At 65.3% G+C, this 54,497-nt stretch carries 60 protein-coding genes (1 of these 60 running past the window's edge); 39 read left to right on the forward strand and 21 right to left on the reverse strand.

Translation table 11 applies throughout. The features are described 5' to 3' along the window. The coding region (locus tag Q8R61_RS03710; RefSeq protein WP_305534346.1) for an acyl-CoA dehydrogenase family protein at nt 1–515 on the forward strand (515 nt) is incomplete at its 5' end. Here Q8R61_RS03710 and Q8R61_RS03715 read toward each other — a convergent pair. The 5 genes from Q8R61_RS03715 to Q8R61_RS03735 form a co-directional block, all read right to left on the reverse strand. Then, on the reverse strand, nt 492–683 hold the full coding sequence (locus Q8R61_RS03715) for a hypothetical protein (RefSeq protein WP_305534348.1): 192 nt from the start codon (nt 681–683) through the stop codon (nt 492–494). The genes Q8R61_RS03710 and Q8R61_RS03715 overlap by 24 nt on opposite strands. A gap of 101 nt (nt 684–784) precedes the next feature. Next, nucleotides 785–1,321, reverse strand: coding sequence for a polymer-forming cytoskeletal protein (locus Q8R61_RS03720; RefSeq protein WP_305534350.1), 537 nt, complete (start codon nt 1,319–1,321; stop codon nt 785–787). 138 nt (nt 1,322–1,459) lie between these two features. Next, a complete protein-coding gene (locus tag Q8R61_RS03725; protein WP_305534353.1) occupies nt 1,460–2,053 on the reverse strand; it encodes a YigZ family protein in 594 nt (197 codons plus the stop codon). Nucleotides 2,054–2,084: 31 nt separating this feature from the next. Beyond that, a complete protein-coding gene (locus tag Q8R61_RS03730) occupies nt 2,085–3,677 on the reverse strand; it encodes a DUF3369 domain-containing protein (protein WP_305534355.1) in 1,593 nt (530 codons plus the stop codon). A gap of 17 nt (nt 3,678–3,694) precedes the next feature. Next, complete coding sequence (locus tag Q8R61_RS03735; protein WP_305534357.1) at nt 3,695–5,407, reverse strand: ATP-binding protein; 1,713 nt, start codon at nt 5,405–5,407, stop codon at nt 3,695–3,697. A 270-nt stretch (nt 5,408–5,677) separates the two neighbouring features. Between Q8R61_RS03735 and Q8R61_RS03740 the strand changes: the two genes are divergently transcribed. The 4 genes from Q8R61_RS03740 to Q8R61_RS03755 all read left to right on the forward strand — a co-directional run bounded on the left by Q8R61_RS03740 (nt 5,678) and on the right by Q8R61_RS03755 (nt 8,488). Beyond that, nucleotides 5,678–6,490 (forward strand): ABC transporter substrate-binding protein, encoded by an 813-nt coding sequence (locus Q8R61_RS03740; RefSeq protein ID WP_305534359.1) that lies wholly within the window; start codon nt 5,678–5,680, stop codon nt 6,488–6,490. Nucleotides 6,491–6,567: 77 nt separating this feature from the next. Then, on the forward strand, nt 6,568–7,581 hold the full coding sequence (locus Q8R61_RS03745) for an asparaginase (protein WP_305534361.1): 1,014 nt from the start codon (nt 6,568–6,570) through the stop codon (nt 7,579–7,581). Then, complete coding sequence (locus Q8R61_RS03750) at nt 7,575–7,994, forward strand: DUF6644 family protein (protein WP_305534363.1); 420 nt, start codon at nt 7,575–7,577, stop codon at nt 7,992–7,994. The genes Q8R61_RS03745 and Q8R61_RS03750 overlap by 7 nt, the downstream gene beginning before the upstream one ends. A 14-nt stretch (nt 7,995–8,008) precedes the next feature. Further along, nucleotides 8,009–8,488 carry a DUF6152 family protein gene (locus tag Q8R61_RS03755; RefSeq protein WP_305534365.1) on the forward strand — a complete coding sequence of 160 codons (480 nt, stop codon included), beginning with the start codon at nt 8,009–8,011 and terminating at the stop codon, nt 8,486–8,488. Nucleotides 8,489–8,542: 54 nt separating this feature from the next. Here the strand turns inward: Q8R61_RS03755 and adk are convergent, their stop codons facing one another. From adk to Q8R61_RS03785, 6 genes are all read right to left on the reverse strand, one after another. Then, a complete protein-coding gene (gene adk, locus Q8R61_RS03760; RefSeq protein ID WP_305534367.1) occupies nt 8,543–9,199 on the reverse strand; it encodes an adenylate kinase in 657 nt (218 codons plus the stop codon). 125 nt (nt 9,200–9,324) lie between these two features. After that, nucleotides 9,325–10,098 carry a 3-deoxy-manno-octulosonate cytidylyltransferase gene (kdsB, locus tag Q8R61_RS03765; protein WP_305534369.1) on the reverse strand — a complete coding sequence of 258 codons (774 nt, stop codon included), beginning with the start codon at nt 10,096–10,098 and terminating at the stop codon, nt 9,325–9,327. After that, nucleotides 10,095–10,277 carry a Trm112 family protein gene (locus Q8R61_RS03770; RefSeq protein ID WP_305534371.1) on the reverse strand — a complete coding sequence of 61 codons (183 nt, stop codon included), beginning with the start codon at nt 10,275–10,277 and terminating at the stop codon, nt 10,095–10,097. Before Q8R61_RS03770 ends, kdsB begins: the two co-directional genes overlap by 4 nt. Next, on the reverse strand, nt 10,258–11,304 hold the full coding sequence (lpxK, locus tag Q8R61_RS03775) for a tetraacyldisaccharide 4'-kinase (protein ID WP_305534373.1): 1,047 nt from the start codon (nt 11,302–11,304) through the stop codon (nt 10,258–10,260). Before lpxK ends, Q8R61_RS03770 begins: the two co-directional genes overlap by 20 nt. Before the next feature lie 24 nt (nt 11,305–11,328). After that, nucleotides 11,329–11,760, reverse strand: a complete 432-nt coding sequence (locus tag Q8R61_RS03780) for a biopolymer transporter ExbD (protein ID WP_305534375.1) — start codon at nt 11,758–11,760, stop codon at nt 11,329–11,331. Beyond that, on the reverse strand, nt 11,757–12,398 hold the full coding sequence (locus tag Q8R61_RS03785) for a MotA/TolQ/ExbB proton channel family protein (RefSeq protein ID WP_305534377.1): 642 nt from the start codon (nt 12,396–12,398) through the stop codon (nt 11,757–11,759). Before Q8R61_RS03785 ends, Q8R61_RS03780 begins: the two co-directional genes overlap by 4 nt. 331 nt (nt 12,399–12,729) lie before the next feature. Here Q8R61_RS03785 and xseA point away from each other — a divergent pair, with 331 nt between their 5' ends. The 3 genes from xseA to Q8R61_RS03800 all read left to right on the forward strand — a co-directional run bounded on the left by xseA (nt 12,730) and on the right by Q8R61_RS03800 (nt 15,909). Next, complete coding sequence (xseA, locus tag Q8R61_RS03790) at nt 12,730–14,037, forward strand: exodeoxyribonuclease VII large subunit (RefSeq protein WP_305534379.1); 1,308 nt, start codon at nt 12,730–12,732, stop codon at nt 14,035–14,037. A gap of 61 nt (nt 14,038–14,098) precedes the next feature. Continuing rightward, nucleotides 14,099–14,680 (forward strand): superoxide dismutase, encoded by a 582-nt coding sequence (locus Q8R61_RS03795; protein ID WP_305534381.1) that lies wholly within the window; start codon nt 14,099–14,101, stop codon nt 14,678–14,680. 329 nt (nt 14,681–15,009) lie between these two features. Next, on the forward strand, nt 15,010–15,909 hold the full coding sequence (locus Q8R61_RS03800) for a DMT family transporter (RefSeq protein ID WP_305534705.1): 900 nt from the start codon (nt 15,010–15,012) through the stop codon (nt 15,907–15,909). A gap of 54 nt (nt 15,910–15,963) precedes the next feature. Here the strand turns inward: Q8R61_RS03800 and Q8R61_RS03805 are convergent, their stop codons facing one another. From Q8R61_RS03805 to Q8R61_RS03815, 3 genes are read right to left on the reverse strand one after another with little or no spacing between them, the layout of a single operon-like run. Then, nucleotides 15,964–16,656, reverse strand: a complete 693-nt coding sequence (locus tag Q8R61_RS03805) for a transcriptional regulator domain-containing protein (protein ID WP_305534383.1) — start codon at nt 16,654–16,656, stop codon at nt 15,964–15,966. A gap of 2 nt (nt 16,657–16,658) precedes the next feature. Continuing rightward, a complete protein-coding gene (locus tag Q8R61_RS03810; RefSeq protein ID WP_305534385.1) occupies nt 16,659–17,381 on the reverse strand; it encodes a hypothetical protein in 723 nt (240 codons plus the stop codon). Continuing rightward, nucleotides 17,378–18,844: a YdiU family protein gene (locus Q8R61_RS03815; RefSeq protein WP_305534387.1), complete on the reverse strand. Its 1,467-nt coding sequence runs from the start codon at nt 18,842–18,844 to the stop codon at nt 17,378–17,380. The genes Q8R61_RS03810 and Q8R61_RS03815 overlap by 4 nt, the downstream gene beginning before the upstream one ends. A gap of 76 nt (nt 18,845–18,920) precedes the next feature. Between Q8R61_RS03815 and Q8R61_RS03820 the strand changes: the two genes are divergently transcribed. Beyond that, nucleotides 18,921–19,385 (forward strand): DoxX family protein, encoded by a 465-nt coding sequence (locus Q8R61_RS03820; protein WP_305534390.1) that lies wholly within the window; start codon nt 18,921–18,923, stop codon nt 19,383–19,385. A 12-nt stretch (nt 19,386–19,397) separates the two neighbouring features. Here Q8R61_RS03820 and egtD read toward each other — a convergent pair whose 3' ends face one another. Both egtD and selD read right to left on the reverse strand, forming a co-directional pair. Next, nucleotides 19,398–20,339, reverse strand: a complete 942-nt coding sequence (gene egtD / locus Q8R61_RS03825; RefSeq protein ID WP_305534392.1) for an L-histidine N(alpha)-methyltransferase — start codon at nt 20,337–20,339, stop codon at nt 19,398–19,400. Then, nucleotides 20,340–21,407, reverse strand: coding sequence for a selenide, water dikinase SelD (gene selD, locus Q8R61_RS03830; protein WP_305534394.1), 1,068 nt, complete (start codon nt 21,405–21,407; stop codon nt 20,340–20,342). 94 nt (nt 21,408–21,501) lie between these two features. On the opposite strand from selD, the gene senA reads away from it, so the two are divergent. Further along, nucleotides 21,502–22,659: a selenoneine synthase SenA gene (gene senA / locus Q8R61_RS03835; RefSeq protein ID WP_305534396.1), complete on the forward strand. Its 1,158-nt coding sequence runs from the start codon at nt 21,502–21,504 to the stop codon at nt 22,657–22,659. Here senA and moaA read toward each other — a convergent pair. After that, a complete protein-coding gene (gene moaA / locus Q8R61_RS03840; RefSeq protein WP_305534398.1) occupies nt 22,656–23,636 on the reverse strand; it encodes a GTP 3',8-cyclase MoaA in 981 nt (326 codons plus the stop codon). The two genes, senA and moaA, sit on opposite strands and share 4 nt — an antisense overlap. A gap of 87 nt (nt 23,637–23,723) precedes the next feature. Between moaA and Q8R61_RS03845 the strand changes: the two genes are divergently transcribed. The 14 genes from Q8R61_RS03845 to Q8R61_RS03910 all read left to right on the forward strand — a co-directional run bounded on the left by Q8R61_RS03845 (nt 23,724) and on the right by Q8R61_RS03910 (nt 38,174). Continuing rightward, nucleotides 23,724–24,470 carry a sulfite exporter TauE/SafE family protein gene (locus tag Q8R61_RS03845; RefSeq protein WP_305534400.1) on the forward strand — a complete coding sequence of 249 codons (747 nt, stop codon included), beginning with the start codon at nt 23,724–23,726 and terminating at the stop codon, nt 24,468–24,470. Further along, nucleotides 24,467–24,967, forward strand: coding sequence for a molybdopterin-guanine dinucleotide biosynthesis protein B (mobB, locus tag Q8R61_RS03850; RefSeq protein ID WP_305534402.1), 501 nt, complete (start codon nt 24,467–24,469; stop codon nt 24,965–24,967). The genes Q8R61_RS03845 and mobB overlap by 4 nt, the downstream gene beginning before the upstream one ends. Then, nucleotides 24,942–26,135, forward strand: coding sequence for a gephyrin-like molybdotransferase Glp (gene glp / locus Q8R61_RS03855; RefSeq protein WP_305534707.1), 1,194 nt, complete (start codon nt 24,942–24,944; stop codon nt 26,133–26,135). The genes mobB and glp overlap by 26 nt, the downstream gene beginning before the upstream one ends. Next, nucleotides 26,132–26,383, forward strand: coding sequence for a molybdopterin converting factor subunit 1 (gene moaD / locus Q8R61_RS03860; protein WP_305534404.1), 252 nt, complete (start codon nt 26,132–26,134; stop codon nt 26,381–26,383). Before glp ends, moaD begins: the two co-directional genes overlap by 4 nt. Nucleotides 26,384–26,387: 4 nt before the next feature. Continuing rightward, a complete protein-coding gene (gene moaE / locus Q8R61_RS03865; protein ID WP_305534406.1) occupies nt 26,388–26,843 on the forward strand; it encodes a molybdopterin synthase catalytic subunit MoaE in 456 nt (151 codons plus the stop codon). A 210-nt stretch (nt 26,844–27,053) separates the two neighbouring features. Next, nucleotides 27,054–27,815: a GntR family transcriptional regulator gene (locus tag Q8R61_RS03870; RefSeq protein ID WP_305534408.1), complete on the forward strand. Its 762-nt coding sequence runs from the start codon at nt 27,054–27,056 to the stop codon at nt 27,813–27,815. A 9-nt stretch (nt 27,816–27,824) separates the two neighbouring features. Next, on the forward strand, nt 27,825–29,555 hold the full coding sequence (locus Q8R61_RS03875) for a fumarate reductase/succinate dehydrogenase flavoprotein subunit (RefSeq protein ID WP_305534410.1): 1,731 nt from the start codon (nt 27,825–27,827) through the stop codon (nt 29,553–29,555). 11 nt (nt 29,556–29,566) lie between these two features. Further along, nucleotides 29,567–29,800 (forward strand): ferredoxin family protein, encoded by a 234-nt coding sequence (locus Q8R61_RS03880; protein ID WP_305534412.1) that lies wholly within the window; start codon nt 29,567–29,569, stop codon nt 29,798–29,800. Nucleotides 29,801–29,809: 9 nt separating this feature from the next. Then, nucleotides 29,810–30,760 (forward strand): HEAT repeat domain-containing protein, encoded by a 951-nt coding sequence (locus tag Q8R61_RS03885; RefSeq protein ID WP_305534414.1) that lies wholly within the window; start codon nt 29,810–29,812, stop codon nt 30,758–30,760. Nucleotides 30,761–30,770: 10 nt separating this feature from the next. After that, nucleotides 30,771–31,106: a ferredoxin FdxA gene (gene fdxA, locus Q8R61_RS03890; RefSeq protein WP_305534417.1), complete on the forward strand. Its 336-nt coding sequence runs from the start codon at nt 30,771–30,773 to the stop codon at nt 31,104–31,106. Nucleotides 31,107–31,283: 177 nt separating this feature from the next. Continuing rightward, the gene (locus tag Q8R61_RS03895) at nt 31,284–32,744 is read left to right on the forward strand and encodes an ABC transporter substrate-binding protein (protein WP_305534419.1); all 1,461 of its coding nucleotides are present in this window, start codon (nt 31,284–31,286) and stop codon (nt 32,742–32,744) included. Between the two features lie 3 nt (nt 32,745–32,747). Further along, nucleotides 32,748–33,695, forward strand: coding sequence for an ABC transporter permease (locus Q8R61_RS03900; protein ID WP_305534421.1), 948 nt, complete (start codon nt 32,748–32,750; stop codon nt 33,693–33,695). Next, the gene (locus Q8R61_RS03905; protein ID WP_305534423.1) at nt 33,692–34,570 is read left to right on the forward strand and encodes an ABC transporter ATP-binding protein; all 879 of its coding nucleotides are present in this window, start codon (nt 33,692–33,694) and stop codon (nt 34,568–34,570) included. The genes Q8R61_RS03900 and Q8R61_RS03905 overlap by 4 nt, the downstream gene beginning before the upstream one ends. 76 nt (nt 34,571–34,646) lie before the next feature. Then, nucleotides 34,647–38,174 (forward strand): FAD-dependent oxidoreductase, encoded by a 3,528-nt coding sequence (locus Q8R61_RS03910; protein ID WP_305534425.1) that lies wholly within the window; start codon nt 34,647–34,649, stop codon nt 38,172–38,174. A 41-nt stretch (nt 38,175–38,215) separates the two neighbouring features. Here the strand turns inward: Q8R61_RS03910 and Q8R61_RS03915 are convergent, their stop codons facing one another. Further along, a complete protein-coding gene (locus tag Q8R61_RS03915; protein ID WP_305534427.1) occupies nt 38,216–38,620 on the reverse strand; it encodes a thiol-disulfide oxidoreductase DCC family protein in 405 nt (134 codons plus the stop codon). Nucleotides 38,621–38,754: 134 nt separating this feature from the next. Between Q8R61_RS03915 and Q8R61_RS03920 the strand changes: the two genes are divergently transcribed. From Q8R61_RS03920 to Q8R61_RS03945, 6 genes are all read left to right on the forward strand, one after another. Next, nucleotides 38,755–39,195, forward strand: a complete 441-nt coding sequence (locus Q8R61_RS03920) for a MarR family winged helix-turn-helix transcriptional regulator (protein ID WP_305534429.1) — start codon at nt 38,755–38,757, stop codon at nt 39,193–39,195. Continuing rightward, on the forward strand, nt 39,192–39,740 hold the full coding sequence (locus tag Q8R61_RS03925; RefSeq protein WP_305534431.1) for a cytochrome b: 549 nt from the start codon (nt 39,192–39,194) through the stop codon (nt 39,738–39,740). Before Q8R61_RS03920 ends, Q8R61_RS03925 begins: the two co-directional genes overlap by 4 nt. Continuing rightward, entirely contained in the window at nt 39,737–40,291 is a 555-nt protein-coding gene (locus Q8R61_RS03930) for a YceI family protein (protein ID WP_305534432.1), read from the forward strand. Before Q8R61_RS03925 ends, Q8R61_RS03930 begins: the two co-directional genes overlap by 4 nt. A 29-nt stretch (nt 40,292–40,320) precedes the next feature. Continuing rightward, entirely contained in the window at nt 40,321–40,902 is a 582-nt protein-coding gene (locus Q8R61_RS03935; RefSeq protein WP_305534433.1) for a YceI family protein, read from the forward strand. Nucleotides 40,903–41,258: 356 nt separating this feature from the next. Continuing rightward, entirely contained in the window at nt 41,259–41,861 is a 603-nt protein-coding gene (locus tag Q8R61_RS03940; protein ID WP_305534435.1) for a YceI family protein, read from the forward strand. Nucleotides 41,862–41,953: 92 nt separating this feature from the next. After that, nucleotides 41,954–43,843: a U32 family peptidase gene (locus Q8R61_RS03945; protein ID WP_305534709.1), complete on the forward strand. Its 1,890-nt coding sequence runs from the start codon at nt 41,954–41,956 to the stop codon at nt 43,841–43,843. Here the strand turns inward: Q8R61_RS03945 and Q8R61_RS03950 are convergent. Continuing rightward, complete coding sequence (locus Q8R61_RS03950) at nt 43,840–44,175, reverse strand: winged helix-turn-helix domain-containing protein (RefSeq protein WP_305534437.1); 336 nt, start codon at nt 44,173–44,175, stop codon at nt 43,840–43,842. The genes Q8R61_RS03945 and Q8R61_RS03950 overlap by 4 nt on opposite strands. Before the next feature lie 79 nt (nt 44,176–44,254). Between Q8R61_RS03950 and Q8R61_RS03955 the strand changes: the two genes are divergently transcribed. The 5 genes from Q8R61_RS03955 to Q8R61_RS03975 all read left to right on the forward strand — a co-directional run bounded on the left by Q8R61_RS03955 (nt 44,255) and on the right by Q8R61_RS03975 (nt 47,838). Then, nucleotides 44,255–44,713 carry a DUF302 domain-containing protein gene (locus tag Q8R61_RS03955; protein ID WP_305534438.1) on the forward strand — a complete coding sequence of 153 codons (459 nt, stop codon included), beginning with the start codon at nt 44,255–44,257 and terminating at the stop codon, nt 44,711–44,713. Nucleotides 44,714–44,789: 76 nt separating this feature from the next. After that, nucleotides 44,790–46,313, forward strand: a complete 1,524-nt coding sequence (locus Q8R61_RS03960) for a thioredoxin family protein (protein WP_305534440.1) — start codon at nt 44,790–44,792, stop codon at nt 46,311–46,313. Between the two features lie 87 nt (nt 46,314–46,400). Continuing rightward, on the forward strand, nt 46,401–46,775 hold the full coding sequence (gene crcB / locus Q8R61_RS03965) for a fluoride efflux transporter CrcB (RefSeq protein ID WP_305534442.1): 375 nt from the start codon (nt 46,401–46,403) through the stop codon (nt 46,773–46,775). Beyond that, nucleotides 46,772–47,086 carry a DUF190 domain-containing protein gene (locus Q8R61_RS03970; RefSeq protein ID WP_305534444.1) on the forward strand — a complete coding sequence of 105 codons (315 nt, stop codon included), beginning with the start codon at nt 46,772–46,774 and terminating at the stop codon, nt 47,084–47,086. The genes crcB and Q8R61_RS03970 overlap by 4 nt, the downstream gene beginning before the upstream one ends. A gap of 2 nt (nt 47,087–47,088) precedes the next feature. Beyond that, a complete protein-coding gene (locus Q8R61_RS03975; protein WP_305534446.1) occupies nt 47,089–47,838 on the forward strand; it encodes a sulfite exporter TauE/SafE family protein in 750 nt (249 codons plus the stop codon). A 6-nt stretch (nt 47,839–47,844) separates the two neighbouring features. Here Q8R61_RS03975 and Q8R61_RS03980 read toward each other — a convergent pair whose 3' ends face one another. Further along, nucleotides 47,845–49,449, reverse strand: a complete 1,605-nt coding sequence (locus tag Q8R61_RS03980; RefSeq protein ID WP_305534448.1) for a diguanylate cyclase — start codon at nt 49,447–49,449, stop codon at nt 47,845–47,847. 75 nt (nt 49,450–49,524) lie between these two features. Beyond that, a complete protein-coding gene (locus Q8R61_RS03985; protein ID WP_305534450.1) occupies nt 49,525–50,487 on the reverse strand; it encodes an MBL fold metallo-hydrolase in 963 nt (320 codons plus the stop codon). A 146-nt stretch (nt 50,488–50,633) separates the two neighbouring features. Here Q8R61_RS03985 and Q8R61_RS03990 point away from each other — a divergent pair, with 146 nt between their 5' ends. The 4 genes in view from Q8R61_RS03990 to ppx are tightly spaced (at most 9 nt apart) and all read left to right on the forward strand, a layout consistent with a single transcriptional unit that may run on beyond the window. Then, on the forward strand, nt 50,634–51,161 hold the full coding sequence (locus Q8R61_RS03990; RefSeq protein WP_305534452.1) for a hypothetical protein: 528 nt from the start codon (nt 50,634–50,636) through the stop codon (nt 51,159–51,161). After that, nucleotides 51,161–52,075: a CobD/CbiB family protein gene (locus Q8R61_RS03995; protein ID WP_305534454.1), complete on the forward strand. Its 915-nt coding sequence runs from the start codon at nt 51,161–51,163 to the stop codon at nt 52,073–52,075. Before Q8R61_RS03990 ends, Q8R61_RS03995 begins: the two co-directional genes overlap by 1 nt. 9 nt (nt 52,076–52,084) lie before the next feature. Continuing rightward, on the forward strand, nt 52,085–53,323 hold the full coding sequence (locus Q8R61_RS04000; protein WP_305534456.1) for a nucleoside recognition domain-containing protein: 1,239 nt from the start codon (nt 52,085–52,087) through the stop codon (nt 53,321–53,323). Then, nucleotides 53,320–54,497: the 5' portion of an exopolyphosphatase gene (ppx, locus tag Q8R61_RS04005; protein ID WP_305534458.1), read on the forward strand. The gene runs 292 nt beyond the window's last position; 1,178 of the gene's 1,470 nt are visible here — the first part of the coding sequence; it begins with the start codon at nt 53,320–53,322; its stop codon lies beyond the right edge, outside the window. The genes Q8R61_RS04000 and ppx overlap by 4 nt, the downstream gene beginning before the upstream one ends.

Below are 54,497 nucleotides of genomic sequence, written 5' to 3' on the forward strand. Positions count from 1 at the left end.
ACAACGTGCGTGTGCCGGCCGAGAACCTGCTGGGTGGCGCGGCCTTCGAAGGCAGGGGCTTCATCTGCCTGATGGAGCAACTGCCCTGGGAGCGGCTGCAGATCGCCATCGGCGCGGTGGCAGCCGCCCAGGCCGCGATTGACTGGACCGTGGCCTACGTGAAGGAACGCAAGGTGTTTGGCCAGCCGGTGGCGGCCTACCAGAACACCCGCTACACCCTGGCCGAATTGCAGACCGAGGTGCAGGTGGCGCGGGTGTTTGTGGACAAGTGCTGCGAGCTGGTGGCCATCGACAAGCTCGACACCGCCACCGCCAGCATGGCCAAGTACTGGTGCTCGGACCTGCAGTGCAAGGTCATGGACGAATGTGTGCAGCTCTTCGGCGGCTACGGCTACATGTGGGAATACCCCATCACCCGGGCCTACGCCGATGCGCGTGTGCAGCGCATTTACGGCGGCACCAACGAGATCATGAAAGAGGTGATCACCCGTTCAATGGGCCTTGGCGTCCGTTGAGGTCTTGGTCTGTCCGCCGGCGGTTTTTGCGGTTGGCTGACCCGCTTGGGTGGGCGGTACCGCATCGAGCATGTAGCCCGCGCGCTGGGCCGCGTTGATGGGCGAAATCGCGCGCGGGGCGCGCTTGGTTGTGATGCGCGGGCCAGCGTGGATGGACGGGTGTTGCATGGCGTTTGTGCCCGGCGGGCAGCGTGGTTGCGAGGCTTTCATGCTAGGGCGGTGGCCCTGTTACCAGCGCGGCGCTTGCGCAAACCGGGTAAGCAATCGTTTCAGGCCGTGGGCGTGGTCACGCGGGTGGTCGGCGTTGCCGGTGTATCCAGCAGGCCCACATCGCCACTGAGCTGGCCACCTTCGGCGATGCTGAGCTTGCCGTAGCGCACCGTGCCCGTCACGCGGCCGGTGGGGTGGATGACCAGGCGATCGCGCACCGTGAGCGTGCCCTCGAAGTGGCCGTGGATCTCTGCGATGTCGATTTCGGCAGCGCCCTTGAAGCGCCCGGGCGGAGCGATTTCCATCACGCGCGAGTCCATGGTGGCTTCCACCGTGCCTTCGACGAACAGGGTGTCGCAGTCGGTGATCTCCACGCCTTTGAGGCGGATCAGCGGCCCGACCTTGAGCAGGCTGTCGGCGCCCGGGCGGGTGTTTTTGGACGGCTCAGCGGCAGGTGAGGCTTCGTTGGCTGCGGGGGGGCTTGGGGTGGATGCCATGGTCACGGGCACGGTGCGGCCGGTGGGTGTCGGAGGCATGGTGCGCGCCGCAGGCGTTTCGGGTTCGCGTTTGCCAAAAAAAGGGGATTGCAGTGCCATGGGGATGTGATCCTGGTGCTTGAGGGAGGGAACCCTCATGCTAGGCGCGCCCGCCACTTACATGTGATGCACCACCGCAAGACGCGTAAGCAATGATGTCGCGGCGGATTTAAATCGGCCGTGCTGAACCTGCCACATTCAATCAGCCGTGTTCAACCAGCCCAGGCGCCCCTGGCCCGATTCATTGAGCCGTTGCTGCAGCGTTGCCGCAGCGGATTCAGGCAGGCAGAAACGCAGCGTCACCAGGCTGGCGTGGTCAACCCCCAGCAGTGTGGCCCCGGCGGCGTCCAGCTCGCGGCGCACCAGGCCTTCCAGCGCGTAGGGCACACAACAGGCCAGGTGTTGCACGCGTTGCAGGGGGCGTTTGTCGGCGCCCAGCAGGGCCTGGGCCACGGCGTCGGTGTAGGCGCGCACCAGGCCGCCCGCGCCCAGCTTCACGCCGCCAAAGTAGCGCACCACCGTGGCCAACACACCGTCCAGGTCCTGGTGGCGCAACACCTCCAGCATGGGGCGCCCGGCGGTGCCACTGGGCTCGCCATCGTCCACCGCAGCCGACTGGCCACCGGCCAGCAAGGCCCAGCAGACGTGGGCCGCGCCCGGGTGCTGCGCGCGCAAGTCGGCCACGATGGCTTGCGCGGCCGCGCGGTCAGCCACCGGCGCCACACGGGCGATGAAGCGGCTTTTTTTGATGACAAGCTCGTGGTGGGCGGCAGAGGCCAGGGTGTGCGCCATGGCGACCGAGCTTACCCGAGCGCACCGCGCATCAGGCCGCCATGCGTTCCTCGGTGGGCAGTGCCTTGGCGTCGGCGTAGACGCCCATGATCTCGCGCACTTCGTCCAGGTGGTCGAGCAGGATGTCCACCAGCGCGGGGTCGAAATGGCGGCCCTTTTCGCTGATCAGCAGCTCCAGCACTTTCTCCAGCGGCCAGGCCTCTTTGTAGCAGCGGCGGTTGACCAGGGCGTCGAACACGTCGGCCACCGCCACGATGCGGCCGTAGATGTGGATGTTGTGGCCCAACAGCCCGTGCGGGTAGCCGCTGCCATCGAACTTCTCATGGTGCTGCGCGGCGATGATGGACGCCGCCTGCAGCATGGGCCGCTTGGAGCGGCCGAACACTTCCGAGCCAATCATGGCGTGGCGTTTCATCACCTCCCACTCGTGTTTGTCCAGCGGGCCGTTCTTGAGCAGCACGCTGTCGGGGATGGCGACCTTGCCCACGTCGTGCATGGGCGCGGCGCTGAACAGGATCTGGCACTCGGTTTCGTCCAGGCCGCTGTGTTGCCCCAACAGACGGGCAATGTGCGCCACGCGCCGCACGTGGTTGGCCGACTCCTTGGACCGCGTCTCCACCACATCGCCCAGGGTGTCGATGATCTCGGTCTGTGTGTCGTAGATTTCCTGATCGAGGTAGAGGTTGTCGAAGGCGATGGAGATGTTGCGCGAGAACAGTTCGATCAGGCGCAGGTCGATCTCCTCGGAGTGGTTCAGGTTGTCCAGGTAGATGAGGTTGGCGGTGCCGTTCTGGCTGGGGAAATAGCCCACGAAGGCGTCGCCATCGAGGAGGGTGCGGCGCTCGTTGAGCGCGCGCTCGACCCGTGTCAGCACATGGGGTGGCAGCTGTTCGAGCCTGAAATCGGCGCCCGCGCTGAGGCTGCCCAGGCGCCCGATGGCGGCCATCAGCTCCAGCGTGTCGCCCGAGCGCGACAGCGACAGCCCGTTGCTGCGCAGCACCAGCGATTCGGCATCGACATGGAACAGGCTGGCGATCTGGTGCAGCAGGCCGTTGGCAAACTGGCGCAGCGAGCGGATCTCGAACAGGTTCATGGACGCCTTGATGACCTGCTCCAGCCCGTCGCGGTAGCGCTCCACCTGCTGTTTGGCGGTGTTGAGGTCCAGCAGCGCCTTGTACTGCTTGAGGGCGGTGTAGGTGGTGGTGTAGAGCTTGTCGGCGTCGAGTGCGGTTTTCTCTTTGTAGTCGTTGATGTCGTATTGCACGATCACGTTGCGCTCGGGCGCCTGGCCGGGTTGGCCGGTGCGCAGCACGATGCGCACCAGCTGGTTGCCCAACTGGTTGCGCACATGGTCCACCACCTGCAGGCCGGCGTTGTCGGTTTCCATCACCACGTCCAGAAACACCAGTGCCACGTCGGGGTGCTGTTGCATCAGCTCGCACGCCTCGCGTCCCGAATAGGCGCTCATCAACTCCAGCCGGTGGCCGAGGAACTCACCGTCGCGCAGCGTCAGGCGGGTGATGGTGTGGACTTCCGGCTCGTCGTCAACGATCAGGACTTTCCAGGTCGGGCGGGGCGTTGCTGCGGGGTCGGTGGCTGACGTGGGTGCGGGCTTTTTGAACATGGTGGGCCTCTTGTGTTTTACGAAGCGGTGATGGCCGCGGTGGCGGGCCGGGAATCGGAGGGGGACGTGCGGGCGTCGGGCAGGACCTGCGACAGCGGCACCAGGATCAGGAAGCGGCTGCCCTGGCCGGGCGCACTGGTCACCTCGATGTGACCGTGCAGCTTGTGGGTCACGAGGTTGTAGAGGATGTGCATGCCCAGGCCGGTGCCGCCCTTGTCGCGCCCGGTGGTGAAGAAGGGCTCGAAGATGCGGTCGCGCACCTCGGGCGCCATGCCGGCCCCGTTGTCGGCAAACGCCAGCGCCAACTCGGTGGCGTCGGTGCGCACGGCAATCTGGATTTCGGCGCCGCTCTGGCCGGGCACAAAGGCGTAGCGCACGGTGTTGATCAGCAGGTTGGACAGGATCTGGGTCCAGATGCCCGGGTCGCTGCGCAGCATCAGGCCGGTCGGCGCATCGACCTGCACCCGCACCGGAATCTTGCGCAGCACGCTCTGGTGGGTGGTCAGCACCTCGTGCAGGTAGGCGGGGAAATCGAACACCCGCTCCTGCGCGTGGGTCTGGTTCACGGCCACAGCCTTGAAGCTGCGCACCAGTTCGGCGGTGCGTGTCAGGCTCACATGGATGGAGCGTGCCAGCGCGTTGCTGTCCTCCACAAACTGCTTGAAGTGGGTCTCTTCAAGCTCGCCGGCCTCGAAGCGCGTCTGCATGTTCTTGAGCAGGTACTGGAACTGGGAGATGCCGGTCAGGCCCAGTCCGACAGGCGTGTTGATCTCGTGCGCCACGCCCGCCACCAGGCCGCCGAGCGAGGCCATTTTTTCGGTCTCGATCAGTTGCCGCTGCGCTTCGCGCAACTGGTCCAGCGAAGCCTGCAGTTCGGAGCGGGCCAGCTCCAGGGCATGTTCCTTCTGCTCGCGGGTGCGGATCTCCTGGCGCAGCGCCGCGCGCTCGCCCTCCAGGGTGTCCATGGTCGAGCGCAGCGAGGCGGTGCGGTCGGTCACCTGCTGCTCCAGCTCTCGGTTGAAGCCGTCCAGCGTGGTCATGGTGCGCTGCATCTTGGCCAACAGGCCGTTGATGGCGGTCTGCAGGGTGTCGATTTCGTCGCCTGCGCGGTGGTTCACGGTCAGGGGCCTGAGCTCGCGCGATTCCGGGTCGAGCGCGGCGGCCTGTCGGGCCAGGGTGCGCAGCGGGCGCGTCAGGTAGCGGCGGAAGGCCAGCGTGATCAGGCCGATCAGCACGAGGGTTTTGAGCATGGACCCCAGCAGCGCCACCACCACCGTGGGCGTGAGCCGTTCCAGCACCGCGCGGCGCGATGTGAGCATTTCCACCGTGCCGAGCTTGACCGCGCGGTGGTCGATCTGGTGGCGCATGTCGAACTTCACCGACACCGGTTCGTCCAGGTAGCCCGTGCCCAGCTGGTAATAGGGTGAGTCGGCGCGGGCCAGCACCCGCTGCGACTCGTCCACCACCTCGACCCGACCGATGTGGGGCCATTCCACCATGCCGTCAACGGTGATCTGGATTTGTTCGGTGTCGAGGTTCCACGCGGCGAGGGTGAGCGGGTTGGAGAAGGTGCGCTCGGCCAGCTCCAGGCTGTCCTGAACCTTGCGTTTTTCCAACCGGAATTCAACCAGCATCTGCCCCAGGAACACCATCAAGGTGACCAGCAGATACACCGACAAGACCCGGCGCAGCAGACGCACCGAGATCGATTGCATGACGCGCTGTGGCATGCGTCCACCCTGATGTTTTTCGTTGTTCTAGGGCAGCGCTGTGGGCCACTGCCTCCCTTTGTCAAATAGTGTCCCCAAAAAACTTTAATTAGTCAAACAATGAAAAGACTCAAATATTGCAAAGCGATCAGATAGGTGCCGACAGGCGGGGCATACCTTGGTGCCACTACAGCCGTGGCGCCATTGCCATGCCGCTGGGTGCTTGGTATGGTCGCGTACCGAATGGGGCGGGCCTCCCGGGCCGCCTCTCAGCGAAGTCCAGGGAGAGCCATGAACCAAACGATGCCGTTTCGGCAGGGCCGCATGCTGGCCAGCGCGCTGGCGTTTGTGTGCCTGTTTCTCGCAAGCGCTCGGGCGGACGCGTCGTCCATGGGCGCTGCGGCCCCGGCGAAGGTGCCGCGCATCGATTTCGCCACCTACCTCATTCCGGTGCATGTGGAAAGCCCTCAGCAGGGCCTGTTCATCGAGCTCATGCGCGAGGTCGCCGCAGGCGCGCGATTCCAGAACTTCTCTATCGAGGTCATGCCCGCACCGCGTGCGCTGCGCAGCCTGATGACGGGCACCCACGACGCGGTGTTCCCGGCCCTCGACATTTTTTTCGAACCCGGTCAGCCGGTGGTGCGCACCGCAGAAACCATCGACTGCAAAGAGGACTTCGTCTTCACCGCCCGCGGTGCGCCGCTGCTGCGAAGCCTCGCCGACCTGCGCGGCAAGGTGGTCGGCATCACCCACGGCTACCCGTACTCGCGCGAGGTCATGGCCGCCAGCGGCCACACGCTGGAGGTGGCGGTGTCGGACGAGCTCAACATCCGCAAGCTCGTGGCCGGGCGCATCGACGCCTTCGTGCTCGACGAAAAAACCGGCATCCAGGCGGCCAAGGCGCTGGGTCTGAGCGACGCCATCCAGTACGACAGCCTGGCACCGGTGTCGCGGCAGGACGTTTACGTGGCCTTCCAGCCCAACGAGCGCGGGCGCGAACTCGCTGGTCGCACCTCCGAGGCGCTGCGGCAGCTCAAGGCCAGTGGCCGCTACCAGGCCATCACCCACGGCATCACCTTTGCGCGGGGGTGTTCGGGGCGCTGAGGGCGCGGTCGTGTGCGGGTGTTTTACAGTGCGGCCTCGGGCGGGCCACGGTGGCGCCGCTTGCCACCGGAAAAGCCATGCCCCAATCCGCCCCCGCTGATCACCCAAACTTGCCCGCCCGCACCCTGGTGGTGCTGGGCACCGGCGGCACCATTGCCGGCCGCGCCAGCGCCGTTGGCGACAACGTGGGCTACACCGCTGGCGAAGTCGGCGTGGGCCACTTGCTGGCCGGCGTGCAAGGCATGGCCGCGCAGCTGCACACCTTGTCGGGATGGGTGTTCGAGGCCGAACAGGTGGCCCAGGTGGACAGCAAGGACATGGGCCCCGCCGTCTGGCGCAGCCTGCTGGCGCGTGTGGCGCATCACCTGGTCCGGCCTGAGGTGGCGGGCCTTGTGGTCACCCACGGCACCGATACCCTGGAAGAAACCGCCTGGCTGCTGCAGGCGGTGCTGGCGCCGGCCAAACCGGTGGTGATGGCCTGCGCCATGCGCCCGGCCACCGCCCTGGTGCCCGACGGCCCGCAGAACCTCATGGACGCCTTGTGTGTGGCGGCCACGCCCGGCGCGCGCGGTGTGGTGGCCGTGTGTGCCGGCCAGGTGCACCAGGCGGGCCATGTGCAGAAGGTGCACACCTACCGGCTCGACGCCTTCGACTCGGGCGACGCCGGTCCGCTGGGCTGTGTGGAAGAAGGCCGCCTTCGCGCATGGCAGCCTTGGCCCGAGGGCACGGCCGACCGCCCGTTGTTTCAGAGGCTGCTTGCCACCACCGCCTGGCCGCGCGTGGAACTGATCACCAGCCACGCCGGTGCCGACGGTGCCGTGGTGCGGGCGCTGCTGGCTGCCTCCCTGCCCAGCGCGCCGTTGCGTGGCCTGGTGGTGGCGGGTACCGGCAACGGCACCTTGCACGCCGACCTGTTGACCGCGCTGGCCGATGCGCAGGCTGCCGGGGTGGTGGTACGGCGCGGCACGCGCTGCGCCTATGGCCAGGTGGTGCCCGGGCCCCACGACGCGCTGGCCGACACCGGCGGCCTGTCACCGGTCAAGGCGCGCCTGGCCCTGGTGCTCGAACTGCTGGCCGCCGACCCGTGCTGACCGCGCTCGGCTCCCACCCCTGGGCCTACCCCATGCTGGAGGTGGTGCACCTGTTTGGCATCGCGCTGCTGCTGGGCAACCTGGTGTTGCTGGAACTTCGCGTGTTCGGCCTGGGCCCCACCTTGCCGGTGGACGCGTTGGCCCGCCTGAGCCAGACCCTGGCGGGCCTGGGGTTTGTGCTGGCCGCCGTGTCGGGGCTGACGATGTTTGGCACCATGCCCGGGGAACTGTTGGCCAACCGCGTGTTCACAGCCAAGATGGCCCTGATCCTGCTGGCGGGCTGCAACGCGGGCTTGTTTCATGCGCGCGATTCGCTGCGCAAGCTCGATGCCACGGCGCGCGGCCTGATGGTCGTGTCCACCGTGATCTGGCTGCTGGTGCTGACCTGCGGCCGCTGGATTGGCTACACATGACGAAGGAGAAAACCATGTTCAGACGCGATGTGTTGCGCACCGGGGGTGCGCTGGGGCTGATGTTTGGCGTGCCTGCCGCCTGGGCCCACCACGGCTGGAGCAGCTTCGACCAGGGCCGGCCCATCTATCTGGCCGGCCGCGCGGCCGAGGTGAAATGGCGCAACCCGCACGTGGAACTGGCGCTGGAGCTCCAGGCGCCGCTGGCCTTGCCGGCCGATCTGGGCCAGCGCAGCGTGCCCGCACAGGTGGCCCAGGTTGATGGCCGCGCCTTGCTGGCCAAGGCGGTGCTGCCCACCCGGCGCGACCGCCGCTGGGAGATCGAGCTTGCGCCGCTGTCGCGCGTGGGCCAATGGCAGGTGCCCGAGATCCAGTCCGGCGCCGAGCTGGCCCTGGTGGGGTTCACCTTCACTGGCGAACAAGGCGCTGCTGTGCTGCGCGCGGAGTACCTGTTTCTGGGCGGCAAGACCTACGGCATGCGCTCCGGCCCGGCATGAAAAAACCCGGCGCTTGGGCCGGGTTGTCTGTGATGCCTGCAGGGGCAGCGCGTTTCAGCGTGACAGGGCCTCGAACGCGCGCGCCGTGATGTCTTCCACCGAGCCGGTGCCGCTGATCTGGCGGTACTTGGGTGCAGCGGCCGGGTCTTTGGCGGCCCACTGGCTGTAGTAATCCACCAAAGGCCGGGTCTGGGCGCTGTAGACGTCCAGGCGGGTCTTGACCGTGGCTTCCTTGTCGTCGTCGCGCTGAATCAGCGGCTCGCCGGTCACGTCGTCCTGGCCTTCGACCTTGGGCGGGTTGAACTTCACGTGGTAGGTGCGGCCCGAAGCCGGGTGCGAGCGGCGACCGCTCATGCGCTCGATGATGGCGTCGAAAGGCACGTCGATTTCCAGCACGTAGTCCAGCTTGACGCCAGCGTCCTTCATGGCGTCGGCTTGCGGGATGGTGCGCGGGAAACCGTCGAACAGAAAACCCTTGGCGCAATCGGGCTGGGTGATGCGTTCCTTGACCAGGCCGATGATGATGTCGTCGCTGACCAACGCGCCCGAGTCCATCACGGCCTTGGCCTGCAGGCCCAGCGGCGTGCCGGCCTTGACGGCGGCGCGCAGCATGTCGCCCGTGGAGATCTGGGGAATGCCGTACTTCTGGCAAATGAAGGTGGCCTGGGTGCCTTTGCCGGCGCCCGGTGCGCCCAACAAGATCAGTCTCATTGCTTTCCTTTGTGAAAGTTTCAAAAATGCGGCCCGCGTCTCCAGAGGCCTGAACCCCCGGGGGGATCAACTTTTCGAGGATAGCATGGGCATGCCTGCGGGGCGCTTACAGCGCCGGCCGGCGCTCAGCCAGGTGCGGCCATCAGCGCACGCACCCGCGCCAGGTCTTCGGGCGTGTCCACGCCGGGGCCGGGGGCGCTGTCGGTCACGTGCACCGCGATCCGGTGGCCATGCCACAACACGCGCAACTGCTCCAGCGACTCAGTTTGTTCAATGGGTGCGGGCTCCAATGTGGGAAATTGCCGCAAAAAGCCAGCGCGATAGCCGTAGATGCCCACATGGCGCAGCGGCGCGGGCGAAGGCAGGGCGTTCAGACCCTGTTGCCAGGCGTCGGCCATGCCGTCGCGCCACCAGGCGATGGGTGCGCGGCTGAAGTACAGGGCCGTGCCCTGGCGGTCCAGCACCACCTTGACCACATTGGGGTTGGCAAACTCGGCCGCGCTGTGCAGCGCGTGGGCGGCGGTGGACATCACGCAGTCGGCGCGTTGCGCCAGCGCGGCGGCCACGGCATTGACCAGTTCGGGGTCCATCAGCGGCTCGTCGCCCTGCACGTTGACCACGGTGGCGCTGTCGGGCAGGCCCAGCAGGTCGCAGGCCTCGGCCAGCCGGTCGCTGCCGCTGGGGTGGTCGGCGCGGGTCATCACGGCGCGCACCCCGTGTTGAGCGCAGGCGTCGAGCACGGCGGCGCTGTCGGTGGCCACCACCACCTGGGCGGCGTGCGAGCCCGCGGCGCGGCGCGCCACATGCACGACCATGGGCAGGCCGGCGATGTCGGCCAGCGGTTTGTCGGGCAGGCGGGTGGAAGCCAGGCGTGCCGGGATCAGCACGGTGAAGCTCACGCTTCCAGCTCCTCGTCGCTCAGCGTGCGGGCCTCGTTTTCCAGCAGGATGGGGATGCCGTCGCGCACCGGGTAGGCCAGGCGCGCGCTGCGCGAGACCAGCTCTTGCTTCTCGCGGTCGTAGGTCAGCGGGCCCTTGGTCACGGGGCACACCAGCAGTTCAAGGAGTTTGGGGTCCATGGCGGGATGATAGCCGGGCGTCCAGCGCGTGGAAGAAGGCGGGTTCGGGTGTCAGCATCAGCGGCACGGCCAGCACCTGAGGCGAGGTGCCGGTCAGCAGTGGCCAGAGTTTGACGGCGTCCTTTTCGGTGCACAACACGGTGGCGCCGGGCGGGCATTGGGCCAACAGGTCTGGCCACAGTGCCGCCAGGTCGGCATGGTCGGGCAGCGGCCATGCGTGCGCCAGGCGCAGGCCGCGTTCGGCCAGCATGTCAAAAAACACCTCGGGTCGGGCGATGCCAGCCAGCGCACACAGCGGCGCCGCGTTGTTGGCCAGCTCGGCCAGTGGCGTCGCGCGGCCCTGCGCGTTCACCGCTTCGTCGGCCAGCGCCCGCCGGGCCACAAACCCGGGGAAAAACGGTGGCGCGGGCTGCCGCTGCTGGTGCAGCACCAGGGCGGGTGCATCGCTGCGGCGCGGCCAGGGCTCGCGAAGCAGGCCGGCAGGCAGGCACCAGCCGTTGCCCAGGCCCCGGTCGTCGAACACCACCACCTCCAGGTCGCGCGCCAGCGCCAGGTGCTGCAGGCCATCGTCGCAGACGATCACGTCGACGGCGGGGTGGGCTTTCAACAAGGCCAGGCCGGCGGTGGCCCGCTGTTTGGCCACCCACACCGGCACGCCGGTGGCGCGCTGGATCAGCAGGGGTTCGTCGCCGGTGTCGGCCGGATCGCTGCTGGCGCCGACGGCAAGCACCCCATCCTGCTGCCGCCCATGGCCGCGCGAGACCACGCCGGGGTGCCAGCCCTGGGCCAGCAGGTGGCGCACCACGGCGATGGTGGTGGGGGTTTTGCCGGCGCCGCCCACCACCACGTTGCCCACCACCACCACCGGCACCGGCAGGCGGGTGGCGCGGCGCCAACCCCAGGCGAACAACAGGCGCCGTGCGGCGAACAGCGCGCGGTACACCAGACTGAGCGGGTAGAGCAGCCGCGTCAGCGGGCCGCGCGCCAGCCAGGCCTGGCGCAGCGCGCTTTCGGTGGCAGCGTTCACAGTGGGTGTGGGTGTTGGCCGCGGTCAGCGACCGGTGGCCGAGCTCTGGGTGGCAAAGGTGATCTGTGCCAGGCCGCTGCGCCGCGCGGCGTCCATCACGTTGATCACCGACTGGTGGCTGGCGGTGGCGTCGGCGCTGATGATCACCACGGTGTCGGGTTTGCCATCCGCGGCGGCCTGCAGGGCAGCGGCCAGGCCGTCCACGCTGGTGTTGTCCAGGCCTTTGCGGTCCACCGCGTAGCGGCCATCGCGCCCCACCGCCACCACAATTTCGCGTGGCTGCTGGCGCTGCGCCTCGGCATCGGCCACCGGCAGGCGCACCTGCAGCTCGGTGAATTTGCTGTAGGTGGTGGTCAGCATCAGGAAGATCAGCACCACCAGCAGCACGTCGATGAACGGGATCAGGTTGATCTCGGGCTCATCGCTGCCAAGGCGGGCCTGCGAGCGGAAGTTCATGCCGACCTCCGCAACCCCAGCAGGTGCCGCACCAGTGCCTCGGCCGAGAGCTCGAACTGCAGCAGGTAGGCATCCACCCGGGCGCGGAAGTAGCGCCAGAAGATCAGCGCGGGGATGGCCACGATGAGGCCGAAGGCGGTGTTGTAGAGCGCGATCGAGATGCCGTGGGCCAGCTGCGCCGGGTTGCCGCCGCCGGGCACCAGGCCGCCGTCAGCGCCCTGCGAGCCGAAGATTTCAATCATGCCGATGACCGTGCCCAGCAGGCCCAGCAGCGGCGCGGCCGAGGCGATGGTGGCCAGCGCGCCCAGGTAACGCTGCAGCTTGGCCGCGGCCTGGCGGCCGGCGCTCTCCAATTGGGCGCGCAGGTCGTCTTCGCTCAGGCGGGGGTTGCCCTGCAGGGCGCGAAAGCCGCTGGCCAGCACCTCGCCCAGCAGCGAGTTCTGCTCCAGCTGGTTCACCACCTCGGCGCCCGGCAGGCCGTTGCGCGACACCATGATGGCTTCGTCCAGCAGTTTGGCCGGCGCGATCTTGGCGGTTTTGAGCGAGAGGAAACGTTCAATGACCAGCGCCAGGCCCAGCACGGAGCAGGCAATCAGGGGCCAGATGGGCCAGCCGGCGGCTTGTATGATGTTCAGCAATGCGGGCTCCAGAGCGTGAGGGCAAGCAGGAATGTCAGCGATTATGGCCCACCCCACGGCCCTGTCTGACGCTTGCCCCCGGACGCGCCGGCGCACCGCTGGTCGCCCTTCCACTCATCCACCGATTCTGTGGATAACTTTGTGAAGAACTGTCCCTACATGGCCCGCCAGCCCTGATGCTGCGCGGCGCCGATCAGAATGAACGTTTTGTTGGCAGTGGAAAACGCTTTGAAATCAACATCTTGGCCACCTTGCCCTGGGCACATGCCGGTGTGGCCTGGCATGGCCAGCAATGGCGCCGTGTGTGGACAGCTTTCGGCCGGAGAGCCGCATGAATGAAGGCTTTCGCGCGGAAATGCCCGCTGGCGGGGCCCGCGTGTGGCAGGTTGGCGCCCTGGTGCGCGCCATTGCTGACACCTTGCAGGCGCGTTTCAACCCGGCCGCGGTGCGGGGCGAAATCTCGGGCTTCTCGCGCGCAGCCAGCGGGCATTGCTACTTTTCGCTGAAGGACGCGCAGGGCCAGATCCGCTGCGCCATGTTCCGCCGCGCCGCGCAGGGGGTGGACTTCAACCCGGCCGAGGGCGACCTGGTGGAGGTCTCAGGCCGGCTCGACGTCTATGGCCCGCGCGGCGACCTGCAACTGATCGTGGAGAGCTTGCGCCGCGCCGGCCAGGGGGCCTTGTTCGAGCAGTTTCTCCGTCTTAAGGCGCAGCTGGAGGCCGAGGGCTGCTTTGATGAAGCACACAAACGCCCGCTGCCGCCGCTGCCCGCGTCCATAGCTGTGGTCACCTCGCTGGGCGCGGCGGCACTGCGCGACGTGGCCACCGCCTTGGCCCGGCGCGTGCCCCACCTGCCGGTGGCGCTGTTTCCGGCAGCGGTGCAGGGCGCGCAGGCACCGGCCGAGCTGTGTGCGGCGCTGGAGGCGGCCTACCGCCAACATGCCGCCACAGGCCAGCCCGCGGTGCTGCTGCTGGTGCGCGGCGGTGGTTCGCTGGAAGACCTCTGGGCCTTCAACGACCCGGCCGTGGTGCGAGCCGTCGCCCGCGCGCCCATGCCGGTGGTGTGTGGCGTCGGCCACGAAACCGATTTCACCCTGTGCGACTTCGCGGCCGACCTGCGCGCCCCCACGCCCACCGCCGCCGCCGAGCTGTGTGCGCCGGCGCGCGCCGATCTGCTGGCCGTGCTCGACCTGCTGGAAGGGCGCCTGCAGCGTGCGGCACACGACGGCCTGGACCTGCGCGCGCAACAGCTCGACCGCCTGGGCCAGCGGCTGGGTCGCCCCTCCGGCCGGTTGACCCAGAGCCAGCGGCAACTGCAGCTGCTGCAGGGTCGGCTGGAACGGCTGGTGCACCTGGGCGCCGAGCGCCAGCGCCAAAGCCTGCAACGCCTGAGCGAGCGCCTGCCCCTCGGCGTGGGGCGGCAGCTGGTGGCCAGCCGCCAGCGGCTCGACCACGTGGGCCAGTCGCTGGCGTTGCTCGACCCCGCCCTGGTGCTGCAGCGCGGCTACGCCTGGCTCACCGACGACGCCGGCCAGGCCATCACCCGGGTGGCCCAGGCAGCGCCTGGCCAGGCCGTGCGTGCCGTGCTGGCCGATGGCGAACTGGACCTGACCGTGGAGCGATTGACCACAGGGCACTGAGGTCATGCGCTCTGCCTACAATGCGTTTTTTGCGACCACCACAACACGAGAGGATCACCCGATGGAACACACCCTGCCCGCACTGCCCTACGCGATCGACGCCCTGGCCCCGCATTACTCCCAGGAAACCCTGGAGTTCCACCATGGCAAGCACCACAACGCCTACGTGGTCAACCTCAACAACCTGCAAAAGGGCACCGAGTTTGAAGGCATGGACCTGGAGTCCATCGTCAAGAAGTCCAGCGGCAGCATCTACAACAACTCGGTCCAGATCTGGAACCACACCTTCTTCTGGAACTGCATGAAGCCCAACGGTGGGGGTGAACCGTCTGGCGCGCTGGCCGCAGCCATCAACGCCAAGTTCGGCAGCTACGCCGCCTTCAAGGAAGCCTTCGTCAAGAGCGCCGTGGGCAACTTCGGTTCGGGCTGGACCTGGCTGGTGAAGAAGGCCGACGGTTCGGTGGACATCGTCAACATGGGCGCCGCCGGCACCCCGCTGACCACCGGCGACAAAGCGCTGCTGTGCATCGACGTGTGGGAGCACGCCTACTACATCGACTATCGCAACGCGCGTCCCAAGTTCGTCGAGACCTTCCTCGACAAGCTGGTGAACTGGAAGTTTGCGGAAGCGAATTTCGCTTGATCCCTTCCACGCTGAGTAGATCAGATTGATCAAAAGAGGCCGCAGTTCTGCGGCCTCTTTTATTTCCTGCCGGCAGTTGTACCTGAGCAGGCAAGTGGGGTCGACCCCGAGCGGTTCGCCCCGGGTCGTTGTGGCAAAGAACGCAGGCATAATCCAGGACGCCGCCCCCGGAGTCCAGTCGCGATGAAGCCTGACAAAGTCGAACGTGATCATGTACGTCAGTTGGAGACATGCCGAATGTCGGTCCAGCCTTGGCACAGGACCTCGAACGCATCGGCATCCACGCGCCGGATCAGCTTGCCGACATACTCATCTTCATCACACGCTTCATGAATGAAGTGTCATTTACCCGTATCGTTGTCCTGACATCGCTCGCCATGATTGCATTCGCGGGCAATTCGCTGCTGTGCCGTGTCGCGCTGAAGGACACCGGCATCGACGCAGCGAGCTTCACGACCATCCGGCTGGTCTCCGGCGCGGTCATGCTGTGGCTGATCGTGCGAATGAGTCGTGGTGGACGATCCGGCAGCGGCAACTGGTCATCGGCCTTTGCACTGTTTGCCTATGCGGCGTGCTTTTCTTTTGCGTACGTGAGCCTGCCCGCGGCAACCGGTGCACTGCTGCTTTTTGGCGCGGTCCAGGCAACGATGATTGGCCATGGGATCTGGGCAGGTGAACGCTTGCGAAAAATGCAGTTCGTCGGGCTTGTGCTGGCCCTCGGAGGACTGGTTGCCCTGTTGCTGCCGGGCCTTTCTGCGCCGCCTCTTGCCGCTTCCCTGTTGATGCTGGGCGCAGGGATCGCTTGGGGGGTTTATTCCTTGCGCGGGAAGGGCGGGGGTGATCCCACCCGGGTGACGGCGGGGAATTTCCTGCGCGCGGTTCCCATCGCGGCAGCATTGAGCCTGTTGCTGCATCAAGACGCCGCTCTGGACAGCGCCGGATTCTGGTACGCGCTTGCATCGGGCGCGCTGGCTTCCGGAATCGGCTACGCCATTTGGTACACGGCATTACCCGCGTTGAAATCGGCCCATGCCGCGACCGTTCAACTCAGCGTTCCGGTCATTGCCGCCTTGGGGGGCGTCGTCCTTCTGGGCGAGCTTCTTACTCTGCGCCTGGTATTGGCGTCCGTAGCCATACTCGGTGGCATTGCGCTGGTCATTCTGGAGAAACAAAGGGCGCCAGATGTCCAACAAGCGACCCAAGCCGACACCACTTCGTTGCGGGGCTGAGCTTGCACGGTGGTGATGCTGTTGCAGGCAGGCCAATGGGCAGGTGTCTTGATTTCAATCGGAGCCCGGGCTGGAGTCCGCCAGCCTCAGGATCCCCAGATAGCCATCCCGCGCCATGGCCTTTGCCTCGTCCAGAAGGGGGGCATCTGTTTCGGCCACCTCTTCACCTGCGGCCTCGGCATCCAGCAGGCCCAGCAACTGCGTCCAGAGGGTGCGCTGGTTCGCCACGGTCTTCGGCGCGGCGAGTCCCTGCTGGCGCAGTTCGGCGGCGCGGCTGACGAGGCGGAATTTCGCGGCTTCGAGTTGCGGCGGCAGCGGCAGCGACAGGTCGAACGCGATATCGAAGCGATAGGGTGCATCTCTAGGAGCATCAGCATGCGGGGGCGGACGCCAGGACAGTTCGTCGGGGCCGGGCGCGATGTGGTCGGGGTCGAGCGGGAATTTGTGGAAGCCCCATTTGGCGCCCATCCAGCATTCGAGCAACACGCGGTCGTCGTCGACCGTGCACAGTTCGCCGCCGGGCGCGGCGAGTTCGGCGTCGCCGGGCAGCGGGCCGTAGGCGCGCGGATCCTGCTTCCACTTTGAAAAATCGCGATTCGGCGGGGCGCCGTAGTCAGCCTCGAGCGCACGCCAGATCACGATGAAGGCCTGGTAGTCGCGCCGGTAGTCGGGGTTGCGGCGCAGGAATTCCCAGGCCCACTGGTCGCGCGAAAGGGTGGCGCAGTGGGCGTAGGGATCGGCCATCATGGTCAGATCGGCAGGAACACCATGCTGGCGACGTTGACGACGCCGAAGCGGATCGCGCGGTTGCTCTTGTCCTCGATGATCTTTGCCAGCGTGTCCTGGATGCCGATCAGCTTGCCGAATTCGCGCTCGAAGCTGAGGTTGGCGACGCTGTTGCCGTCGATGCCGTTGGAGAGCAGCACGGGATCACCCTGCGGATTTTTAGCGCTGGAGAGTTTCCATACCACGGCCTCGGTGTTGCGCGCGGCGTTGTACAGCTTCTGCGCGTCCACTTCGGTCAGCAGATAGAACTCGGATTTGTGGTCGAAGGCCGCCATGTGCATAACCAGGAGGCCGCTCATCAGGGCCTTCACCCGGTCGCCGGCGAAGTCGGCACGCCAGGGCTCGAGCAGCACGGTTTCCCAGGGCAGGTTTTTCTGTGGCGCCAGATGCCAGTGGTCGAGCGGCTTGAATACGGCGGCGGCGGCTTCGTTGGCGCTGGCAAAGCCGGATTTGCGCCACTCGTTGGGATTGCGGCGATAGAGCTTGAGGGTGAGCGTCTTCAGGATTGCGATGACTTCCTGCTGGTGGATTTCGATCACCGTGTCGACATCGCCCTTGGCCAGCTCCTTCATGCTGAAGCTGCGTACGCTGCTGCTGCCGTCCTTGCGCGCTATCGGTTGGCCGCTGCAGGCAGCGAGCAGCGCAGCGGTCAACAGGCAGGCGAGCAGGGCGGAGGCGCGATTCACGAAGAGCAGCTTACCTCAATCTTCCTCGCCCAGTCAGGCGGTTCGGCCGCGTAGGATTCAAATTCCGGCTGTTCGTCGAATGGATGCATCAGCAGCGCGTGCAGGCGGTTCACCTCGCCGTAGTCGCGCTCGTCCGCGGCGCGGCGGATCGCGATTTCGGCCAGATGGTTGCGTAGGATGTACTTGGGATTGACCGCGCGCATCGCCGCAGCGCGTTCGGCGTCATTGGAACCCTGCTGGCGCAGTGCGGCGGCGTAGCGCGCGGCCCAGGCGTCGAAGGCCGCGCGGTCGAGGACGAGGTCGCGCAGCGGCGCGTTGAGCGCGCCTTCGCGGCTGTCGAAGTCGCACAGCCGGCGCAGGAAGATCGTGTAGTCGACGTGGTTCTGCGCCATCAGCTGCAGTGCATCCATGATGAGGCCGGACGCCTCGCTGCCGGGAGGCAGGCCGAACTTGGCGGCCATGCGCTCGAGATACGATTTGCCGAACACCTGCGGATATTCGCCAATCGCCTGCGACGCGGTTTCCACCGACATCAGCGGCACCAGCGTCTGCGCCAGCTTGGTGAGGTTCCACGCCGCCACGTCGGGCTGCTGATCGAAGGCGTAGCGGCCGCCGGTGTCGGAATGGTTGCAGACGTAGCCGGGATCCAAGGCGTCGAGGAAGCCGAACGGGCCGTAGTCGAGCGTGAGGCCGAGGATCGACATGTTGTCGGTGTTCATCACGCCGTGCGAGAAACCGACCGCCTGCCAGTGCGCCATCAGCTCAGCGGTGCGTAGCGCAACCTGGCGCAGGAATTCCGGGTAGGGGTCGGCGAGGGTTTTCAGGTCCGGGTAGTAGCGCGCAATGACGTAGTCGGCCAGCTGCTTGATCGGCTCGATCTGGTTGCGGTAGTAAAAAACTTCAAATGAGCCGAAGCGCACGAAACTCGGCGCCAGGCGCGTCACCAGCGCGGCGGTCTCTTCATCTTCACGGTAGACCGGGCGGTCGCTGCCGACGATGCACAAGGCGCGCGTGGTGGGGATGCCGAGCGCGTGCATCGCTTCCGAGCACAAAAACTCGCGGATGCTCGAGCGCAGCACCGCACGGCCGTCGCCGCCGCGCGAGTAGGGGGTGCGTCCGGCCCCCTTCAACTGGACTTCCCAGCCTTGGCCCGCGGCATTCTTCACTTCGCCCAGCAGGATCGCGCGGCCGTCGCCGAGCTGGGGCACGTAATGACCGAACTGGTGGCCGGCATAGAGCGCGGCGATCGCGTCCATACCTGGCAGCAGCTGGTTGCCGGCCAGCGTCTCGATCAGTTCCGGGCGCGTCATTTCGCCCTCGTCGAGGTCGAGCAAGGCCAGCGCTTCCGGGCTGTAGCAGACCAGATAAGGATCGGGAACGGGGGTCGGGCAGACGCGCGAGTAATAGGCTTCGGGCAGGCGCGCGAAGCCGTTGTCGAAGACGAGCGATTCAAGTGTGGCCATGGGCCGATTTTAAGGCCTTGTAAGGTTTCAACGACCCGCCCGACTTCAGGGTTACCCCTCAACAACGGAACCCGCCATGAATCGTCTATCCCCTTGCATTGCACGCGGACTTCACACCCTGGACCTGGGCGGCGCCTGGATCGGCCTGCTCGGCATCCGCCTGCTGCTGGCATATGAATTCGGCATCGCCGGCCTGGAAAAGCTGCGCGGCGAAAACTGGTTCGCCGACATCCAGGGCGACTTCCCGTTTCCGTTCAGCATCGTGCCGGTCGAGCTCAGCTGGTTTCTGGCGACCTGGACCGAGCTGATCAGTGCTGCGGCGCTGGTGATCGGTCTGGGCACGCGTTTCTGGGCGGTGTCGCTCTTGATTCTGGACATCGTCGCCTGGGCGTCGGTGCATGGCGCCAATGGCTACAACGTCTGCGACAACGGCTACAAATTGCCGCTGATCTATGCGCTGATGCTGCTGCCGCTGGTGTTGTCGGGGCCGGGCCGTCTGTCGATCGACCACTGGATTCGCACCCGCTTCGGGCGTGTTTGAACAAGCCGGCGTTTAGCCGTAGAGCTGGACCGCGAAGCCGTCGTGTTCCCACGCGGCTTTGAGCGTCCAGCCGGCGATTTGCGCCAGCGCGCTGAATTCGTCGCCGCGGAACTTGTAGGAATGCTCGGTGTGCAGCGTTTCGCCCAGCGCGAAGTGAACGCGTTGTCCCGCGATGTGGATGTCCTGTTCGGCGAGGCTCACCAGATGCATTTCGATACGGCCGGCGACCGGGTTGTAGAACGCGTAATGCCGGAAGCGGGTCAGGTCGAAATCGGCGCCCAGTTCGCGGTTCAGCCGTGCCAGCAGATTGAGATTGAAAGCGGCGGTGACACCGGCTGCATCGTTGTAGGCCGCATGCAGCCGCTGCGGATCCTTCTTGAGGTCGAAGCCGATCAGCAGCTGGCCTTGTGCACTGGCCAGTTGGCGAAAGCGCGCGAGCAGCGCGCTGGCTTCGTCGGGCGCAAAATTGCCGATGCTGGAGCCGGGGTAGTAGACGAGCCGACGGCCGGCTGGCAGATAAGGGGTGGCGGCTTCGAGGTCGTGGATGAAGTCCATGCCCAACGCGGTGACGGCAAGCGCCGGGTAGTCGCGGGAGAGCGGTTCCGCCGCCGCCGCCAGCGGCGCGCCTGCAATGTCCATCACGACGAGATTTGCCGGGTGCAGCGTGTCGAGCAGGCGGCGCACCTTCACGCAGTCGCCTGCGCCCGGCTCGATGATGCAGTCCACCGGGCCGAGGGCGGCGGCGATGTCGGGCAGGTGGGCGGCCATCAAGGATTGTTCGGTGCGGCACAGCACGTATTCGGGCTGCGCACAGATCGCCTCGAACAGGCGGCAGCCTGCCTCATCGTAGAAATACTTGGGCGGAATGGATTTGGGGCTGGCTGCCAGCCCCGTCAGCACGTCGTCGCGCAGATCGTCGCGATCGACGGAAAGGTCGGTGTACGCGAACCCCACTCAGGCCACGATCGTCACGTCATTGCCGGCCTGCAGCCGGCCGATTTCCGTCGCCTGCGCAAAGCCGTGGCGGTGGAAGGCGTCCAGCACCGCGTCCCGCGATTCGGACGTGCAGCTCACCAGCAGGCCGCCGCTGGTTTGCGGGTCGGTCAGCAGTGCACGTTGCCAGTCGGCGATGCCGGGCAGACGGGCTTCGCTCCCGTAGCTCGCCCAGTTGCGCTCGCTGGCGCCGGTGATGTGGCCCGCCTGCGCCAGGGCCGCCACGCCCGGCAGCAGGGGCAGGTGGGCGAGATCGACCTGCGCGGCCACGTTCGAGGCACGGGTGATTTCGAGCAGATGGCCGAGCAGGCCGAAGCCGGTGATGTCGGTCATCGCATGCACGCCGTCGATCGCGGCCAGATCGGCGCCGGGCGTATTGAGCTGGGTGGTGGCGGCGATCATCGCCGCATACTGGTCCGGGCTCAGCAGGCCTTTTTTCAGCGCCGCGCTGTAGATGCCCACGCCCAGCGGCTTGCCGAGGATGAGGTGGTCGCCGGCCTCGCCGCCGCTGTTCTGCTTGACGCGGCGCGGATCGACCACGCCGATGCCGACGAGGCCGTAGATCGGTTCCGGCGCGTCGATCGAATGGCCGCCGGCGATGGGTATGCCGGCGGCCTTGCAGACCGATTCGCCGCCGGCGAGGATCTGCCGGATGACGCTGTTGGGCAGCTTGCCGATCGGCATGCCGACGATGGCCAGCGCGAACAGCGGCTGCCCGCCCATGGCGTAGACGTCGGACAGCGCGTTGGTCGCGGCGATGCGGCCGAATTCGAACGGGTCATCGACGATGGGCATGAAGAAATCGGTGGTCGCGACGATCGCCTGCGTCTCGTTGAGCTTGTACACCGCGGCGTCGTCGCCGTGCTCGATGCCGACTAGCAGATCGGGAAACGCGGCGGAAACATGCGAGGCGAAGGGCGTGTCGGACAGGATGTCGCGCAGCACCGAGGGGGCGATCTTGCAGCCACAGCCGCCGCCGTGGGAGAACTGGGTCAGGCGGATGGGTGCGTCGAGTTGGGGATCGTTCATGGTCCGGATTCGTCTATTGGAGTGGGCGCCTGCAGCGTGAAAAATGCGGGTTAACGCGCGCTGGTTACTTGGGCTACAGTGCTTTATATAACACATGAATATCAATCGACCTGTCAGCGGCCTTTCTCCTGCATCCCTCATCGACCGCCTTGCAGCGGTGCGCAGCCGCCTGCGCGCGCTGATCGGGTGCCTGCCTGCCGACGGCTGGCTGGGGCCGCGCGCCGGCCATCTGAACCCGCCGTTGTGGGAGGTTGGGCATCTCGTCTGGTTCCAGGAACGCTGGTGCCTGCGCGAACGTGCCGACGGCGCGCGCGCGCCCAGCCTGCTGGCGGGCGCCGATGCCTTGTACGACTCTTCGGCCGTGCCGCACGACACGCGCTGGGATCTGCCCTTGCTGGACCCTGCCGCAGTCGACGACTACGCGCGCCGGGTGGCCGATGCCGTGGCTGCCCGCCTGCGCAACGAATTCGACGGGGACATCGCCTACTTCGCCGAGCTGTGTGTTTATCACGAGCTGATGCACATCGAAGCCTGGTGGATGGCGTTTCAGGATCTGGGCTATGCGCCCCCCGTCTGGCCGGAAATCGGCGGCGTGCAGTCGGCGCCGCGGCTGGGGTTTGCCAAAGGCGAGGTGGCGCTGGGCAGCGGAGCCGACGTGGGCTTCATTTTCGACAATGAAAAATGGCGTCACACGGTGCCGGTCGCCGCGTTTGATATCGACGCGAGCCCGGTGTCGGAGACGGCCTTCGCCGGATTCGTCGAGGCGGGTGGCTATCAGAATAAGTCAATGTGGTCGGCGGAGGGCTGGAACTGGCGCCAGCGCACCGACGCCCATCATCCGGTGTACTGGCGGCAAACAGACGATAGCTGGCAGGTGCGGCGCTTCGACCGCTGGCTGCCGTTGAATGCCGAGACGCCGATGCTGCATGTGAACCGCTTCGAGGCCGAAGCCTTCGCCGCGTGGCAGGGCCGACAGTTGCCGACCGCCGCGCAGTGGCTGCGCGCGACGGCGCATCCGGATTTTCAGTGGGGCAGGGCGTGGGAGTGGCTGCGCGACCCGTTCGCGCCGTATCCGGGCTTTGCGCCCGATCCGTATCACGATTATTCCGAGCCCTGGTTCCATACCCACGGCGAATTGCGCGGCGGCGGGCCGGTGACCGACCTTTCGCTCAAACGCGCCGGCTTCCGCAATTTCTACCTGCCCGAGCGGCGCGATCCGTTCGCGGGTTTCCGGACGGTGAGTCCGGCTTAGCCGCCGGTCATCGACATGAAGCGCAGGATCTTGTGCGGCGCTTCACGGAACTCGTGGCGCTCGGGCTTGAGGTTGATGGCGTGGACGATCGCCGCTTCCAGCTCGGCGTCGCTGCAGCCGCCGCGCAGCAGCGGGCGGAACTCGAATTTCTCGTCCTGCCCCAGGCACATGTATGCGGTGCCGTCGACCGCGACACGCACGCGGTTGCAGGTCTCGCAGAAGTGTTGCGAGATCGGCGTGATGAAACCGACGTTGAAACGGCCGTCGGCGCTGCCGAGATAGCGCGCGGGGCCGGCGCCGGGCAGCGTGGTTTCCATCAGATTGAACTGCCGGCGCAGGCGTTCCTTCACCGGCTGCAGGTCGAGGTATTCGGCGTTCTGCCCGGTGCTTCCCATCGGCATCGATTCGATCAGCCGCAGCACGAAGCCGCGCTGCATGCAGAACGCGACCATCTCGTCGATCTCGTCGTCGTTGCTGCCGGCGAGCGCGACCATGTTGAGCTTGATCGGCGAAAAGCCCGCTTCCTGTGCGGCGGCGAGGCCGGCCATCACCTTGGCCAGCACGTCGCGGCCGTTGATCTTTTCCACCCGCGCCTGCTGCAGCGAATCGAGGCTGACGTTGAGCCGTGTCACACCGGCGGCCTTCAAGGCCTCGGCGTGCTTGTCGAGCTGGGTGGCATTGGTCGACAGCGACAGGTCCTCGACGCCGGGCAGGGCAGCGATGCGCCTGGCCAGACCCGAAATGTCGCGTCGCAACAGCGGCTCGCCGCCGGTCAGGCGGATGCGGCTGACCCCGAGCCGGGCAAACGCGCCGACCAGGCGTTCGATCTCGTCGAAGTCGAGCCAGTGCTCGGGCTCCTCGAAACCCTGGAAGCCTTCCGGCATGCAGTAGCTGCAGCGCAGGTCGCAGCGGTCGGTGACCGACAGGCGCACGTAATCGATGCGGCGTCCGAACTGATCCTGAAGCGTGGCTGACATGATGGGCGTGGTGGATTGCCAGGGTGGGGTTATATATGAAAAAATATAACACAAGTCGGGATAACACAAATCAATGGGTCCGGATTCATGACAGGATTTGAACTTGCGCTATGGCTGATTCCTGCGTTTTTTGCAGGCGCGCTGCTGTACGCCACCGTCGGCCATGGGGGCGCGTCGGCTTATCTCGCGATCATGGCGCTGGCCGGCTTTGCGCCCGCCGAAATGAAGCCGGTCGCGCTGATGCTCAATGTCGTCGTCGCCGGCATCGGCACCTGGAAATATGTGCGGGCGGGCTGCTTCGATGTGCGGCTGCTTGGCTGGTTCGCGCTGTTTTCACTGCCGATGGCCTTCTGGGGCGGCGGTCTCAGCCTGCCGGACGCCTGGTTCAAGCCGGTGGTTGGCGTGGTGCTGCTGTTTGCCGCCTGGCGCATGCTGTCGCCCGCGATGGCGGTGCATGACAGCCAGGTCAAACGCGCGCCGCTGTTGGGTATCGCGCTGTCCGGCGGCGCGATGGGTTTTCTGTCGGGGCTGACCGGCGTCGGCGGCGGCATTTTCCTCAGCCCGCTGGTGCTGCTGCTGGGCTGGGCCAGCACGCGCGTGACCTCGGGGGTCGCGGCGGCCTTCATCCTGCTCAATTCGATCGCGGGTCTGGCCGGTTTTCTGGGGCAGGGCGCGCTGCCGCAAACCGAAGCGCTGCCGCTGTGGGCGCTTGCGGTGGCGGCAGGCGGTTGGCTCGGCGCGGAAATCGGCAGCCGCCGCATCCCACCGGCCTGGATCCGCAAAGCGCTTGCGCTGGTGCTGGCGATTGCCGGCAGCAAGCTCGCCTTTCTATGAAAGACTTCGGCATCGCAGGCTACAGCGGCAGCGGCAAGACCACGCTGATCGAACGCGTGCTGCCGCTGCTGATCGCGCGTGGGCTCAGGGTGGCGGTGATCAAGCACACCCACCACGACTTCGACATCGATCGCCCCGGCAAGGACAGCTGGCGCGCGCGCGAGGCAGGGGGGGCGGCGGTGCTGCTGGCGTCCGACCATCGCACGGCGCTGCTGACCGAACACCGCAACACGCCGCCTGAATTGAGCGCACTGCTGGACCAGCTGCCGCCGTGCGACCTGGTGCTGGTCGAAGGCTACAAGCGCTGCGCCATCCCCAAGCTCGAAGTGCACCGCGCCGAGACCGGCAAACCCTGGCTGTTCCCGGATGACCCGTCTATTCTGGCAGCGGCGTCTGACGTTGATCCGCCGCAGCCGATTCCCCGCATCGACCTCAATGCGCTTTCCCAACTCACGGACTTTATTGTTGACCATGCTCACAGCCACCCAACTGCTTGATGCCCTGCTCGAACGCGCCCGCGGCGCGACGGCAAGCGAAACCGTGTCGGTCACCGATGCGCTCGGACGCGTGCTCGCCGCACCGCAGACGTCTGCCATTACCGTGCCGCCGCTCGACAACAGCGCGATGGATGGCTACGCCGTGCGGGTGGCCGACGTGGCGGTCGCCGGCGTGCGCCTGCCGGTGTCACAGCGCATCCAGGCCGGTGCGGTCGGTGCGCCGCTGCAAGCCGGCACCGCCGCGCGCATCTTTACCGGCGCAGCGGTGCCGGCGGGCGCGGATGCGGTCTTGATGCAGGAATACTGCGGTCTCGAAGGCGACGAGGTCGTCATCCACGCGCAGCCGCACCCCGGCGAGAACATCCGCCGCGCCGGAGAAGACATCCAGGCCGGCGCGCAGATCCTCGCTGCCGGCACCCGCATCGGCGCAGCGGAGATGGGACTGGCGGCCTCGGTCGGGCTGGCCGAATTGCCGGTGTTCAGAAAACTCAAGGTCGCCTGCTTCTTCACCGGCGACGAACTGGTGACGCCGGGCGCGCCCCTGCTGCCCGGCCAGATCTACAACTCCAACCGCTATACGCTGACCGGACTAGTGAACGACCTCGGCTGCGAACTGATCGATCTCGGCATCGTGCCGGATACGCTCGAAGCCACCGAGTCCGCGCTGCTGCGTGCCGCCAGCCTGGCCGATGTCATCGTGACCAGCGGCGGGGTGTCGGTGGGCGAGGCGGATTATGTGAAGGCGGCTGTCGAGAAACTCGGCCGCGTCGAGATGTGGAAAGTCGCGATGAAACCCGGCAAGCCGCTCGTCTACGGGCGCGTGAAGAAGGCCGACTTCATCGGGTTGCCCGGCAACCCGGTATCGGCCTTCGTCACCTTCTGCCTGTTCGTGCGGCCCTTCCTGCTGAAGCGCATGGGCGCGGCCAATGTGCTGTACCGCGCGTTCGCCGCGCAGGCGGATTTCACCTGGCGCAAGCCGGGCGCGCGGCGCGAATTCCTGCGTGCGCAGTTGCAGGCCAACGGCAGGCTGGCGCTGTTCCCCAACCAGAGCTCGGGGGTGCTGACCTCGTGTGCCTGGGCCGACGGCCTGGTCGATCTCGAAATCGGCCAGACCATTCAGCCAGGAGATTGGGTACGTTTCATTCCCTTCTCGGAATTGCTGTCATGACCCTGCGCATTATTTACTTTGCCCGCCTGCGCGAACGCTTCGGCATGGCCGAGGAAAGCCTCGATTTCGCCGGCGTCACCGCCGCCGATCTGGTGGCGGCGCTGCAGGTGCGCGGCGGCGCGTGGGCGGAAGAACTGGCGGCGGGGCGGGCGTTCCGGGTCGCGGTCAACCAGGACATCGTTGCGCTCGACGCGGCGCTGCCGGACGGTGCCGAAGTTGCGATCTTCCCGCCGGTGACTGGAGGCTAGCCTGATGAAGATCGTCGTGCAAAGCGAGCCCTTCGACCTTGGCGCCGAAGTCGACGCGATGCGTGCCGGCCGCACCGACATCGGCGCCATCGCCAGCTTCGTCGGCCTTGCGCGCGACATGAACGCCGGCAGCGGGGTCGCGGCGATGACGCTGGAGCACTATCCGGGCATGACCGAGAAGGCGCTTGCCCGGCTGGTCGACGACGCCAACGCACGCTGGGCACTGCTCGATATCACCGTGATCCACCGCATCGGCCGCCTGCTGCCGGGCGACCCCATCGTGCTGGTGGCGGTAGCAAGCCCGCACCGCGGCGAAGCCTTCGCCGCCTGCGAATTCATCAAGGATTTCCTCAAGACCCAGGCGCCGTTCTGGAAGAAGGAAGAAACGCCCGAGGGCACGCGCTGGGTCGAAGCGCGCGCGAGCGACGACGCAGCGGCGGCACGCTGGTCGCGCGACTGATCGGCACCACGCCAGTACACGACAACCGTCCGGCGCACTAAGTCAGTGCCGCTTCCGATGCCTGTGCGCGGGCATCGTGTCAACGCGTCGATTCCCCGCAATCCCTTTATTCATCAGGCCTGAGCGGGCACGCACACGCGTTGCCCGGAAGTTGGCACGCGCGTTGCTACGTCATTACTCGTCATAACAAGTTCTGGAGTCTGACGCGAAATGGTGAAGCCACGGAAAACCCCCTCGCAACTGCTGCACGTGTCGCCGGTGCCGCTCTACACGCAAATCAAGGAGATCCTGCGCGACCGGATTCTCGACGGCAGCTACCAGGCGCACGAACAGATGCCGTCGGAAAGCGAGTTGATGAGCACCTTCGGCGTCTCCCGAATCACGGTGCGGCAGGCCCTGGGCGACCTGCAGAAGGAAGGCCTGATTTTCAAGATCCACGGCAAGGGCACCTACGTGTCCAAGCCGAAGGCGTTTCAGAACATCGCCGAACTGCAGGGCTTCGGCGAGGCGATGTCGAGCATGGGCTATGAGACCTTCTCGCGCGTGGTGAGCATCAAATCGATGCCCGCCGGTGCGACGGTCGGTGCCAGGCTGAACGCGGCGGACAGCGAGGAAATCGTCGAATTGCGCCGGGTGCGCTACCTCAATCGCGCGCCGATCTCGCTCGACGTGACCTATGTGCCCAAATCGATCGGCGAGCGCCTGGCGAAGGAAGACCTGGCGCATCGCGACATCTTCCTCATCCTCGAAAACGACTACGGCATTGCGCTCGGCGCGGCCGAGCTGCAGATCGAATCCATGCTGGCGGACGATTATCTGGCGCGCCAGTTGAAAGTGGAGGAGGGCGCGCCGGTCCTGCGGATCGAGCGCCTCACCCTCACCGCAGACGGTCGTCCGATCGATTTCGAATACCTCTATTACCGCGGCGATGCCTTCCAGTACCGGATGCGCATCGAGCGTTCCCACGTCTAGGAGATTTTCATGAGCGACATGTTTGCGGAAGTGGATGTGCTGGTGATTGGCGGCGGGACCGCGGGTCCGATGGCGGCCGTCAAGGCCAAGGAAAAAAATCCGGCGTTGAAGGTGATGCTGCTGGAAAAAGCCAACGTGAAGCGCAGCGGCGCGATCTCGATGGGCATGGACGGCCTCAACAACGCGGTGATTCCAGGGCACGCTACGCCCGAGCAGTACGTCAAGGAAATCACCGTCGCCAATGACGGCATCGTCAACCAGAAGACGGTGATGGCCTACGCGCAGGAAAGCTTCAACATGATCAACCAGCTCGACCGCTGGGGGGTGAAGTTCGAGAAGGACGAGACCGGCGACTACGCAGTGAAGAAGGTGCACCACATCGGCACCTACGTGCTGCCGATGCCGGAAGGCCATCACATGAAGAAGGTGCTGTATCGCCAGCTGAAGAAGGCGCGCGTCGAGATCACCAACCGCTACATGGCCACGCGCCTGCTGCTGGATGCAAACGGCGCGATCGCCGGCGCGATGGTGCTCGACACCCGCGAAGGCACGTTCGGCGTGATCCGTGCCAAGTCGGTGATCCTCTGCACCGGTGCGGCCGGCCGGCTCGGCCTGCCGTCCTCCGGCTATCTGTTTGGCACCTACGAGAATCCGACCAACGCCGGCGACGGCTATGCGCTGGCCTATCACGCCGGCGCAGAGCTCTCGGGCATCGAGTGCTACCAGATCAACCCGCTGATCAAGGACTACAACGGCCCGTCGTGCGCCTACGTCACCGGTCCCTTCGGCGGCTACACCGCAAACTCCAAGGGCGAGCGCTTCATCGAGTGCGACTACTGGAGCGGCCAGATGATGATGGAGTTCTACAAGGAACTCGAAGGCGGCAACGGCCCGGTTTTCCTCAAGATGGACCATCTGGCCGAGGAGACGATCGGCACCATCGAGCACATCCTGCACAGCAACGAGCGTCCGAGCCGGGGCCGTTTCCACGAAGGGCGGCATCTCGACTACCGCCAGGGCATGGTGGAAATGCACATCTCCGAAATCGGCCTGTGCAGCGGCCACTCGGCTTCCGGTGTGTGGGTGGATGAGCATGCGGCGACCACCGTGCCGGGCCTCTACGCCGCCGGAGACCTTGCCTGCGTGCCGCACAACTACATGCTGGGCGCCTTCGTCTACGGCCAGTTCGCAGGGCAGAGCGCGGCCGAGTACGCCATGTCGCATGAACTGCCGGCGGTCGATGACGTGCAGGTCGAGGCCGAGCGCAAGCGCGTGCTGGCGCCGCTGTCGGTGGTCGACGGCCTGCCGCCGGCCCAGGTCGAGTACAAGTTGCGCCGCTTCGTCAACGACTATCTGCAGCCGCCCAAGGTGACGAAGAAGATGGAAATCGGCCTCGACCGCTTCGCGGAAATTCGTGCCGACCTGGATTCCATGTCGGCAGCGAATCCGCACGAACTGATGCGGGCGATGGAAGTGCATTTCATCCTCGACTGCGCGGAGATGGCTGCCCACGCTTCCCTCTACCGCACCGAGTCGCGCTGGGGCCTCTATCACTACCGTGTCGAGCATCCAGAAAAGGACGACGCCGACTGGTTCTGCCACGCCCAGCTGAAGAAAAACGAGGCGGGTGAAATGACCTGCTTCAAGCGCCCCATCGAACCCTACATCGTCGAACTCGACGATGAGGAGAAGGATGCCTACAACCGCCTGCGTGTCGTCAAGCAGGCCGAAGCCGCCTAAGGAGAATTTTCATGCCCATGACCCTGAACCGGGTATCCGTGCCCGTGACCGTGGACGAGGACGCCTGCATCGCCGACAAGGGCTGCACGGTCTGCGTCGAATCCTGCCCGCTGGATCTGCTCGCCATCGATCTGTTGAAGAAGAAGGCGTTCATGAAATTCGACGAGTGCTGGTACTGCCTGCCGTGCGAGAAGGATTGCCCGACCCAGGCCATCCGCGTCGACATCCCCTACCTGCTGCGCTAGGAGCCCCGCATGATGCCTGCAACCTACCCCGCTGATCTGAAAAGCCGCCTGGCGAGCACCGACCCCGAGGTCCGACGCATTGCAGTCATGGATCTTCTGGACAGCGATGAGGACTCCATCGACCAGTACCTGCTCGATGCGCTGAAGGATACCGACGCCCAGGTGCGCGCCGAGGCGGCGCGCCTGCTCGAAGGCTACGAGACGCCCAAGGTGGTCGAGGGGCTGATCGGCGTGCTGGGTGACGACAGCGCCGAGGTGCGCGAAGCCGCTGCGATTTCGCTTTCCGAGCTGAAGGACGCCGCGATGGGGGACGAACTGTTGTCCGCGCTGCCCGCGTCATCGTCGCCCTACATGCTTGCGTCCCTGTTTCGTGCCCTGCGTGAACTGCGCCGACCGGAAGCCTTCGCGCCGGCACTGGCTGCGCTGGCCTCGGACGCGGCCGATGTCCGCTGTGCCGCGCTCGGCGTGCTGGGCTATCTGAAAAATCCGGCTGCGTTGCCGGAGATCGCGCGCATTGCCGGCAGCGATCCGGACGTGGAAGCCCGCCGCATCGCGGTTGGGGCGCTCGGCTTTGCCACTGAATCCGCTGCGGTGGTTCCGGCGATGACGCAGGCACTGGTGGATACCTCGTGGCAGGTGCGCGAGGAGGCGGCCGCCACGCTTGGCAAATTGCTCGCCGCCGAGGCCATCGACGATCTGATTGCCGCGATGGCCGATCCCTACTGGCAGGTGCGGATCAAGGCCGCGCGCAGCCTGGGGCGCCTGAAGGCGAAGCCGGCCCTGCCGGTGCTGATCGACGCGCTCGGCCACGAGATCAGCAACCTGCGCAAGGAAGCGGCCGTCGCCCTCGGCGAAGTCGGCGACAAGGCCGCCATTCCCGCGCTGGAAAAGGCGCTCGACGACAGCGATCCGGACGTGCGCAAGCTCGCGCGCCTGGCCCTGGCCCAACTCACGAAATGAGGAGCACGACATGACCTACGTTGTTGCGGAACCCTGCATCAAGTGCAAATACGGCGACTGTGTCCCGGTGTGCCCGGTGGATGCATTCCACGAGGGTCCGAATTTCATGGTGATCGACCCGGAGGAGTGTATCGACTGTTCGCTGTGCGTCGACGAGTGTCCGGCCGGTGCGATTTTTGACGAGGCCAAGTTGCCGGAGGCGTACGCGCGCTACGTCGCGCTGAACGCCGAACTGACGCAGGTGTGGCCGCTGATCAAGGACAAACCGGAGCCGCTTCCCGATGCGGATGCGTGGGTCGATACGCAGGACAAGTTTCAGTATCTGGAGAAGATGCAAGCCGCCTGACGCACGCGTCTGGTGCGCACGACGGCTGGCATGCACTGCCGTGGCCGGGGTTCGGCAGGCAGACCGATGCAAGAGTTTAAATAACGTGGTTTTCGGATGGCATAGAGATTGCTGAATAGCGTTGGATAACAAGTTGCAGTGAGCTCTCAATCAATTCAACAGGAAGGCAGGCACGACATGAACAGAACGCGCAGTTTCCCCACCCGAACGACACCCCCCCGAAAGATAACTGCCGCGCTGGCCTTGGTCGGCGTGCTGCTCGCGCCAGCCGCGTACGCGGACACCGTGACCGTCGGCATCGGCACGCAGAACACGACGACCAATACCGTGACCGCCGGCATCGTCATCGACAAGCTCGGCCTGCTGGACAAGTACCTGGCCGAACTGAAAAAGACGCCGAAGTACAAGGACATCGATTTCAAGCTCGACTGGCAGAACTTCACCTCGGGTCCGCCGGTGACCAACGGCATGGTGGCGAACAAGCTGCAGATCGGCATGATGGGCGACTACCCGCTGCTGGTGAATGGCGCGACCTTCCAGGCCGGCACCGAAACCAAGAGCGAGCTGATCGCACTGATTGCCTACAACAAGGATGGCGCCGGCAACGGCATGGTTGTGCACAAGGACTCGCCGTACTACGAACTGGCTGATCTCAAGGGCAAGAAGGTGTCGGTGCCGTTCGGCTCGGCTGCACACGGCATGCTGCTGAAGGCGATGGAGGACCGCGGCTGGAAGGAGGATTTCTGGGACCTCGCCAGCCAGAGCCCGGAAGTGGGGACCACTAACCTGCAGGAGCGCAAGCTCGACGGCCATGCCGACTTTGTGCCCTTCGCCGAACTGCTGCCCTACCGCGGTTTTGCGCGCAAGATCTTCGACGGCGTCGAGACCAAGGTGCCGACCTTCCATGGCATCGTGGTGCGCAAGGACTTCGCCGACAAGTATCCCGAGTTCGTGGTGGCCTACCTGAAGTCGCTGCTCGACGCGAATGACTGGGTGCGCAAGAACCCGGCCATGGCCGCGACCAAGATCGAGGAGTGGACCAAGATCGAGAAGGAAGTCGCCTACATGTTCCTCGGCCCCAGCGGCGTGCATACGCTCGACCCGACCATCAAGCCGAAGTGGATCGAGACCGTCAAGATCGGCCATGGCGTGCTGCAGCGCATGGGCCGGGTGAAGGACTTCAACGCCGGGATCTGGGGCAACGAGATCTTCATCCGGCAGGCGTTCAAGGAAAAGGGTCTCGACTACGACAAGCAGAAGGCGAGCTTTGCCGGCTATGAGATCAGCGGCACCGACCCGCTGTGCAAGAAACCAATCAGGAACCCGCGTGAAGGCGGCGAAGTCTGGGTCGAAGGCGGCGCCATCACGGCCTACAGCTCCACTTCCTGCACGCTCGCCGGGGTGAAGAAGGCGTTGTCCGAAGGCAAGAAGATCGGCGTGGCCTTCGTGTTCGACAAGACCACGGGGATCAAGCTGTTCGCGGACAAGGCGTTCTACGCGCTCAACGCCAAGGATCCGAAAAAGATCGAGATCGTGCCCTTCCTGCTGAAGAAAGATGCCGAAGCCTGGGCAGCCAAGGGCGGCGGCCGGCTTGCCACCTACACGGAAGTGTTGGCTGTCGCGAAAGTCGGGGGGTAAATCATGCGACCCGCAACCAGCCTGAACATCGTGACCGATCCAGCCGCTGACGCAGCGGAAGGGCCGAACCTGGCACTTGCACCCAAGCCCGGCGTCCTGCCGAAGGCCATCCTCGCGCCAGCGCAGGCGGCCGAGGTGCCGGCCCGGCGCGTCGCAGCCTGGTTGCGGAGCGCACTTCCAAAATTGCTGATGACGACGCTGTCGCTGGGAATGTTCATCGCCTTCTGGTACTTCGCCACCAAGTACAAGCTGGATTTCTACATCCGCTTCAACAATATCCCGAGCCCTGGCGAGGTATGGGAGAACGCGGCCTATCTGGCGCAAAGCGACAAGTTCTACAACAACATGTACGTCAGTCTGCGGCGGATTCTGATCGGCTTCGGCATCGCCACCGTGCTGGGCGTGGCGCTGGGGCTGCTGATCGGCCAGTACCGTCTCGCACGCGGCCTGCTGTTCCCGCTGTTCGAGACCCTGCGGCCGATCCCGGCGATCGCCTGGGTGCCGATGGCCATCATGCTGTGGCCCACCAACGAAACCAGCATCGTGTTCATCACCTTTCTGGGTTCGTTCTTTCCGATCCTGCTCAACACCATTCACGGCGTGAACAGTGTCGACCCGGTACTGTTGCGTGCGGCGCGCTGCCTGGGCACGTCCGAATTCGGCCTGCTGCGCCAGGTCGTCCTGCCGGCTTCCCTGCCGCACATCTTCACCGGACTCGCCATCGGCATGGGCGTGGCCTGGGTGTCGCTGATCGCCGCCGAGATGATCTCGGGCCAGTTCGGCATCGGCTATTTCACCTGGGAAGCCTATTCGCTGATCGAATACGCCGACATCGCCATTGGCATGATCGTAATCGGCGTGCTCGGCCTGCTGTGCAGCGGCGCCATCCGCATCCTGGGCAACATGCTGATGCCCTGGATGGCGGGTTCCCAACATGGAGGACAGAAATGATGAGCCCAACCGACGACACCCCCAGTGCCACCGGCCATATCCTGATCGATCATCTGCGTGTCCGCTTCGGCAGCAAGGCGGCCGCGGTGGAGGCGGTGAGCGATGTCTCGATGGAAGTGAAGCCAGGCGAATTCGTCTCCATCATCGGCCCCTCGGGCTGCGGCAAGTCGACCCTGCTCAACGTGGTGGCCGGCTTCGTCCAGCCGAGCGAGGGCACGGTGAGCATGGACGGCAAGCCGACCGACAAGCCGAGTGCCGACCGCGGCATGGTGTTCCAGCAGTACTCGCTGTTCCCCTGGCTCACCGTGCGCAAGAACGTCGAGTTCGGTCTCAAGCAGAAGGGGCTGGACGCCAATCACCGCGAGGAGGCGGCGCGCACGCTGCTCGGCCTGGCCGGCCTGCTCGCGTTCGAGAACCACTATCCGGACCAGCTCTCCGGTGGCATGAAGCAGCGCGTCGGCATCGTCCGCGCGCTGGCCACCAGTCCGCAGGTGCTGCTGATGGACGAGCCCTTCGGCGCGCTCGACGCACAGACCCGGGTGGTGATGCAGCAGATTCTCACCAACATGTGGCAGCGCTTCCGCATCTCGGTGCTGTTCATCACGCACGACATCGACGAGAGCATTTTCCTGTCGGATCGGGTTTATGTGATGACCGCACGCCCAGGGATGATCAAGGCCGAGATCCCGATTCCGCTGCCGCGGCCGCGTACGCCTGACATGGCGCTGAGCCCGGAGTATCTGCAGATCAAGCAGCAGTTGCGGGAGCTGATCACCGAGGAAAGTCTCAAGGCGATGGGCGGCGAGCTGAAGGACAGCGGGCTGGCGGGCTTCGACATCGAGGTCGGACCGAAGGGCGTCGCGGAACTGGTCTGAACATCGGGCCGGCATGCCGGCCTGTTGTTCTCCCCATCTTGTTATGACATGTACTGCAATGTGGAAAGGATGCGCCATGACGTCGACCCTGAAACTGGATCTTGAGGGATTCGATTACGCGGATATCTACCAGGCGGCGCAGCTCCCGCTTCTGGATGCACGCTTCGACGCCTGGCTTGCAGGACGCGACGACGCACTCGCAGCGCGCTACCGCGACTACCGCAAGGGCGGGGCGCTGGCCGGCCCCGAGGAATCGAGCCTGCTGATTGCCGTGGCGCGCGAACTGGAGGATTTCCTGGTGGCGGCGTTCGGTGTCGGCCCTTCGCGTGACAGCCTGCGCGCCGAACAGGAACGCGACGCGGTCGTGCATGCCTTCAAGCGCGAATTCGTCAAGCGCCGCATCCGCAAAAAACGCAGCGCGCCGACACGGGATTTTGCCGAACTCGACGCCCTGATCCCGGCGCAGCCGCAGGCCGACCGCGAGTGGTGCGTCGCCCGCTTCTGGGCCGAGACTTCGCAGGCCGGCAACGCTGAGCAGCTGGCGCTGCTGGAGGAATGGCTGCATGCCGCCTGCCACAGCGACGCCGGCCGGGCGGCCACGTCAGGCTGGGTCAGCCTCGCCCTGCCGCAGACCACCGATTACTTCAAGCTGGTGCCGATCGTGGCGGTCCCGGCTGACAATACGGGCCGCGTGCAGGGGGCCGCCGACGCACGCCGACGCGACGGCTTCGATCTCACCGACACCCGTCCGGGCCTGCGCCACGCGATGGATCAGGTGGATTACTGCGTGTACTGCCATGACCATTCGGGCGACTTTTGTTCGCGTGGATTTCCTGCGAAGGAGGGTGAAGGCTTTCGCAGCAATCCGCTGGAGGTTCCACTGACCGGCTGCCCGCTGGAAGAGCGCATTTCGGAAGCCCATGTGCTGAAGCGCGACGGCTACTCCCTGGGCGCGCTGGCGATGATCATGCTGGACAATCCGCTGCTGCCCGCCACCGGGCACCGCATCTGCAACGACTGCATGAAAAGCTGCATCTACCAGAAGCAGGATGCGGTGAACATTCCCGAAATCGAGACGCGCATCCTCACCGACGTGCTGGACTGGCGCTGGGGCTTCGAGCTCTATTTCACGCTGACGCAATGGAATCCGCTCAACCGCGCGCGGCCGTACCGCCTGCCATACAACGGCCGCAATACGCTGTGCGTCGGTGCCGGGCCGGCCGGCTTCAATCTCGCGCACCATCTTTTGCAGGAAGGCTTCGGCGTGGTCATCGTCGACGGCCTCAAGATCGAACCGCTGCCCCCCGAACTGTTTGAAGCCAATGGACGGCCGACGCGTCCGGTGGAACACGTCACCGACCTGTACCAACCGCTCGACTCGCGCATCAATTCTGGCTTCGGCGGCGTTGCGGAATACGGCATCACGGTGCGCTGGGACAAGAATTTCCTGACGCTGATCCGGCTGGTGCTCGAGCGCCAGCCCGCCTTCCGCGTCTACGGCGGCATCCGCCTCGGCGGCACGATCATGCTGGAAGACGTGCCTGCGCTCGGCTTCGATCACGTAACGCTTGCGACCGGCGCCGGTCGCCCCACGGTACTGCCGGTGCGCAACAACATGGCACGCGGCATGCGCCAGGCGAGCGATTTCCTGATGGCGCTGCAGCTTACCGGCGCGGCCAAGCGCGATAGCCTCGCCAACCTGCAGGTGCGCCTGCCGGCAGTGGTGATCGGCGGCGGCCTCACCTCGATCGACACCGCTACCGAAGTGCAAGCCTATTACGTCCGCCAGGTGGAGAAGGTGCTGGCGCGCTGGGAAGCAGTCGGCGAAGCCCGTGCTGGTCTGTTCGACGCCTACGAGCGGGGCGTGCTGGATGAATTCCTGGCGCACGGCCGGGCGGTGCGTGCCGAGCGCGAACGCGCGCTGGCCGTCGGCGAATTGCCCGATTTCACGCCGCTGATCCGCGCCTGGGGCGGCGTCACCGTCGTCTACCGCCGCTCCATGGCCGACTCTCCGGCCTACCTGCGCAACCACGAAGAAATCATCAAGGCACTGGAGGAGGGCATCTTCTACGCTGAACGGCTGGAGCCGAGCGAGGCCGTGCTCGACGAACACGACCACGTGCAGCAGCTGCGCTGCGTGCACACCGACAGCGGCGAGACGGTCACGCTGCCGGCGCGCGCAGTGCTGGTGGCCGCCGGCAGCATCCCCAACACCGTGTACGAGCGCGAGCATCCGGGCACCTTCGAAATGGATGGCAAGTATTTCGCCGCCTATCGCATCGACGCCGCCGGGAGCATGGTGCGGGTGCCCACGACGGGGCATTGCAAGGGGGAGCAGCCGGGCTTCTTTACTTCGTATAGTGCGGGCGAGCTCAAGGTGTCCTTCGTTGGCGACAACCACCCCTGGTACCACGGCAGCGTGGTGAAGGCGATGGCGTCGAGCAAGCATGCGGCGCGCGATATCACCGCGCTGCTGCTGGGGCGCGATTCGCAAGCGGCGTCCGCAACCGATCAACGCACATTCGATGTCTTCGCGGCGTCACTCGATGCGGCACTGTGTCCCGAAGTGGTCGCGGTCGAGCGCCTGGCGCCGCATCTCACCAGCCTGACCGTGCGCGCGCCGCAGGCGACGAAGCACTGGCTGCCGGGGCAGGTGTACCGGCTGCAGAATTTCGAACAGCACGCGGAACACGTGGCGGGGCAGATGCTGGCAATGGAGGGCATGGCCATCGATGGCGTGCATGTGGACAAGGCGCGCGGCGAGGTGCAGCTGCTGATCAACAGCGTCGGTGTGTCGAGCCGGATCGCCGCGTCGCTCAAGCCCGGCACGCGCGTGATCCTGATGGGTCCGACCGGGACTGGCCTGCCGGTGCCGGAAAACGCGACCGTGACGGTGGCGGGCGGGCACTCCGCCGTGACCAGCACCGTGGACGGCGCGGCGGTGTGGCGCGCGGCCGGCAACCGCATCGTGTTCATCGGGCACTTCCGCAACACCGAGCGGGCGCGGGCCGTGCAGCGCGTCATCGAGATCCTCACGGACCAGGCGATCTGGGTGCTGGACGAAGGCCCGGCGCTGACCCTGCGGCGGCAGCAGGACGCCTGCTTCGTGCATGGACTGGACGAGTTTCTGCAGTCCTGCGCCGAGATGGACGCGCCCTTTACCGACTGGGTGCGTCAGACCGACCAGTTCATTCTGTCGGATCATCCGGAATCGATGGAGACCTTCCGCAGGCGCCTGCGTGCCGAGCTGAAACCTTCTTTGAAACCCGGCTTCAATGCGATCGCGGCGGTGAACAGTCCGATGCAATGCATGATGAAGGAAGTGTGCGCGCAGTGCCTGTGCCGGCACGTGGACAGCACGACCGGCGAGCCGTCCAAATTTGTCTTTTCCTGCTTCAACCAGCATCAACCCCTGTTCGAACTCGACTTCGCGAACCTGCAGGCGCGCCAGGGACAAAACAGCGTTCAGGAGAAAATATCCAATGCCTGGCTGGGGTATCTGATGGATGGAAAGCGGGAGGCCATGGTGTCGGACACCGATCCGGCGTGCGCGGGATGCTGTGAAGCGGCCGGTGCGCCTGTGGGGGAAGGCGAAGCAACATGAATGCTGAAGCCTCCGGGGCCGCCCATCCCCGGAGGGCTGCCTTATTTGAACCGGGTGTTGTCTGGCAGCGGACAGGCGTCCGCGTTCCGTCGCCATAGACGGCGCACCTTCAGAAACCCGCGGTAGCCCCCTTCTAGTCCGTGCACGATCCCCGGCAGCGCAGCCACGCGGCCCGCGAGGCGAAACGCCGGAAGCGTCTGCCACAGCGCGGCGAACGCACGCGCCCCCGACACCAGCAGGCCATCCGACCTGCGTGCGTGCAGGCGGGCCGTGGCTGCCGCGCGGCTCAAATCCGTTCCCAGATCCTCATCAGTGCAGTGCGCCAGATTGACCCAGCGGATGCGCCCGGCGCCGCGCCGGCGCTGGTAGAAGCCGATCTCGCGCGTGCATACCGGGCAGCCGCCGTCGTAATACACGGTGAGCAGGGATGGGGTCTCTGAATTCATGAGGGGAGGGGCGCCTGACTGTCGAGGATGTCTGTTCGAGTCGGCAGGTTGGGATTGGGTTCATTCGCAACGCGCTTGACAATGGTTCTAACACGAACTATATTTGGTTCGTGTTAGAACCAAGTGAGCGCGTGATGAGCCAGTCAGCCGACTTCCTGCCGACCATGCAAGCCCTGGTGAAGTGCTATCAGGCCTTCGAGGCCTATTCTGCTGCGGACATCCGTGCGCTGGGCCTGACGCCGCCGCAGTTCGACGTGATTGCCACGCTCGGCAACACGCCGGGCATGACATCGACCGAACTGGGCGAAAAGACGTTGATCACCAAGGGCACGCTGACCGGCGTGGTCGACCGTCTGGCCGATCGCGGCTGGGTTAAACGCACCGCGCATGAAAGCGACCGCCGCTGCCAGATCGTCCGTCTGACGAAGGCGGGCGAGGCCTTGTTTGCCAAAGTGTTTCCTGCGCACATGGCGCATCTCGACGCCTGCTTTGCCGGCGCGAGCGCCGCCGAGCACACGCGCTGGCAGGCCGCGTTGCGTAGCCTGGAACAGGTGTTCAGGAAGGAGACGACATGAGCGCTTCGAATCGCTATTCGACGACCGCGATCCTGCTGCACTGGCTGATGGCACTGCTGATTTTTACCACGTTCCCGCTGGGCCTCTACATGGTCGACCTGCCGCTGTCGCCCGACAAGCTCAAGCTCTACAGCTATCACAAATGGATCGGCGTCACGGTCTTTCTGCTGATCGCGATCCGCCTGGCGTGGCGGGCGACGCACACGCCGCCGCCGCTGCCGGACGGCATCGTCGTCTGGCAGCGCCGCGCCAGCCGCATCGCGCATGGCCTGCTGTATGTGCTGATGATCGCGATTCCACTGTCGGGCTGGCTGATGAGTTCGGCCAAGGGTTTCCAGACCGTATGGTTCGGCGTGCTGCCGCTGCCCGACCTGCTCGACAGGAACCGCGAGCTGGGCGACCTGCTTGCAGGGGTGCACAAGGCGCTGAACTTTAGCTTGCTGGCGCTGGTCATCCTGCACGTGGGCGCGGCACTCAAACACCATTTCATCGAACGCCAGCCCTTCCTGCAACGCATGGGCTGGAGCAGAAAGGAGCGCACATGAAACTCAACGCAATGATCGTGCTGGCCGCACTGGCTACGCCGATGGCACACGCGGTGGAATACCGCACGGTGCTGCCGAAGCAGAGCGCGGTCCAGTTCGAATTCCGCCAGATGGGCGTGCCGGTGAAGGGGCACTTCAAGCGCTTTGCCACCGAGATGGCGTTCGACCCGGCCAAGCCTGAGGCCGCGCGCGCGCGAATCGAGATCGACCTTGCCAGCATCGACGCCGGCTCGGCCGAAGCCGACGAGGAGTCCGCCGGCAAGCTGTGGTTCAACCGCAGCGTGTACCCCAAGGCCGTGTTCGTCTCCAGCGCAGTGCGCGCGCTCGGCAACAACCGTTTCGAATTGCGCGGCACGCTGACGCTTAAGGGCACCACCCGCGACATGACGATCCCGGTCAGCTACACCCCCGGCGCAAACGCCGCCACCTTCGACGGCGGCTTCGCGCTCAGGCGCCTCGACTTCGGCATCGGCGAAGGCATGTGGACGGACGTCAGTGCCGTCGCCAACGAAGTCCAGGTCAAATTCCGCATTGCCGCCACCGGCAACTAACCCACTGTTCATTCCTAAAGGAGTCACATATGAAACGTCTCGCCCTTGTCACCGCCCTGGCCGCCCTGGCCGTGACCGCCCACGCTGCGCCGGTGACCTACACCATCGACAACAGCCACACCTATCCGCATTTCACCTACAACCACCTGGGCTTCTCCAACCAGACCCACAAATTCGACAAGACCACCGGCACCGTGGTGCTCGATCGCGCCGAGCAAGTCGGCTCGGCCATCGTGACCATCGACGCCAACTCGGTCAACACCGGCTATGCGCTGTTCAACGAACACCTGCGGGCCGCCGATTTTTTCGACACGGAAAAGTACCCGACGATCACGTTCAAATCGGACAAGATGGCGTTTCGCGGTGACCAGCCGATCTACATGGTGGGCGACCTGACGATCAAGGGGGTGACCAAACAGGTGACGCTCGAGATCACCCACTTCAAGTGCCAGCCGCATCCGATGAAGAAGGTAGAGGCCTGCGGTGCCAACGCGACCACCCAGATCAAGCGCTCGGAATTCAACATGGGCAAAAACGCGCCTTTCGTCAGTGACGACGTCACGCTGACCATCGCGATCGAGGCGGTCAGGGAACAGTCGACCGCCCAATAACCCGACGCCGAAAGCGGGGCCGGACGTGCGCGCGTGATCGCGGCATGTTCGGCCTTTTTTGTGTTTTGCGGACCTGGCATGGCCTGGTCGGGGCTTGCCGAAAGGTCGCCCCGTTCGACGCAGCGTGTTGGATTTACATCGATTTGCGCCTGTTTCCGGAAAAAACCAGGACCCTCGTAAACACACAACCCATTGTTTTATTTAAATATTGCGTGTTTGCGCCTGAGTTGAACGGCGTGGCATGGCAGTTGCAGGAAATCTGCACTGCTCCTTGAAGTAGCGACATCCCAGGAGTGGCATGGCGGCATCGCCGCCAGAGAGAAGTATCCGGGTGTTCATTCACACAAGGAGCTCAGATGAAACGTCTTGCCACGTTGACCGCGCTTGTTGCCTTTGCCGCCGCCGCCCAGGCTGCGCCTGAAACCTATGTCATCGATAACAGCCAGACCTCGTCCCTGTTCAGCTATCGCGCGCTGGGGCTGTCGAACCAGACGCACCGCTTCGAAAAGATCAGCGGCAAAGTGGTGTTCGATCATGCCGCCAGGACCGGTTCGGCCGATGTGATGATCGATGCGACCTCGGTGAACACCGGCAATTCCCTGTTGGACGAGCATATCCAGGCCGCGGATTTCTTCGACACCGCCAATCATCCGGCAATCATTTTCAAGTCCACCCGAATGACGCTGGATGGCGAGCAACCGAGCATGTCGGGCAACTTGACGATCAAGGGCGTGACCCGTCCGGTGACGCTTGCCGTCAGCAACTTCCAGTGCATGCAGGATCCCAGCTTCAAGCTGGAGTCCTGCGGCGCCCAGGCAACCGTCACGATCAGGCGTTCGGATTTCAATATGGGCAAGCACGCGTTCCTGGTCAGCAACGACATCACGCTGAATCTGGCAATCAAGGCGGTCAAGCCGCAGCCTGTCCTGCAGGTGGCAAGCCGCGATCCAGGCCGGTAAAAGGACTAAAATGGCGTTTTGCTGGTCGGAACGCCATCTTGCAACCCCATCAACTTGAACTGCTCGCGCCCGCGCGCGACGCCGATATCGGCATGGAAGCTGTCAACCACGGCGCCGATGCGGTGTACATCGGCGGGCCGTCGTTCGGCGCGCGCGCGGCCGCCTCCAACGACATCGCCGATATTGCGCGACTGGTCCAGCACGCACGCCGCTTCAACGCGCGCGTGTTTGTTACCCTCAACACCATCCTCACCGACGACGAACTGGAACCGGCACGCCAGCAGATTTGGCAGCTGTACGATGCAGGCGTCGACGCGCTGATCATCCAGGACATGGGTCTGCTGGAACTCGACCTGCCGCCGATCCAGCTGCATGCGAGCACCCAGACCGACATCCGCACGCCGGAAAAGGCCGTGTTCCTGCAGGACGTGGGCCTGAACCAGATCGTGCTCGCGCGCGAGCTCGACCTTGAGCAGATCGCCGCGATCCGTGCCGCCACGCGGCCAGAAACGACCCTGGAATTCTTTGTCCACGGCGCGCTGTGCGTCGCCTACAGCGGTCAGTGCTACATCAGCCACGCCCACACCGGGCGCAGCGCCAACAGGGGCGACTGCTCGCAGGCCTGCCGCCTGCCGTACCAGGTCACTGACATGGAAGGCCGCATCGTCGCGCACGACAAGCATGTGCTGTCGATGAAGGACAACAACCAGAGCGACAACATCGAGGCGCTGATCGACGCCGGCATCCGCAGCTTCAAGATCGAGGGGCGCTACAAGGACATGGGCTATGTGAAGAACATCACCGCCCATTACCGCACGCTGCTCGACGAACTCATCGAGCGCCGCCCCGAGTTCGCGCGCGCCTCCAGTGGCCGCACCACATTTGCCTTCACCCCCGACCCCAACCAGAACTTCAACCGCGAATTCACCGACTATTTTGTCGGCGGACGCAAGGACGACATCGGCGCCTTCGACACGCCGAAGAACCCCGGTCTGCAGGTCGGCTACGTCAGCAAGGTCGGCGACAAATGGGTCGAGCTGCAGACTGACTCGCCTGACATCATGCTGAACAACGGCGATGGCCTCTGCTACTACACCCTGCAGAAGGACCTGGCCGGCCTCGCGATTAACCGCGCCGAGAAGGTGGGCGAGGGCATCTGGCGCGTGTTCCCGAAGGACCCGATGGCAAGTTTTCGCGACCTGCGCGCCGGTACGCTGGTGAACCGCAACCGCGACATGAACTGGACCCGTCTGCTCGACAAGGCGTCGAGCGAACGCCGCATCGGCGTGTGGCTGCGGCTGGACGAAACCGCCGGGGGGTTCGCACTGACGCTGACCGACGAGGACGGCAACACGGCGACCGCAGAAGCCGCGCACGCGAAGGAAGCGGCGAAAGACGCCGCCAAGGCCGAGGCCACGCTGCGCGAGCATCTGGGCAAGCTCGGCACCACGCCGTTTGCGGCGATGGGCATTGCGCTGGAGCTGACCCAGCCCTGGTTTGTGCCGGCGTCCTTCCTCAATGCGCTACGCCGCGATGCCGTCGCCGCGCTGGAAGCCGTGCGTACCGCCGCGTACCTGCGCCCACCGCGCGCGCAACCGGCCGAGCCGCCGGCGATCTACCCCGAGGACACGCTGAGTTATCTCGCCAACGTCTACAACCACAAGGCGCGCGACTTCTACGCGAAGCACGGCGTGCAGGTGATCGCCGCCGCCTACGAAAGCCACGAGGAAACCGGCGAAGTCTCGCTGATGATCACCAAGCACTGCGTGAGGTTTTCGTTGAGCCTGTGCCCCAAGCAGGCCAAGGGCGTCACCGGCGTGCAGGGCACCGTGCGTGCGGCGCCGCTGACGCTGATCAACGGCAGCGAAAAGCTGACCCTGCGCTTCGACTGCAAGCCCTGCGAGATGCATGTGATGGGGAAACTGAAACCGGCGGTCGTCAAGGCCAGCGCGCCGCTGAACTTCTACAAGTCGCGTCCTTAAAGACTGTCGGCGAGTTTTTCCATGAAGGCGGTGTGCTTGGTCTCGGCCTTGTGAAACGCCGCGATCAGGCGTTCCGCATCGTCGGTCAGGCGGCTGCCGGAGGGCCCGCTTTCCACCAGCGGCGACTGCCAGGCGGTATTCATCGCATCCACCGCATCCCATGCGGCCTTGTAGCTCATTTTCATCGCCTTGGCGGCTTTCGAAATGGAGCCGGTTTCGCGGATGCGGTGCAGCAGTTCCACGCGGCCGCGGCCGAGAAAATTCCTGCCGTCGAGCGTCAGCCAGAAACGGCCGTCTGCCTTGAGTTGCGCTGTCTTGTGAGGTTTGACCATGCGGCGAGTGTAGCAAAAGCCCATTGCCGTTTGACGGCGAGCGGTTGAAAATCAGGCTTTGCCATTCCGGATGACCGACATGAAAAAATTCATTGCCGCATGCGCGCTGCTGTGTCTGCCCTTTGCCGCACTGGCCGGCGAGAAATATGCCGTGACCTTCAAGTCCCAGGGCGCCTACCAGGACGTGCGGGACAACCTGCAGATGGCGATCGAGGGCAAGGGCCTGAAGATTACCAACACCAACCACATTGCCGACATGCTGAACCGCACCGGCAAGGACATCGGCGAAACCAAAGTGGTGTACGAGAACGCAGAGCAGTTCGAATTCTGTAGCGCCACCGTATCGCGCCACATGATGGAAGCCGATCCGCATTCGATCGTCATGTGTCCGTACAGCATCGTGGTCTACAAGGTGCCGGGCGACAAAAACGTCTACCTGTCCTATCGCAAGCCGGCCGCCACTCGCAATGCCGCGCTGAAGAAGTCGCTGGACGAGCTGGAAAAGCTGCTCGGCGACATCATCAAGGACGCGATGTAGGTCTGGTCGGCTCGTCGCTGAACCCGGCGCCCCCGCAATTCACTCCGGAGGGATTGAAGGCATGACGGGTGAATCGATGAAGCGATCCCGTTCCACACCCCTGGCCGTCCTGTTAGGCCTGCTTTCGCTGCTGCTCGGTGCGTCCGATGCGGCGGCCTTCGCGCGTGAAGCGTGGGAACGCGAGGGCTGGATCACCGAATTCGATACGGGTTTGCAGCGGGCGCGCGCGACCCGCACACCCGCCTTCGTTTACTTCGATGCTCAATGGTGCAGCTGGTGCCAGCAGTACAAGCGCGACAGCCTCGACCAACCCGCAGTACGCACGGCACTGGCGCGCGGTTTCATCCGCATCGCGGTGGATTCCGACGCCCGTCCGGATCTGATGCGCCGCTTTGGCGCCAAGGGTCTGCCGTTTACCTTGGTGCTGGCACCGGACGGCCGCGTGCTCAAGCATTTTGTCGGCGTGATGCCGACGCGCGATCTGGTGAGTCTGCTGGGCAGCGTGGTGCAGTCCGCGCAGCCGCCCGCCGCGGGAGTGCCAGCACCCGCTGAAATCCTGCATCAGGTGAAGACGATCGATCGCCGCGGCTACGCGGCGTTTCGTGCCGCCTATCTGCAGCACCTGGAGTCCCTTTACGACCCTGCGCGCGAAACGCTGTTCGGCCAGTTCGACAGCGGCGTGACCTTCCGGCGCACTGCCGTGCTGGCGTGGATCGATCTGCTGGAGCAGGGCCGCTGGCGCGAACGGGTCCGGCACGCGGCGCGGGCGGATCGCGATCGGCTGTGGGACCCGGTTGACGGCGGCTTTTTCAATTTCATCGATCCGACGCGCGACGAGTATCTCGAAACCTCCAAGCTGCTCGAGCTCAATGCCTGGATGGCCGCCTGGCAGGCGCAGGTCGGGGTGCACGATCCGCAGGCGCGGCAGCGTGCCCTGCTGGCCTGGCGCTACCTGCGCGAGGTGCTGTGGGACAGGCGGGACGGAGGATTCTTCCAGGCGCAACAGGCGGACAACGCGTACTACGCGCTCGCGCCCGCCGAGCGCGCGCGTCGGCATGCGCCGCCGGTCGATCGCGCCAAGCGTGCCGACACCAACGCGCAGGCGGTGTGGGCGCTGCTGTGTCTGGCGCATTTCAGCGGCGAACGGGAAGCGGTCGATTACGCCGCACAGACCATGGATTTCCTGCTGCGCGAACTGTGGCACGACGGCCGCCTGTATCACTTCTGGCGCGACGGGCAGCGGTCCGCGCCGGACCAGCCGCACAGCTGGTTCTGGGTGCTCGCGGCAGGCGCCGAGATCGAGCGGGTGCGGCCGGACCGCACGCGCCGCGATCGACTCGCCGCCGTTGCCGGCATGGCCGGGCGCTGGCTTGAAGCGCGCATGCGCGACGCGTCCGCATTCCCGCTCGACAACGAACTGGCCGGCCTGATTGCCCGCACCGCCGGCCAGACGGCGCTGTATCCGAAGCTTCCGGCCGGCGCGCGCGGATGGGCGCTGAGGCAGCTGCGCATCGAGGTGGAGACGCCACCGGATGAACCGGTCGTCGGACTGTGGGCATGGCAAATGGGCCTCGACAGTGGGCGTGTGCGTCCCGATTGAAACGGCGGGGCGGGTGCTGCGTGGCTGCGCACATCGCGCGGCCCTCGGCTAGAATCTGCGCATGACATCCGCCGCCTGCTGCCCACCATGACTGCCTTCCTTGCCATTGGCGTGGGCGCCGCCATCGGCGCCTGGCTGCGCTGGGGACTGGGACTCTGGCTCAACCCGCTGTTTCCCTCGCTGCCGCTCGGCACGCTGGCCGCCAATCTGGTCGGCGGCTATTTCGTCGGCCTCGTCATCGCCTGGTTTGCCGAGCATCCGGGAGTGCCGCCGGAAGCGCGGCTGTTCCTGATCACCGGCCTCTTGGGCGGGCTGACCACCTTTTCCACCTTCTCCGCCGAAGTCGTCACTGCGCTGATGCGCGGTCTGTGGCTTTCCGGCGGCCTGATTGCCGCCGCGCACATGACGGGTTCGTTTCTCGCCACCGGGCTGGGCTTTTATTCGATGAGGCTTTTCAAATGAACGCGGTCTGTCTGCAGGTGTTTGTGTCCGAAGCCAGCCGCCATCACGGCAAGCTGAGCTACGAATGGCTGCTCGATGCCGCGCAGACGCTCGGCGTCAGCGGCGGCTCGGTGTTTCGCGCGATTGCGGGCTTTGGCCGTCACGGGCGGCATGACGCGGGATTCTTCGAACTGGCGGGCGAGCTGCCGGTGGTGGTGGAGTTTTTCGTCGAGGTGGAAATGGCCGACCGGCTGCTGCAGGTCATTGCCGACGCCGATCTGAAACTGGTCTACGCAAAACTGCCGGCGGACATCGGCGTCACGGCCCGCTAGGCGTGCTCGAGCAGCTGATCCTGTTCGTCGCCGCGCTGGCGGCGAATTTTTTTTCGGCGCTGTCCGGCGGCGGCGCCGGACTGATCCAGTTGCCCATCCTGATTTTTCTCGGGCTGCCGTTTGCGGTGGCGCTCGCCACCCACAAGGTCGCCAGCGTCGCGCTCGGGCTGGGCGCGACACTCAGGCACCTGAAGGAATCGCATCTCGAACGCCGCTTTTCACTGATCATCCTGGGCGCCGGTCTGCCGGGCGTGGTGCTGGGGGCGGTGACTATCCTGCAGATTCCCGAGCGCGTCGCTACGCTGGCGCTGGGTGTGCTGACGCTGGGCCTCGGGCTGTATTCGGTGTTCAAGCCCCGACTCGGCATGGAGCATGCTCCGCTCAACCGACAGGGTTGGGGACTGGCCGGCGGCATGGCGGGGCTGTTCGTGGTCGGCTTTCTCAACGGCTCGATCGCCAGCGGCACGGGCCTCTTTCTGACGCTGTGGCTGATCCGCTGGTTCGGCCTCGACTACACCCGTGCGGTGGCCTATACGCTGATCCTGTGCGGGCTGGTGTGGAACGGCACCGGCGCGCTGGTGCTGGGCGTGATCGGCACGGTGGCGTGGGACTGGATGCCGGCGCTGCTGGCCGGCTCGATCATCGGCGGCTATCTGGGCAGCCACCTGGCGATCAAGAAGGGCAATCTGTGGGTCAAGCGGGCGTTTGAAATCGTGACCATCCTGATCGGCATCAAGCTGATTGCGGGTTGATCCGGTTCAGAACTCGTCGGCGTGGATGCAGTTGCGGCTGGTGCGCTTGGCCAGATAGAGCGCCTCGTCGGCGGCCTTGATCAGCGAATCGCTGTTCTGATAAAGCGGGTAGGTGGCGATGCCGCCGCTGACGGTGGCGGAAAAATGGCCGCCGCTGTGCGGGTGACGAATCTGTGAAAAATCCTGGCGGATGCGATCCATGATGACGAAGGCCTGCTCGGCATCGGTGTGCGGCAGGGCGATCAGGAATTCCTCGCCGCCGTAGCGGCAGATCACATCCTGTTTTCGCAGCCGCTGCTTAAGCAGCCACGACAGGCTACGGATGACCTGGTCGCCCACCGGGTGGCCATAGCTGTCGTTCACTTGCTTGAAGTGATCGATGTCCATCATCACCACCGACAGAAAACCGCCTTCGTGCGCAACGTGGGAAAGCAGCATGTCGAGCGTGTTCTTGCCGCTGGAATGGTTGAGCAGGCCGGTCAGGCTGTCGTTGTACATGGTGCGGCGCAGGGCCCGGTAGCGCTCGATCTTGCTCTTGACGATCGCGTTGAGGAACACCGGGTTGAAAGGCTTGGTGAGGAAATGGTCGCCGCCCAGCCGCATCGCATCCACCTGCAGCGCCACGTTGGTTTCGCCGGACAGGTAGACAATCGGCGTGCTGAGGAATTCGTCGTGCTGGCGGATGATGCGCGCAGCCTCCACGCCGGTGCAGTTCGGCATGTACATGTCCATCAGGATCAGGTCCGGGTTGAAATGCTTGAGCGCATTCAGGGTCTGGCGCGGGTCGTTGACGATTTCGGAAACGATCTGATTTTCCTGCAGGGTGCGGTGAATAAGATGGCTGGCCGTCTTCGAGTCTTCCACGATCAGCACGCGGAAGGCCTCCTGTTCGTGCCGCTCGTTGAGCTCCAGGATGTGTTCGACGATGGCGTGCGTGGGCATGCCTTCGAGCAGGCAGCTGTCGCATCCGCCGCGCAGCGCCTGTTGCAGCCGTTCGAAGTCGGAGGGCATGCACAGGCTGATCAATTGCCCCATCGCGAAGCGCTGCCGCAGCGCCTGGATGCGGCCGCACCATTCGGCCTCGGGCAGGCTGCGCAGGTCGAGCAGCAGCAGGGGGGCGACACCCGCGGTGTCCGGCAGGGTTTCGCCCCAGGTGGCAAACGACGCCTGCATGCCGAAATAGCCGAGCTGCGCCTTCAAATCAGCCCAGGCCGAAGGGTCGTGTCCGATCAGCCAGGCCTGGCCCGACTGCAGGGCCCCGGTGGTGATGTGGTCCAGGTTCTGGCGCCGGTCGGCCATACCGGCCGTGACTGCGGCGTGGGTCTCTGCCATGCGTGACAGCGCCAGGACGCGCTCGTTCAGATCGTTCAGCGCATCCTGCGGCAGCGGGTGTCCGACATCCTTGTTGAACAGCGTCAGCGTCACCTGTTCCAGCTGATGGCTGGCGTGGTGCAGGGCGGTGATGCCCTTGTCGATCAGAAACTCGGTAAAGCTGTTGATCGAAACCGCCAGTTCGACAAAGCTCTCGAAAGTCGGTGTGGCCCGATAGCGCTCCCAGGCATTCGACAGCGCCTGGTTCTTTTGCAGGAGTTCTTCCGGGGAGCACAGCATGGTGTGTGTGGGCGGGGGACTTTTAGCGTGTCAGGAAAATGTACAGTCGAGCATCATCATGGCAGAGCGTTCCATTCAGTTTCCGCCTTCGAGTTCCAGCCGCAGATACTGGTTGTAGGCATTCAGCCGGTTGGCTTCGTTGAATGCCGGCATGTTGCGGTATTTCGACCAGTCCACTTTTTCGTAGGCTTCCTCGAAGGGAACCAGATTGCGCGCAGGCGGGCCCATCTGGTCGCGCAAAAACTTCAGATAGTCACGGGTGAAGACAAGGTCGGCACGCGGCGTCCGCGAGTGCGCGCCGTGGCCCGGCACCAGCACCTTGGGGTTGAGCGCGATCAGCTTGTCGAGCGCGGCAATCCAGGCCTGGCCGTCGGCGTCGCCGACGAAAGGCACGCGTCCGCGGAATACCAGGTCGCCGGCAAACAGCACGCCGTCCGGCTTGACCATCAGTGCGAGATCCTCGCTGGAGTGTGCAGGCCCCACATCACGCAGGGCGAAGCGCACGCCGCCCATCTCGAAATCGAGGTCGCCTGCAATAAAGCGATCGGCCTCTAGCAGCTGCGTGTCCTCATCCACCCAGGGAAAGAGCGCTTCCTTGCGCTGAACCAGACGCTCGGCCGCCCCCTCGGTGCGAGTGGCGCCTTCGGTCGCCTGGTGCGCCCAGATTTCGGCGCCCAGCGCCTTGAAAACCTGCAGGCCGTAGAAATGGTCGGCATGGTAATGGCTGACGATCACGAGCTTGATCGGCTTCGAGGTGATCTTGCGGATCAGGCCGACCAGTTTTTCGGCCAGCGGCGGCGAGGCCAGCGTGTCGAACACCACCACGCTGTCGCGCGTGAGGACAAAGCCCGCGTTCGACATGAACCCTTGGTTCTCGCTGCTGGCCGCGCCCGGCTGGCCCTGCACGAAATAGCTGTGCGTGCCCAGCCGCACCGCTTCCATCGGCACGGTCGCCTCATTGATCCGGGCGGACGCAGACGCGTGGGCGACGGGCAGCAACGACAGCAGCAGTAGCGTGAACAACAGGCGTAAAGTCACAAGGCGGCTCCAGAATCACCCGCAATTATAACCGTTCGGCATGCAGGGCCCGGAACCGCCGCTGTATCGAGCGCATCCGCCGCACGGCACCGTCGAGGCCGACGCCCGGCTGTGGTATCTTCGCCGCTGGAAGAAGGGGGTCATGCGTGCTCAAGAAACAGTGGCCGGCGTTCGTGCTGGCGTTCATCCTTCCGCTGCTGGCGGTGTACTGGTGGTGGGGCGGCTTCAATGCTGTCAGCGTGAGCGAAACCGAAGCCGGACCCTACCGTTACGCCTACCTCGAATACGAGGGACCGATCAACAACGCCCGCAAGACGCAGCGCAAGGCGCTGGATGAATTCAATGCGGCCAAAGTGACGGCGGGCGACACCTTCAGCGTGATCCTCACGGATCCGCGTGCTGCCAACGGCAGCGTGCGTGCGCAGCTGGGCTACATGCTGGCGGAGGACGCCCCGCTTCCGGATGGCCTCAAGGAAGGGCGTATCGAACGTCGCCCGGTGTACGCCGTCGAAGTGAATGCAGCGGTTCTGCTGGCGCCGTCCCGGGCCTACCAGGCCTTGTCCGACAATCTGCAAACGCGCGGACAGGACATCGTCATGCCGACGATGGAGCGTTATCGGCCATCAGGGAAAATTGGCCGGGTCGGCACCTTTACCCTGGAGATGAATCGCTGATGGCTTTCTTTTCCGTTCTGACCGCAGTGGCCCTCGAGCACCTGCGTCCGCTGCGGCAGCCGCTGCCGCATTACCAGCACTATTCCCGCTTCACCCAGTTCCTCGAACGCCGCTTCAATGCCGGCGAATACAGCCACGGCGCCATCGCCTGGGCGCTGGCCATGCTGCCGCTGCTGGCCGTCGTGTGGGGAGTGTTTGCCCTGCTCGAGGGCATCAGCCCGGTGCTGGGCTGGATATGGAATGTGGCGGTGCTGTATTTCACCCTCGGCTTCAAGTATTTCAGCGACTCCGCCGAGCAGATTGCGCGCCAGCTGCGCGCCGGCGAGCTCGACGCCGCGCGCGAAAAACTGGCGGCCTGGCGCGGCGGCGATACGCAACAGTTCAGCGTCGACGACCTGACGCGCGTCACCATCGAGCAGGTGATGGCGGCAAGCCACCGGCAGATGTTCGGCGTGCTGTTCTGGTTTGTGCTGCTGGCGTCGCTCGGTCCGGTCGGCGCCGTGCTGTTTCGTGCCGCGTCGATCCTGTCGCGCCGCTGGACGGTCAGTCGTGGTCGTTTCGGTGCGTTTGCGCAGCGGGCGTTTCATGTCATCAACTGGGTGCCGGCGCGGCTGACGGCGCTGACCTACGCCATTGCCGGCAACTTCGAAGACGCGACCTTCTGCTGGCGCACCCAGGCGGATGCCTGGCCGGAAACGGAAGAGGGCGTGGTGATTGCCGCCGGTGCCGGCGCCATGGGCGTCAAGCTGGGGCAAAGCGTCAGCGTCGGCGACGAGACGGTATGGCGTCCCGACCTCGGCACCGGCCAGGCACCGGATCACGATTGCATCGATAGCGCCGTCAGCATGATCTGGCGTGGCCTGGTGATCTGGCTCGCGGCCGGACTGCTGATCGTTGTCGCCGGCTGGATCTGATTTTTCTTCATGCTCAACGCGCTGTGGATCGGCTTCATCCTTGTCGCCTTCCTGATCGCGTCCTTCAAGCTGCTGGTCCTCGGCGATGCCGACATTTTCGCCGCGTTGGTCAGGGCGCTGTTCGACAGCAGCAAGACCGCATTTGAAATCGCGCTCGGCCTTACCGGCGTGATGGCGCTGTGGCTGGGGGTGATGAAAATCGGTGAGCGCGCCGGCATGCTGGACATCCTCACCCGCGGCCTGGCGCCGCTGTTCCGCCGCCTGTTTCCAGACGTGCCGCCCAACCATCCCGCGCTCGGCGCGATGACCATGAACATGGGCGCCAACATGCTGGGGCTCGATAACGCCGCGACCCCGCTTGGCATCAAGGCGATGCAGGAACTGCAGACGCTCAATCCTTCGAAGGACACCGCGAGCGACGCGCAAATCCTCTTTCTGGTCATCAACACCGCGTCGGTCACGCTGCTGCCGGTCACCATTTTCACCTACCGCGCGCAGCTCGGCGCGGCCGACCCGACCGACGTGTTCATACCGCTGCTGATCACCACCTATATCGGCACCCTGGTCGGCCTGTTCGTCACCGGATTTTTCCAGAAGCTGCACCTGTGGAACCGCGTCACGCTGGCCTATCTCGGCGGCGCCACGCTGCTGGTCGGCGGCATGGTGGTGTATTTCGGCAGCCTCGATGCCGCCGAGATGACGCGGCAGTCGTCGATACTCAGCAACGTGCTGCTGTTCGGCATCGTCGCCACCTTTCTGCTGATGGCGGTGCGGCGGCGGGTGAATGCCTACGAGGCCTTCATCGAAGGGGCGAAGGACGGCTTTCACACGGCCGTCACCATCATTCCGTATCTTGTCGCGATGCTGGTGGCGATCGCGGTGTTCCGCGCCAGCGGCGCGCTTGAGCTGCTGATGGGTGCGGCGCGCAGCGCGGTGCTGGGGCTGGGTTTCGACGCGCGCTGGATCGACGGCCTGCCGACCGCACTGATGAAACCGTTTTCCGGAAGCGGCGCGCGTGCCATGATGATCGACACCATGCAGACGCACGGCGCGGACTCGTTCGCCGGACGGCTGGCGTCGATCGTGCAGGGCAGCACCGAGACGACTTTCTACGTGCTGGCGGTGTATTTTGGCGCGGTCGGCATCAAGCGCGTGCGTCACGCCGTCGCCTGCGGACTGATCGCCGACGTCGCCGGCATTTTGGCAGCCATCGGCATGGCCTATCTGTTTTTTGGTGCAATCGCATGAAGACGTACGACACACTCGCCGCCGTTGACCTGGGCTCCAACTCCTTTCGCCTCGAGGTTGCGAGGGTGGCGGGCGACCAGCTGTATCCGCTCGATTCGCTGAAGGAAACCGTGCGCCTGGCCGGTGGATTGGACGACGACAAGAAACTCGACGACGACACGCAGGAGCGCGCGCTGGCCTGCCTGCAGCGTTTCGGCGAACGCCTGCGCGGTCTGTCTCCCGAGGCGATCCGCTGCGTCGGTACCTCGGCGCTGCGTATTGCCCGCAATGCCGATGCCTTCCTGCGCAAGGCCGAGGCCGCGCTCGGCCACCCGATCGAGATCGTCGCCGGGCGCGAAGAGGCGCGGCTGATCTATCTCGGCGTTGCACATTCGTTGCCGGCCTCGCCCGACCGCCGGTTGGTGGTCGACATCGGCGGCGGCTCGACCGAATGCATCATCGGCCATGGCCTGAAGCCGCACGAACGCGAAAGCCTGCACATGGGCTGCGTCAATTTTTCCAAACGCTTCTTCGCCGACGGCGTCATCGACAAGGCCGCGCTGAAGGCCGCCGAGATGAGCGCGCGGGTCGAAGTCGAAGCCGTCGCGCGCGCGTTTTCCAAAGCCAACTGGCAGCAGGCGGTGGGTTCCAGCGGCACCGCGCGGGCATTGCGCGAAATCCTCGAACAGAACGGCTGGTCGGCGCGCGGCATCACTGCCGACGGCCTGGCCCAGCTGCGCAGCCAGATGATCAAGGCCGGACACATTGATGCACTGGAGCTTGCCGGCCTTGCGCGCGACCGCCGCCCGGTCATCGCCGGCGGTTTCGCCATCATGGCCGGCCTGTTCGCCGAGCTCGGCATCGAGCAGATGGACGTTGCCGAAACCGCGATGCGGGAGGGCATCCTCTACGATCTGCTCGGCCGTTTCCATCGGGAAGACATGCGCGAGGCGACGGTGGATGAATTCATGCGCCGCTACCATATCGACAGCCAGCAGGCCGTGCGCGTCAAACGTGTCGCGCTGACGCTACTGGCCGCGGCCGGCGGCGGCGACGAGCACGACGAACGCTTTCTCGACTGGGCCGCGCGGCTGCATGAAATCGGGCTCATGGTGTCGCACGGCGGCTACCATCGCCACTCCGGCTACATCCTGGAAAACGCCGACATGCCCGGCTTCTCGCGCACCGAGCAGGC

It is taken from the genome of Thiobacillus sp. (assembly GCF_030696885.1).
In the GTDB taxonomy this organism is placed as follows: Bacteria; Pseudomonadota; Gammaproteobacteria; order Burkholderiales; family Thiobacillaceae; genus Thiobacillus.

Excerpts from the sequence above, each read along its gene's own strand:
- Q8R61_RS03715 (WP_305534348.1), bottom strand. The coding sequence starts at position 683 with ATGCAACACCCGTCCATCCACGCTGGCCCGCGCATCACAACCAAGCGC.
- Q8R61_RS03720 (WP_305534350.1), bottom strand. The coding sequence starts at position 1,321 with ATGGCACTGCAATCCCCTTTTTTTGGCAAACGCGAACCCGAAACGCCT.
- Q8R61_RS03725 (WP_305534353.1), bottom strand. The coding sequence starts at position 2,053 with ATGGCGCACACCCTGGCCTCTGCCGCCCACCACGAGCTTGTCATCAAA.
- Q8R61_RS03730 (WP_305534355.1), bottom strand. The coding sequence starts at position 3,677 with ATGTTCAAAAAGCCCGCACCCACGTCAGCCACCGACCCCGCAGCAACG.
- Q8R61_RS03735 (WP_305534357.1), bottom strand. The coding sequence starts at position 5,407 with ATGCCACAGCGCGTCATGCAATCGATCTCGGTGCGTCTGCTGCGCCGG.
- Q8R61_RS03740 (WP_305534359.1), top strand. The coding sequence starts at position 5,678 with ATGAACCAAACGATGCCGTTTCGGCAGGGCCGCATGCTGGCCAGCGCG.
- Q8R61_RS03745 (WP_305534361.1), top strand. The coding sequence starts at position 6,568 with ATGCCCCAATCCGCCCCCGCTGATCACCCAAACTTGCCCGCCCGCACC.
- Q8R61_RS03755 (WP_305534365.1), top strand. The coding sequence starts at position 8,009 with ATGTTCAGACGCGATGTGTTGCGCACCGGGGGTGCGCTGGGGCTGATG.
- adk (WP_305534367.1), bottom strand. The coding sequence starts at position 9,199 with ATGAGACTGATCTTGTTGGGCGCACCGGGCGCCGGCAAAGGCACCCAG.
- Q8R61_RS03770 (WP_305534371.1), bottom strand. The coding sequence starts at position 10,277 with ATGGACCCCAAACTCCTTGAACTGCTGGTGTGCCCCGTGACCAAGGGC.
- Q8R61_RS03780 (WP_305534375.1), bottom strand. The coding sequence starts at position 11,760 with ATGAACTTCCGCTCGCAGGCCCGCCTTGGCAGCGATGAGCCCGAGATC.
- xseA (WP_305534379.1), top strand. The coding sequence starts at position 12,730 with ATGAATGAAGGCTTTCGCGCGGAAATGCCCGCTGGCGGGGCCCGCGTG.
- Q8R61_RS03795 (WP_305534381.1), top strand. The coding sequence starts at position 14,099 with ATGGAACACACCCTGCCCGCACTGCCCTACGCGATCGACGCCCTGGCC.
- Q8R61_RS03800 (WP_305534705.1), top strand. The coding sequence starts at position 15,010 with ATGAATGAAGTGTCATTTACCCGTATCGTTGTCCTGACATCGCTCGCC.
- Q8R61_RS03805 (WP_305534383.1), bottom strand. The coding sequence starts at position 16,656 with ATGATGGCCGATCCCTACGCCCACTGCGCCACCCTTTCGCGCGACCAG.
- Q8R61_RS03815 (WP_305534387.1), bottom strand. The coding sequence starts at position 18,844 with ATGGCCACACTTGAATCGCTCGTCTTCGACAACGGCTTCGCGCGCCTG.
- Q8R61_RS03820 (WP_305534390.1), top strand. The coding sequence starts at position 18,921 with ATGAATCGTCTATCCCCTTGCATTGCACGCGGACTTCACACCCTGGAC.
- selD (WP_305534394.1), bottom strand. The coding sequence starts at position 21,407 with ATGAACGATCCCCAACTCGACGCACCCATCCGCCTGACCCAGTTCTCC.
- senA (WP_305534396.1), top strand. The coding sequence starts at position 21,502 with ATGAATATCAATCGACCTGTCAGCGGCCTTTCTCCTGCATCCCTCATC.
- moaA (WP_305534398.1), bottom strand. The coding sequence starts at position 23,636 with ATGTCAGCCACGCTTCAGGATCAGTTCGGACGCCGCATCGATTACGTG.
- Q8R61_RS03845 (WP_305534400.1), top strand. The coding sequence starts at position 23,724 with ATGACAGGATTTGAACTTGCGCTATGGCTGATTCCTGCGTTTTTTGCA.
- mobB (WP_305534402.1), top strand. The coding sequence starts at position 24,467 with ATGAAAGACTTCGGCATCGCAGGCTACAGCGGCAGCGGCAAGACCACG.
- glp (WP_305534707.1), top strand. The coding sequence starts at position 24,942 with ATGCTCACAGCCACCCAACTGCTTGATGCCCTGCTCGAACGCGCCCGC.
- moaD (WP_305534404.1), top strand. The coding sequence starts at position 26,132 with ATGACCCTGCGCATTATTTACTTTGCCCGCCTGCGCGAACGCTTCGGC.
- moaE (WP_305534406.1), top strand. The coding sequence starts at position 26,388 with ATGAAGATCGTCGTGCAAAGCGAGCCCTTCGACCTTGGCGCCGAAGTC.
- Q8R61_RS03870 (WP_305534408.1), top strand. The coding sequence starts at position 27,054 with ATGGTGAAGCCACGGAAAACCCCCTCGCAACTGCTGCACGTGTCGCCG.
- Q8R61_RS03875 (WP_305534410.1), top strand. The coding sequence starts at position 27,825 with ATGAGCGACATGTTTGCGGAAGTGGATGTGCTGGTGATTGGCGGCGGG.
- Q8R61_RS03880 (WP_305534412.1), top strand. The coding sequence starts at position 29,567 with ATGCCCATGACCCTGAACCGGGTATCCGTGCCCGTGACCGTGGACGAG.
- Q8R61_RS03885 (WP_305534414.1), top strand. The coding sequence starts at position 29,810 with ATGATGCCTGCAACCTACCCCGCTGATCTGAAAAGCCGCCTGGCGAGC.
- fdxA (WP_305534417.1), top strand. The coding sequence starts at position 30,771 with ATGACCTACGTTGTTGCGGAACCCTGCATCAAGTGCAAATACGGCGAC.
- Q8R61_RS03895 (WP_305534419.1), top strand. The coding sequence starts at position 31,284 with ATGAACAGAACGCGCAGTTTCCCCACCCGAACGACACCCCCCCGAAAG.
- Q8R61_RS03900 (WP_305534421.1), top strand. The coding sequence starts at position 32,748 with ATGCGACCCGCAACCAGCCTGAACATCGTGACCGATCCAGCCGCTGAC.
- Q8R61_RS03905 (WP_305534423.1), top strand. The coding sequence starts at position 33,692 with ATGATGAGCCCAACCGACGACACCCCCAGTGCCACCGGCCATATCCTG.
- Q8R61_RS03910 (WP_305534425.1), top strand. The coding sequence starts at position 34,647 with ATGACGTCGACCCTGAAACTGGATCTTGAGGGATTCGATTACGCGGAT.
- Q8R61_RS03915 (WP_305534427.1), bottom strand. The coding sequence starts at position 38,620 with ATGAATTCAGAGACCCCATCCCTGCTCACCGTGTATTACGACGGCGGC.
- Q8R61_RS03920 (WP_305534429.1), top strand. The coding sequence starts at position 38,755 with ATGAGCCAGTCAGCCGACTTCCTGCCGACCATGCAAGCCCTGGTGAAG.
- Q8R61_RS03925 (WP_305534431.1), top strand. The coding sequence starts at position 39,192 with ATGAGCGCTTCGAATCGCTATTCGACGACCGCGATCCTGCTGCACTGG.
- Q8R61_RS03930 (WP_305534432.1), top strand. The coding sequence starts at position 39,737 with ATGAAACTCAACGCAATGATCGTGCTGGCCGCACTGGCTACGCCGATG.
- Q8R61_RS03935 (WP_305534433.1), top strand. The coding sequence starts at position 40,321 with ATGAAACGTCTCGCCCTTGTCACCGCCCTGGCCGCCCTGGCCGTGACC.
- Q8R61_RS03940 (WP_305534435.1), top strand. The coding sequence starts at position 41,259 with ATGAAACGTCTTGCCACGTTGACCGCGCTTGTTGCCTTTGCCGCCGCC.
- Q8R61_RS03945 (WP_305534709.1), top strand. The coding sequence starts at position 41,954 with ATGGAAGCTGTCAACCACGGCGCCGATGCGGTGTACATCGGCGGGCCG.
- Q8R61_RS03950 (WP_305534437.1), bottom strand. The coding sequence starts at position 44,175 with ATGGTCAAACCTCACAAGACAGCGCAACTCAAGGCAGACGGCCGTTTC.
- Q8R61_RS03955 (WP_305534438.1), top strand. The coding sequence starts at position 44,255 with ATGAAAAAATTCATTGCCGCATGCGCGCTGCTGTGTCTGCCCTTTGCC.
- Q8R61_RS03960 (WP_305534440.1), top strand. The coding sequence starts at position 44,790 with ATGAAGCGATCCCGTTCCACACCCCTGGCCGTCCTGTTAGGCCTGCTT.
- crcB (WP_305534442.1), top strand. The coding sequence starts at position 46,401 with ATGACTGCCTTCCTTGCCATTGGCGTGGGCGCCGCCATCGGCGCCTGG.
- Q8R61_RS03970 (WP_305534444.1), top strand. The coding sequence starts at position 46,772 with ATGAACGCGGTCTGTCTGCAGGTGTTTGTGTCCGAAGCCAGCCGCCAT.
- Q8R61_RS03980 (WP_305534448.1), bottom strand. The coding sequence starts at position 49,449 with ATGCTGTGCTCCCCGGAAGAACTCCTGCAAAAGAACCAGGCGCTGTCG.
- Q8R61_RS03995 (WP_305534454.1), top strand. The coding sequence starts at position 51,161 with ATGGCTTTCTTTTCCGTTCTGACCGCAGTGGCCCTCGAGCACCTGCGT.
- Q8R61_RS04000 (WP_305534456.1), top strand. The coding sequence starts at position 52,085 with ATGCTCAACGCGCTGTGGATCGGCTTCATCCTTGTCGCCTTCCTGATC.